Annotated in this window: 59 protein-coding genes and 2 pseudogenes (2 of these 61 running past the window's edge); 29 read left to right on the plus strand and 32 right to left on the minus strand. The window is 62.3% G+C overall.

What is annotated here, in order from left to right:
• Positions 1 to 649, minus strand: partial view of a Ti-type conjugative transfer relaxase TraA gene (traA, locus tag BES08_RS30785; protein WP_069710368.1) — the 5' end (the start) only. It extends 2777 nt beyond the left edge of the window; 649 of the gene's 3426 nt are visible here — the first part of the coding sequence; it begins with the start codon at positions 647 to 649; the stop codon falls past the left edge of the window.
• Between the two features lie 264 nt (positions 650 to 913).
• Here traA and BES08_RS30790 point away from each other — a divergent pair, with 264 nt between their 5' ends.
• From BES08_RS30790 to BES08_RS30800, 4 genes and pseudogenes are all read left to right on the plus strand, one after another.
• Positions 914 to 1207 carry a hypothetical protein gene (locus BES08_RS30790; protein WP_035228567.1) on the plus strand — a complete coding sequence of 98 codons (294 nt, stop codon included), beginning with the start codon at positions 914 to 916 and terminating at the stop codon, positions 1205 to 1207.
• The gene (locus BES08_RS33835) at positions 1204 to 1485 is read left to right on the plus strand and encodes a hypothetical protein (protein ID WP_035228565.1); all 282 of its coding nucleotides are present in this window, start codon (positions 1204 to 1206) and stop codon (positions 1483 to 1485) included. Before BES08_RS30790 ends, BES08_RS33835 begins: the two co-directional genes overlap by 4 nt.
• Positions 1415 to 1741 (plus strand): annotated as a pseudogene (locus BES08_RS30795) (type IV secretory system conjugative DNA transfer family protein); the annotation flags it as partial. The gene BES08_RS33835 and the pseudogene BES08_RS30795, both read left to right, overlap by 71 nt.
• Before the next feature lie 11 nt (positions 1742 to 1752).
• On the plus strand, positions 1753 to 2142 hold the full coding sequence (locus BES08_RS30800; protein WP_035228590.1) for a hypothetical protein: 390 nt from the start codon (positions 1753 to 1755) through the stop codon (positions 2140 to 2142).
• A gap of 353 nt (positions 2143 to 2495) precedes the next feature.
• Here the strand turns inward: BES08_RS30800 and BES08_RS30805 are convergent, their stop codons facing one another.
• From BES08_RS30805 to BES08_RS30825, 5 genes are all read right to left on the minus strand, one after another.
• Complete coding sequence (locus BES08_RS30805) at positions 2496 to 2816, minus strand: type II toxin-antitoxin system RelE/ParE family toxin (protein ID WP_080723359.1); 321 nt, start codon at positions 2814 to 2816, stop codon at positions 2496 to 2498.
• Positions 2813 to 3088 carry a type II toxin-antitoxin system ParD family antitoxin gene (locus tag BES08_RS30810; protein WP_035228560.1) on the minus strand — a complete coding sequence of 92 codons (276 nt, stop codon included), beginning with the start codon at positions 3086 to 3088 and terminating at the stop codon, positions 2813 to 2815. The genes BES08_RS30805 and BES08_RS30810 overlap by 4 nt, the downstream gene beginning before the upstream one ends.
• A gap of 129 nt (positions 3089 to 3217) precedes the next feature.
• Positions 3218 to 3538: a chromosome partitioning protein ParB gene (locus BES08_RS30815; protein WP_069710370.1), complete on the minus strand. Its 321-nt coding sequence runs from the start codon at positions 3536 to 3538 to the stop codon at positions 3218 to 3220.
• Entirely contained in the window at positions 3535 to 4194 is a 660-nt protein-coding gene (locus BES08_RS30820; protein ID WP_035228558.1) for an AAA family ATPase, read from the minus strand. Before BES08_RS30820 ends, BES08_RS30815 begins: the two co-directional genes overlap by 4 nt.
• 430 nt (positions 4195 to 4624) lie before the next feature.
• Positions 4625 to 5233 (minus strand): helix-turn-helix domain-containing protein, encoded by a 609-nt coding sequence (locus BES08_RS30825; protein ID WP_231958542.1) that lies wholly within the window; start codon positions 5231 to 5233, stop codon positions 4625 to 4627.
• Between BES08_RS30825 and BES08_RS30830 the strand changes: the two genes are divergently transcribed.
• Positions 5210 to 5974: an IS6-like element IS6100 family transposase gene (locus tag BES08_RS30830; RefSeq protein WP_001389365.1), complete on the plus strand. Its 765-nt coding sequence runs from the start codon at positions 5210 to 5212 to the stop codon at positions 5972 to 5974. The genes BES08_RS30825 and BES08_RS30830 overlap by 24 nt on opposite strands.
• Here the strand turns inward: BES08_RS30830 and BES08_RS32560 are convergent.
• The 4 genes from BES08_RS32560 to BES08_RS30850 all read right to left on the minus strand — a co-directional run bounded on the left by BES08_RS32560 (position 5946) and on the right by BES08_RS30850 (position 8603).
• Positions 5946 to 6413: a hypothetical protein gene (locus BES08_RS32560; RefSeq protein ID WP_083274965.1), complete on the minus strand. Its 468-nt coding sequence runs from the start codon at positions 6411 to 6413 to the stop codon at positions 5946 to 5948. The two genes, BES08_RS30830 and BES08_RS32560, sit on opposite strands and share 29 nt — an antisense overlap.
• A 247-nt stretch (positions 6414 to 6660) precedes the next feature.
• Complete coding sequence (locus BES08_RS30840) at positions 6661 to 7671, minus strand: ParB/RepB/Spo0J family partition protein (protein WP_069710372.1); 1011 nt, start codon at positions 7669 to 7671, stop codon at positions 6661 to 6663.
• On the minus strand, positions 7668 to 8408 hold the full coding sequence (locus BES08_RS30845) for a ParA family protein (protein ID WP_069710373.1): 741 nt from the start codon (positions 8406 to 8408) through the stop codon (positions 7668 to 7670). The genes BES08_RS30840 and BES08_RS30845 overlap by 4 nt, the downstream gene beginning before the upstream one ends.
• Before the next feature lie 3 nt (positions 8409 to 8411).
• On the minus strand, positions 8412 to 8603 hold the full coding sequence (locus BES08_RS30850) for a hypothetical protein (RefSeq protein WP_069710374.1): 192 nt from the start codon (positions 8601 to 8603) through the stop codon (positions 8412 to 8414).
• Positions 8604 to 8740: 137 nt separating this feature from the next.
• Between BES08_RS30850 and BES08_RS34845 the strand changes: the two genes are divergently transcribed.
• Positions 8741 to 8902: a YlcI/YnfO family protein gene (locus BES08_RS34845; protein ID WP_375713745.1), complete on the plus strand. Its 162-nt coding sequence runs from the start codon at positions 8741 to 8743 to the stop codon at positions 8900 to 8902.
• On the opposite strand, the gene BES08_RS30855 is transcribed toward BES08_RS34845, so the two are convergent.
• From BES08_RS30855 to BES08_RS30865, 3 genes are all read right to left on the minus strand, one after another.
• Positions 8899 to 9219, minus strand: a complete 321-nt coding sequence (locus tag BES08_RS30855; RefSeq protein ID WP_069710406.1) for a single-stranded DNA-binding protein — start codon at positions 9217 to 9219, stop codon at positions 8899 to 8901. The two genes, BES08_RS34845 and BES08_RS30855, sit on opposite strands and share 4 nt — an antisense overlap.
• 534 nt (positions 9220 to 9753) lie before the next feature.
• Positions 9754 to 10557 carry an RNA replicase gene (locus BES08_RS30860; RefSeq protein WP_231958543.1) on the minus strand — a complete coding sequence of 268 codons (804 nt, stop codon included), beginning with the start codon at positions 10555 to 10557 and terminating at the stop codon, positions 9754 to 9756.
• Positions 10558 to 11026: 469 nt separating this feature from the next.
• Positions 11027 to 11887, minus strand: a complete 861-nt coding sequence (locus BES08_RS30865) for a replication initiator protein A (protein ID WP_069710376.1) — start codon at positions 11885 to 11887, stop codon at positions 11027 to 11029.
• Between the two features lie 299 nt (positions 11888 to 12186).
• On the opposite strand from BES08_RS30865, the gene BES08_RS30870 reads away from it, so the two are divergent.
• Entirely contained in the window at positions 12187 to 12777 is a 591-nt protein-coding gene (locus BES08_RS30870) for a recombinase family protein (protein ID WP_069710377.1), read from the plus strand.
• Positions 12774 to 12962 carry a hypothetical protein gene (locus BES08_RS30875; protein ID WP_069710378.1) on the plus strand — a complete coding sequence of 63 codons (189 nt, stop codon included), beginning with the start codon at positions 12774 to 12776 and terminating at the stop codon, positions 12960 to 12962. Before BES08_RS30870 ends, BES08_RS30875 begins: the two co-directional genes overlap by 4 nt.
• A gap of 217 nt (positions 12963 to 13179) precedes the next feature.
• On the opposite strand, the gene BES08_RS30880 is transcribed toward BES08_RS30875, so the two are convergent.
• From BES08_RS30880 to istA, 4 genes are all read right to left on the minus strand, one after another.
• On the minus strand, positions 13180 to 14046 hold the full coding sequence (locus BES08_RS30880) for a recombinase family protein (protein WP_006961816.1): 867 nt from the start codon (positions 14044 to 14046) through the stop codon (positions 13180 to 13182).
• 142 nt (positions 14047 to 14188) lie between these two features.
• Entirely contained in the window at positions 14189 to 15010 is an 822-nt protein-coding gene (locus tag BES08_RS30885) for a Tn3 family transposase (RefSeq protein WP_268957482.1), read from the minus strand.
• Between the two features lie 77 nt (positions 15011 to 15087).
• Positions 15088 to 15855, minus strand: a complete 768-nt coding sequence (gene istB / locus BES08_RS30890) for an IS21-like element ISSsp5 family helper ATPase IstB (RefSeq protein ID WP_036531279.1) — start codon at positions 15853 to 15855, stop codon at positions 15088 to 15090.
• Positions 15852 to 17345 carry an IS21 family transposase gene (gene istA, locus BES08_RS30895; protein WP_081799279.1) on the minus strand — a complete coding sequence of 498 codons (1494 nt, stop codon included), beginning with the start codon at positions 17343 to 17345 and terminating at the stop codon, positions 15852 to 15854. Before istA ends, istB begins: the two co-directional genes overlap by 4 nt.
• A 92-nt stretch (positions 17346 to 17437) precedes the next feature.
• On the opposite strand from istA, the gene BES08_RS34585 reads away from it, so the two are divergent.
• From BES08_RS34585 to BES08_RS30945, 10 genes are all read left to right on the plus strand, one after another.
• Positions 17438 to 17929 (plus strand): TetR/AcrR family transcriptional regulator, encoded by a 492-nt coding sequence (locus BES08_RS34585; RefSeq protein ID WP_268957480.1) that lies wholly within the window; start codon positions 17438 to 17440, stop codon positions 17927 to 17929.
• A gap of 119 nt (positions 17930 to 18048) precedes the next feature.
• A complete protein-coding gene (locus BES08_RS30905; RefSeq protein ID WP_004207062.1) occupies positions 18049 to 19800 on the plus strand; it encodes a PHA/PHB synthase family protein in 1752 nt (583 codons plus the stop codon).
• Positions 19801 to 19803: 3 nt separating this feature from the next.
• Positions 19804 to 21228, plus strand: a complete 1425-nt coding sequence (locus BES08_RS30910; RefSeq protein WP_004207061.1) for a bifunctional enoyl-CoA hydratase/phosphate acetyltransferase — start codon at positions 19804 to 19806, stop codon at positions 21226 to 21228.
• Entirely contained in the window at positions 21225 to 22418 is a 1194-nt protein-coding gene (locus BES08_RS30915; RefSeq protein WP_004207060.1) for an acetate/propionate family kinase, read from the plus strand. Before BES08_RS30910 ends, BES08_RS30915 begins: the two co-directional genes overlap by 4 nt.
• Complete coding sequence (gene fabI, locus BES08_RS30920; protein WP_017503207.1) at positions 22415 to 23188, plus strand: enoyl-ACP reductase FabI; 774 nt, start codon at positions 22415 to 22417, stop codon at positions 23186 to 23188. The genes BES08_RS30915 and fabI overlap by 4 nt, the downstream gene beginning before the upstream one ends.
• Before the next feature lie 131 nt (positions 23189 to 23319).
• Positions 23320 to 24420 carry a phospholipase A gene (locus tag BES08_RS30925; protein ID WP_231958544.1) on the plus strand — a complete coding sequence of 367 codons (1101 nt, stop codon included), beginning with the start codon at positions 23320 to 23322 and terminating at the stop codon, positions 24418 to 24420.
• Positions 24421 to 24439: 19 nt separating this feature from the next.
• Positions 24440 to 25417, plus strand: coding sequence for an HlyD family secretion protein (locus BES08_RS30930; protein ID WP_017503206.1), 978 nt, complete (start codon positions 24440 to 24442; stop codon positions 25415 to 25417).
• Entirely contained in the window at positions 25414 to 28203 is a 2790-nt protein-coding gene (gene rbbA / locus BES08_RS30935; protein WP_017503205.1) for a ribosome-associated ATPase/putative transporter RbbA, read from the plus strand. The genes BES08_RS30930 and rbbA overlap by 4 nt, the downstream gene beginning before the upstream one ends.
• A complete protein-coding gene (locus BES08_RS30940; RefSeq protein ID WP_017503204.1) occupies positions 28200 to 29327 on the plus strand; it encodes an ABC transporter permease in 1128 nt (375 codons plus the stop codon). Before rbbA ends, BES08_RS30940 begins: the two co-directional genes overlap by 4 nt.
• A gap of 33 nt (positions 29328 to 29360) precedes the next feature.
• Positions 29361 to 30767 (plus strand): efflux transporter outer membrane subunit, encoded by a 1407-nt coding sequence (locus BES08_RS30945; RefSeq protein ID WP_048939165.1) that lies wholly within the window; start codon positions 29361 to 29363, stop codon positions 30765 to 30767.
• 341 nt (positions 30768 to 31108) lie between these two features.
• On the opposite strand, the gene BES08_RS30950 is transcribed toward BES08_RS30945, so the two are convergent.
• Positions 31109 to 32286 (minus strand): IS3 family transposase gene (locus BES08_RS30950; protein WP_120249841.1). Its coding sequence is split into 2 segments (ribosomal slippage): positions 31109 to 32022 and positions 32022 to 32286, totalling 1179 coding nucleotides; the frame shifts between segments, so codons are not numbered across the junction.
• A gap of 421 nt (positions 32287 to 32707) precedes the next feature.
• Here BES08_RS30950 and BES08_RS30960 point away from each other — a divergent pair.
• The 3 genes and pseudogenes from BES08_RS30960 to BES08_RS34430 all read left to right on the plus strand — a co-directional run.
• On the plus strand, positions 32708 to 33010 hold the full coding sequence (locus tag BES08_RS30960) for a hypothetical protein (RefSeq protein WP_133085112.1): 303 nt from the start codon (positions 32708 to 32710) through the stop codon (positions 33008 to 33010).
• 3 nt (positions 33011 to 33013) lie between these two features.
• Positions 33014 to 33325: a hypothetical protein gene (locus BES08_RS30965; protein ID WP_099232143.1), complete on the plus strand. Its 312-nt coding sequence runs from the start codon at positions 33014 to 33016 to the stop codon at positions 33323 to 33325.
• Positions 33319 to 33408, plus strand: a pseudogene (locus BES08_RS34430) (DUF736 domain-containing protein); the annotation flags it as partial. The gene BES08_RS30965 and the pseudogene BES08_RS34430, both read left to right, overlap by 7 nt.
• A 43-nt stretch (positions 33409 to 33451) precedes the next feature.
• Here the strand turns inward: BES08_RS34430 and BES08_RS30970 are convergent.
• The 5 genes from BES08_RS30970 to BES08_RS30990 all read right to left on the minus strand — a co-directional run bounded on the left by BES08_RS30970 (position 33452) and on the right by BES08_RS30990 (position 39757).
• Positions 33452 to 35941 (minus strand): heavy metal translocating P-type ATPase, encoded by a 2490-nt coding sequence (locus BES08_RS30970; protein WP_017503236.1) that lies wholly within the window; start codon positions 35939 to 35941, stop codon positions 33452 to 33454.
• 41 nt (positions 35942 to 35982) lie between these two features.
• Positions 35983 to 37749, minus strand: coding sequence for an oleate hydratase (locus BES08_RS30975; RefSeq protein ID WP_017503237.1), 1767 nt, complete (start codon positions 37747 to 37749; stop codon positions 35983 to 35985).
• A gap of 27 nt (positions 37750 to 37776) precedes the next feature.
• Positions 37777 to 38643, minus strand: coding sequence for a 3-hydroxyacyl-CoA dehydrogenase (locus BES08_RS30980; RefSeq protein ID WP_069710379.1), 867 nt, complete (start codon positions 38641 to 38643; stop codon positions 37777 to 37779).
• On the minus strand, positions 38640 to 39068 hold the full coding sequence (locus tag BES08_RS30985) for an acyl-CoA thioesterase (RefSeq protein WP_017503239.1): 429 nt from the start codon (positions 39066 to 39068) through the stop codon (positions 38640 to 38642). Before BES08_RS30985 ends, BES08_RS30980 begins: the two co-directional genes overlap by 4 nt.
• A 65-nt stretch (positions 39069 to 39133) precedes the next feature.
• Positions 39134 to 39757: a TetR/AcrR family transcriptional regulator gene (locus BES08_RS30990; protein ID WP_017503240.1), complete on the minus strand. Its 624-nt coding sequence runs from the start codon at positions 39755 to 39757 to the stop codon at positions 39134 to 39136.
• A 155-nt stretch (positions 39758 to 39912) separates the two neighbouring features.
• Here BES08_RS30990 and BES08_RS30995 point away from each other — a divergent pair, with 155 nt between their 5' ends.
• The 5 genes from BES08_RS30995 to BES08_RS34440 all read left to right on the plus strand — a co-directional run bounded on the left by BES08_RS30995 (position 39913) and on the right by BES08_RS34440 (position 43851).
• Positions 39913 to 41001: a catalase family protein gene (locus tag BES08_RS30995; protein WP_026109628.1), complete on the plus strand. Its 1089-nt coding sequence runs from the start codon at positions 39913 to 39915 to the stop codon at positions 40999 to 41001.
• 40 nt (positions 41002 to 41041) lie between these two features.
• The gene (locus BES08_RS31000) at positions 41042 to 41653 is read left to right on the plus strand and encodes a hypothetical protein (RefSeq protein WP_017503242.1); all 612 of its coding nucleotides are present in this window, start codon (positions 41042 to 41044) and stop codon (positions 41651 to 41653) included.
• 3 nt (positions 41654 to 41656) lie between these two features.
• Complete coding sequence (locus BES08_RS31005; RefSeq protein ID WP_017503243.1) at positions 41657 to 43024, plus strand: Dyp-type peroxidase; 1368 nt, start codon at positions 41657 to 41659, stop codon at positions 43022 to 43024.
• A 124-nt stretch (positions 43025 to 43148) separates the two neighbouring features.
• Complete coding sequence (locus BES08_RS34435; RefSeq protein ID WP_017503244.1) at positions 43149 to 43487, plus strand: hypothetical protein; 339 nt, start codon at positions 43149 to 43151, stop codon at positions 43485 to 43487.
• 46 nt (positions 43488 to 43533) lie between these two features.
• The gene (locus BES08_RS34440) at positions 43534 to 43851 is read left to right on the plus strand and encodes an MFS transporter (RefSeq protein WP_231958566.1); all 318 of its coding nucleotides are present in this window, start codon (positions 43534 to 43536) and stop codon (positions 43849 to 43851) included.
• A gap of 187 nt (positions 43852 to 44038) precedes the next feature.
• Here BES08_RS34440 and BES08_RS32570 read toward each other — a convergent pair.
• From BES08_RS32570 to BES08_RS31070, 9 genes are all read right to left on the minus strand, one after another.
• Positions 44039 to 44799, minus strand: a protein-coding gene (locus BES08_RS32570) for an IS5 family transposase (RefSeq protein WP_086027969.1) whose coding sequence is annotated in 2 segments (ribosomal slippage) — positions 44039 to 44463 and positions 44463 to 44799 — 762 coding nt in all. Because the reading frame shifts where the segments join, the coding sequence is not laid out codon by codon here.
• A 134-nt stretch (positions 44800 to 44933) separates the two neighbouring features.
• Positions 44934 to 45233: a polyhydroxyalkanoic acid system family protein gene (locus tag BES08_RS31035; RefSeq protein WP_004206980.1), complete on the minus strand. Its 300-nt coding sequence runs from the start codon at positions 45231 to 45233 to the stop codon at positions 44934 to 44936.
• Positions 45234 to 45247: 14 nt separating this feature from the next.
• A complete protein-coding gene (locus BES08_RS31040; RefSeq protein ID WP_004206979.1) occupies positions 45248 to 45673 on the minus strand; it encodes a PaaI family thioesterase in 426 nt (141 codons plus the stop codon).
• Between the two features lie 8 nt (positions 45674 to 45681).
• Complete coding sequence (locus BES08_RS31045) at positions 45682 to 46608, minus strand: electron transfer flavoprotein subunit alpha/FixB family protein (protein ID WP_004206978.1); 927 nt, start codon at positions 46606 to 46608, stop codon at positions 45682 to 45684.
• 115 nt (positions 46609 to 46723) lie between these two features.
• Positions 46724 to 47467, minus strand: coding sequence for an electron transfer flavoprotein subunit beta/FixA family protein (locus BES08_RS31050; protein WP_004206977.1), 744 nt, complete (start codon positions 47465 to 47467; stop codon positions 46724 to 46726).
• Between the two features lie 9 nt (positions 47468 to 47476).
• Positions 47477 to 48385, minus strand: a complete 909-nt coding sequence (locus BES08_RS31055) for an NAD(P)H-dependent flavin oxidoreductase (RefSeq protein ID WP_017503706.1) — start codon at positions 48383 to 48385, stop codon at positions 47477 to 47479.
• The gene (locus BES08_RS31060; protein ID WP_017503705.1) at positions 48382 to 50172 is read right to left on the minus strand and encodes an acyl-CoA dehydrogenase C-terminal domain-containing protein; all 1791 of its coding nucleotides are present in this window, start codon (positions 50170 to 50172) and stop codon (positions 48382 to 48384) included. Before BES08_RS31060 ends, BES08_RS31055 begins: the two co-directional genes overlap by 4 nt.
• Before the next feature lie 45 nt (positions 50173 to 50217).
• The gene (locus BES08_RS31065) at positions 50218 to 52569 is read right to left on the minus strand and encodes a 3-hydroxyacyl-CoA dehydrogenase/enoyl-CoA hydratase family protein (RefSeq protein ID WP_004206971.1); all 2352 of its coding nucleotides are present in this window, start codon (positions 52567 to 52569) and stop codon (positions 50218 to 50220) included.
• Positions 52566 to 53702, minus strand: coding sequence for a thiolase family protein (locus BES08_RS31070; RefSeq protein ID WP_004206969.1), 1137 nt, complete (start codon positions 53700 to 53702; stop codon positions 52566 to 52568). The genes BES08_RS31065 and BES08_RS31070 overlap by 4 nt, the downstream gene beginning before the upstream one ends.
• Positions 53703 to 53984: 282 nt before the next feature.
• On the opposite strand from BES08_RS31070, the gene BES08_RS31075 reads away from it, so the two are divergent.
• The 3 genes from BES08_RS31075 to BES08_RS31085 all read left to right on the plus strand — a co-directional run.
• Positions 53985 to 54629: a DUF3422 family protein gene (locus tag BES08_RS31075; protein ID WP_036526774.1), complete on the plus strand. Its 645-nt coding sequence runs from the start codon at positions 53985 to 53987 to the stop codon at positions 54627 to 54629.
• Positions 54630 to 54840: 211 nt separating this feature from the next.
• A complete protein-coding gene (locus BES08_RS31080; RefSeq protein ID WP_036526775.1) occupies positions 54841 to 55245 on the plus strand; it encodes a DUF2147 domain-containing protein in 405 nt (134 codons plus the stop codon).
• 32 nt (positions 55246 to 55277) lie between these two features.
• Positions 55278 to 56233, plus strand: partial view of an OmpP1/FadL family transporter gene (locus BES08_RS31085; protein WP_036526777.1) — the 5' portion only. Its footprint extends 352 nt past the window's final position; the window shows 956 of its 1308 coding nt (coding positions 1–956); it begins with the start codon at positions 55278 to 55280; its stop codon lies off the right edge, out of view.

The following is a 56233-nucleotide window of genomic DNA, read 5'->3' on the forward strand; positions in this document are numbered from 1 at the left end:
TCGGCACAATCTCAAGCCCGCGCTCAAGGTGCGACCGATGGTCAACCCTGATATCAAGGCCGGCCATCGCCAGATGCTCGTTCGCATGTTGCTGCCACGATTGCCGGATATCGCGGAGCTGCATTTGCGTGGTTGGTAGCCCCTCATTCAGCAGACGGACATTCTTCCACTCAATATGCGTTTTCTCGCCAAGCCCTTCCTCTGTGACCTGGCGCGTGGTCATCAAAAGGTGCGCGTGATGGTTCCGAACGTCACTTGCCGAATGCGGCGCATGGATCGCAAAATCGACCGCCCCGCCATAGCGGTTCGCTAGGTCCTGAGCGAATGCCCGCGTCAGCTCCAGCCGCTGTTCGGCTGTCAGCTCGTGCGGTAGCCCGATCTCGATTTCACGAGCGACACGCGCGTCCTTCCGACTTTCGGCAAACTCCGCTGCGTTCCAGAGCGCCTGACGGTCCTTTGCCCATTCCGCATTCACACCCTCGGGCAATACGATTTCCACATGCTCGACGCCCTGCTTGCGGCTGAAGTCATGCGTGAGGCCATCGCGTTCGTTCGTCAGGCGCTCGCCGGCACGATAGGCGGCCGACGCAACGGCGCTTCTGCCGCTGCTCCGCGATATCGGCTTCATGCTTGCATGATAGATCGCCAAACGCCGCCTGCCCTTCTCCGATCCGCGATCGGTGCAACTGACTTTCGCAGCAAGTCGTAAGTGCGCCCTTTATAATTCAATCGCTTCGCTCTTTCATATCTCGGTGTGGCGCTGCGGCAAGGTCGATGCAAACCGATTGACGCCGAGACTACATCATAGGCCGGTGAAATTTTCAAGAACGCTACCAGATCAAAGCCTCCCAATCCTTGAGCGTCTGGCCCGTTCGTATAGTCTGCGCGCTCCCATCGGAAGGAGATGAGACCCATGGCGCGAAAAACTATCGAGGAACGGCTTGCGCAACTGGAAGCGCAGAAAAAGACGCTTCAAGCGCGGCTGAACAAACAGGAGCGCGCCAGGGATACAAGGCGCAAGGTGCTGCTCGGTGCGCTTGTGCTCCATCGCCTTGAACATGGCAAGGATGAGTTATCGCGCGCCCTGCCCGACTGGCTGCGCCGCGAACTGCCCGGCTTCCTCACCCGCGACATGGACAAGGAGCTGTTTGACGATCTGCTCGCCCCTGACGGCGATGCAGCCAGGCGAACGGAGAGCGGCGAATGAACCAGGCGACACTTGCATGGACGGCGTTCAAAAACATGATGCGTCAGGCCGCCCGTGATCCGGTGTGGGCCTTCGTCGCCCTCATCATCTCGCCCTTTCGCGGCGGCCTCTACCTGCTCAAGGTTGGGTTTTTCATCGGCCTGGTCGCCCTCGCGCTCGTCGGTTTGCTGCATCTCGCCATACCGCAAGACTGGATCGTCGCTCGTTGGGCGGCGCGCCGGCACATTCCTGTCGAACGCCGGCGTCCTACAGGTCTTCGGCGTCAACGATCACGATAGCGCCCGCCTCGTCTCCGATCTGCTCGGGCAAGAGACGGTCGTGTTCCAGACCATGAGCCGCGCCCTCGATGCCGAAAAGACCGGCATCACCTACGGCGAGCAACACACCGCCCGCCCGCTGCTGACCCCGGATGAGGTCCGCAACCTGCCGCAAAATCTCGAACTGCTGTTCCTGGCCGGGCAACGGCCCATCGTCGCCGGCAAGCTCGCCTATTACGCCGATTCCGAGTTCCGGGGGCTGTTCGACCAGGCATGAAAGATGAAACCATGACCGACAGCGATGCGCCCGAATGGCCCGATCCCGGCGACAGGACCCATGCCGTCGAACAAGCCAAGCGGCTCCGCAACCAGGTCAACGAGGGCGGGTTGCGGTTTGAAGCCTATTTGCCGCCGTCTCTGGCCCTGTGGCTGCTCGACCTGATCGAACAGGGCAAGTTCCTTGATCCGTCCGAAGGCGTGTTCGTGATCCTGGGCAAACATAAGGAGCTGGAACCCCATGCCGATCTGCGCCGGGAACTGCTCAAGCGCAGCATACAGGCGGCGGCCGATGATCCCCGGCCGGGTATTTCGGGCAAGGAAATGAAAGCACGGTTGCGCGAGAAGTTCAAAACCCCCCTGCCCGAGCCGGCCAGATGGGAAAAGCGGTCCCGGCGCTGACGCACCGGGGCTTCTCTCTTGCGGCCCTCCGGTCACTTCGGCGCTATGTGGGAGCGCGTTCCCTCCGGGCCGGTCGCCGCTTCCGCCGCTCGGCACAATGCTAGCCCCCGGCCGGCCGGCTCTATCAAATCGGGCCGTAGGGACGGCCGGGGGCGGAAAATTACATGCTTACAGGAAAGCATGTTGCCCTGCCCTACTTCGGCGCTTCGATCGGTCGGACCTTCTCGCCAAGGTGCCGGGCCATGATCTGCTCATAGGTCGCCGCGTCCATAAGCCCGAGGCGGCGCTGTGCGCCCGCCATTTCCGCGATCTAGCGGGCGAGGCAGCGGCTCCGCATGGTTGTCACGCTCCCGCTAGTGTTCTGGCGCGTCGTCATCTTGAAAATTCGCCTCGTAGTCCTGGCCGCCGTAATAGACGCCGATGATATTCACGGTGTCGTCCGCTACCTCAAACAATATCGTCACACGCCGGCGAAACCCAAGTGTTCGCAAGCCCGGTCGAAGATCGTCGCGCCGCGTGCCTCGGTGCGGAAAGGTTTGCAGATTCTCGCAATAGTCCACGATGGAATCGACATATCGCGCCGCTATTGCGGGCGACGCTGCCCCGGAAATATCGACTTCTAGCTTGTCGAGCTGGTCGAGAGCTTCCGGGGTGAAGTGAACCGTATGGGTCACGCTGAGGCGGGCCGCTTGCGCTTTTCGGCAAGGTGCTGGCGCACCTCGCCGACGCTGAGCGCCCGGCTAGGATCGGCTTTCAGCTTGTCGTAGGCGGCAACGCCTTCCGTGCGCAGCCAGCTTTCAAGGGCCTTGTCGCGCGCCTGCAAGGCCCGCAGGCCGTCGCGAATAACCTCGCTGTCGCTGGCATATTCGCCCGACGAAACCTTGCTCTTGACCATCTGTGCCATTTCGTTCGGCAACGTGACGCTCAACTGTTGTGTGCTGCGCATGGGAATCTCCCGCGTTGGATCGTGCTCAATAGGACTAAACACTATCACATATAAACCCGATCGGGAACGCTACAACGGTCGGGGACTTGCATGATTACATGATTGCATGTAAACATGACGCCTTGGCAACTACTCCCCATCCTCGCGGACTAACGGATAATTGTATTTGGCGAAAAGCAGATTCAGCGCCTCGGCAACAAGCCGCTCCTTCGAAATCTTCTTCCCCTTCTCATCCCTGCTGCGAAAACTGAGTTCGTCCAGCGTCTCCCAATAGGCGGGTGGCAGGAAATGCGTTCTGCCGAGCTTGTTAACACGCGAGGGCGCAACATAGCTCCCGGCCGGCTGCGAAGCTGGTGCGCTCCCTTGCGGCTCTGACGGGGCCTCCGGCGCGGATGCGGGTTGCTCTGCGGTCTTGATCGCAGCGGCGAGAAGCGAAGGCTTGCGGCTCATGCTTTCATCCTTTCATGATTTCCTGTAATCATGCTTGCCTGGTCTAAAAGGAACGTGAACAGGCCGGCGACTTCCTGGGCCGCACGGCCATGCGGTTCCAGCTCCTGCGGCGTCTGCCCCAAGGCCGGGGCGTCCTCATAGGTTTTCAGCCGCGACACATGGATGGGGGCAACCTTCACGTTGAAGCTCGCGGCAATCGCGGCGGCATCGTCAACCGCCCTGCCCCCGGCGTTCGGATGCACCAGATTGAGCACAACGAACGTTGGCGGACTGCCGGCCATGTCGAGAAGCCGCTTTAGCGGCTCCAAAGTTTCAATCGAAAATATCTGCGCCTGCGACGGGACCAGCACTATATCGGCGTGCTTGGCCGCCTCGACCGAGGCGCTTTCCATCTTGCCGGGCGTGTCGATGAACACCCAATCCATGCCAAGGCCGCGATAGGCGTCCAGCGAGCGCCGGATAGCGCCGGGCTGAATCGAGGCAACGTCCGGGCCGTCGCCCTTGCGCCGGTCGAACCAGTTGACGGCGTTTGTCTGTGGGTCGAGATCGAGCAAGGCCGATTTCTTCCCGGCCAGGTGAGCCGCGACCGCAAGCGCCGTCGCGATCGTCGTCTTGCCGGTCCCGCCCTTCTGCGTGCAGAACGCCACTGTTATCATGATTGCATCCTTTCATGAAATAAAGGCTACATGCTTTCTCTAATACATAAAAGCATGTTTTCATGTCGGAAAGGTTAACTACTCCGCTTCCTCAGCGGCCGGCATCGGCTCGTCGCACTCGCCACACATCAGGCAGACACCGGGCTTCGCCCAGGCGTTCAACTCACATGACGGGCAGGTGTAACGGGTCTTGCTGGCCGACTTCGCCATGCGCGCCTGAGGCCTATTTCAGGCTTACATGCAAGCATGTTTACATAATTTCATGTTTCGCACTACCCGTGCCGCCCTCTTTCTCTCGAAAGCCCATGCGGCGTTGGCCGCAGGCGCGAGCGTTGCGGTTTTGCTGTGAGGTGTCCGCTTCCCGATCCGCCCTATGAGCGGATCGGGACCGCCGCAGGGCCGCGAGAGCGGCCCGAACAGCGGCGACCGCTTATGTTTTCACATAGAGAATAGAATTAGAGGGGGATTCAGTCTGGTTATCGGACTCACGTTTCATCAAGCCTTTAGCAATGCTAACAAGAGCTTTCCCGAGTGGCCCGTCGCCTGCGTCGAGCTGCGTCCGCTCATCGAGGGGTAGCGCCTTCCTGTAGGCGTCGATTGCCTCGGCCCAGGTCCGTTGATCCTGACCATGATCGGCAGGCGGGGGCGGGGCCTTGCCGAACCGGCCAAGGAACTGCCGGGCCTTTTCCGGCAGGGACAGGCGATAGGCGTTGCTCGCCTGCTGGACCTGTGGGCCGCGCCCCTCGTTCCCGGTCGGCTCGTAGCGCCGCAGCCAGTCGATGAAGCCATGCGCCCGCAGGTTCTTCAGCGCCCGCACGATCGTATCCCGCGACCGGCCCAAACGGTCCATGATCGTGGTGATTGACGGCTCTAGCCGGCCGGTGCGGAAGTCGATCAGGTTGACGAACAGCCGCAGCACGTCGAGCGCCACCGATCCGAGGGGGCCGCTGCGCTGGCTCTGTTGCAAAAATCGTGAAGCTTGAGCATGCTTGGCGGAGATTGGACGGACGGAACGATGACGGATTTCAAGTGGCGCCATTTCCAGGGTGATGTGATCCTGTGGGCGGTGCGCTGGTATTGTCGCTATCCGATCAGCTATCGCGACCTTGAGGAAATGCTGGCGGAACGCGGCATTTCGGTCGACCATACGACGATCTATCGCTGGGTCCAGTGCTACGCCCCGGAGATGGAGAAGCGGCTGCGCTGGTTCTGGCGGCGTGGCTTTGATCCGAGCTGGCGCCTGGATGAAACCTACGTCAAGGTGCGGGGCAAGTGGACCTACCTGTACCGGGCAGTCGACAAGCGGGGCGACACGATCGATTTCTACCTGTCGCCGACCCGCAGCGCCAAGGCAGCGAAGCGGTTCCTGGGCAAGGCCCTGCGAGGCCTGAAGCACTGGGAAAAGCCTGCCACGCTCAATACCGACAAAGCGCCGAGCTATGGTGCAGCGATCACCGAATTGAAGCGCGAAGGAAAGCTGGACCGGGAGACGGCCCACCGGCAGGTGAAGTATCTCAATAACGTGATCGAGGCCGATCACGGAAAGCTCAAGATACTGATCAAGCCGGTGCGCGGTTTCAAATCGATCCCCACGGCCTATGCCACGATCAAGGGATTCGAAGTCATGCGAGCCCTGCGCAAAGGACAGGCTCGCCCCTGGTGCCTGCAGCCCGGCATCAGGGGCGAGGTGCGCCTTGTGGAGAGAGCTTTTGGCATTGGGCCCTCGGCGCTGACGGAGGCCATGGGCATGCTCAACCACCATTTCGCAGCAGCCGCCTGATCGGCGCAGAGCGACAGCCTACCTCTGACTGCCGCCAATCTTTGCAACAGAGCCCGGCATTGCCCGCTTTCATCGCTTGGTTGAGGTTGCGGCCGATGCGCTGAAGCTGCATCCGAATTGGTGCTACGGCGTCGCGCAGGCCGTCGTCGACGCCACTTTTCAGCGCGATGTGGCGGCGCACTAACGCCTTGATCCAACCCGCGCGATCAATTCCGCGCTCGGCCGCTCGATGATCGAGGACCGCCGTCTCGGCATCGGTGAAGCGAAGCGACACGCGGTTCCCGGCGCTGTCGGCCCGGGGCGCGATGCGCGGAGCGTCCGCGACGTGTTTCAGGGACTGTTGCAGCACGGTTCGCAGGAGCGCGCTGCGCCCTCCCCTCCCCTCTGCCACGGCGTCGAACGCGGCCAGCAGCTCGCGATCGACGCGGGCAGTCAGCATCGCTGGTTCTTTACTGGGGGATGAAGGCTGCGGCGCGATCGACATAGCTCAACGGGGATAATGTAATACAACGAGCGCCGCAATACCTATCCTGCCACCATCAAAAATCCCCCACCTAAATCTGCTTCCACGTGTGCCACGTGGCACACCCCAATTCTTTTGGAAGCGATGAAGACGCGGAAAGGAAGGATTGGGTTCAGGGCGCGAGCGACGGCCGCTGCCGGCGCTCTCACTCACACCGGCGCGATCAGCGCCAGCTCACGATGCGCGGTTCCGCTTCACCGTCGAAGTGCACCAGCGCCTCGACAACCATCGCGCGCTTTCCCTCGATCTCGATGGTCGGCCGCTCCACGCGCTGCTTGCCACCTTTCGGCTTCGTCGTAGCGCGAGGGGCAGGGGCCTGTGCAGGCGCGGGAGGATCGATCGATATGGCAGGAACCACCGGCGTCTCGTCCAGCGCACGATCGGCCTCCGCATCCCGGATTGTGTCCGTCGTGGGCTCCGGTGCGGGCGTCTCTCCCGGGCTCTGCGTATCGTCATCGCCGCTATCGGAGGTCGCATCGACTTCCGGTGAGGGGGCGGGGTCAGCTTTGGGTGCCGACTTCTTCGCGCCAACCTCGCGCGCGAAACGCTCGCACGCCAACACGGTCATATCCTCGGCCGCGGTGTTCGCAACAAAGGCTCGTGTCGCAGCATCGTCCGTCTTGGCGGCCTGGGTGAGCGCGACAGCGCTCCGCATCGATATGTCGGCGAACAGCAGCGCGATATAGTCCGGCGCCTTAGCGAGACCCTGATACCGGGTGAGCAGCGTGCGGTTACGCCCCGTTGCACGCGCCAGCTCAGCCAGGGAGCGCCCCTTCGCGACCTGCCCCGTGACAAACCGGATCATGTCGGCCGTCGACAGATCCTCGCGCTGATCGTTCTCGATGAACTGATCGATGCGGACCCGTTCGATATCATCGGTCTTGCTGACGATCGCGCGGACCGGCACGCCGAGCTTCTGGCACGCGCGCCAGCGCCGCTCGCCGAACATGATCCGGTAGCGCCCGTCGTCATCCCTCGGAGCGACAGTGATTGGCTGGAGCTGGCCGCGCTCCTTGATCGTCTCGGCCATTTCGTCGATCTTGGCCGGGTCGATCTCGCTGCGGACGTTCTCCGGATCGGGATACAGCAGCTCGGGGTCGATGAGCTGGACGCGATCGGCGTCCGCGACGGCGGCCTTCTCGCTGAAAACGTCGAAACCGGAGAAGTCTGTCATACGTGGCTCCCGATCCGGGTCATCGCTTCCTCAAGGAACGCGCGCATTGCGGGAAGCGAATTGCGCACGTCCTTATCGAAGCGCCACACCGGCACATGCTCTTGGATGGCCTGGCTGTAGTGCGCGCGTTCCGGAAGGACGGCGGTGAACAGATTGCGGCCGATCTTGCTCTTGATCGCGGCGAGCATGTCCATCTGATGCCGATCGTTGGCTCGCACGCGATTGGGGACCAGGCCGACGACGTGGATCGGCGTGCGCCGCTTCCCATTGACCGTCGCGATCGAGTCCGAGACCTGCTTGGTTGCAGCAGGGCCGAACGGCCCCAGCTCGACGGGGACGATCAGGTGGTTGCACACCAACAGCGCGGCGAAATTGATCCATGACCAAGAGGGCGGCGTGTCGATGACGCAATAATCGAAATGCGGATCGAGCGCCGGAAAGTTGACATTGATGTTCGAAAGCGCGCGCGGGTAGTCCGCGTCATACTCGCCGCCCATGCGGTTCGAGTAGATCGCGAGCCGGGGAAAACTGGCGGGCGGGGTGTAGCCCGGCTCAAAGAGCGGCTTGCACGTGCCAAGGCTCTCGAAGTCGGCCAGTGCATCGGTCGCGTTGCACTGGCGATCAAGGTCGAGAAACAGCACGCGATGGCCGGCATCGGCCAGATGCCATGCCACATGGCACGCGATCATCGTCTTGCCGGCGCCGCCCTTCTCGACGTTGATGGCGATGGTCTTCACGCGCTACCAGCCTCGATCGGAGTTGTTGTTCCAGTGGTCGTAACCGCGATAGTTCGAATCCGTTCGCGTGTTGCGACGCGCCTCCTCGTCCGGAGTGTCGCCACTCCAGATGCGCAGGCTCTTGCCGCCACCGCCCCTGAGGACGGTCCAAGCGATCAGGACGAACAATCCGATCGTCAGTAGATTACCCAACATGGCCTTCGCCTCCGTCGCCTTGATGAAAGGCGCAACCTGTAATATACGATACCGCTAATGCCGTCAATATGCGGTATCGGTAATTACTAGGGCATTGGATGACGTCTAGCAATATCCGTTCTGTCGGTCGCCCTCCAATGGGGGATCAGACGCTTGCGCGGTTCCCAAAAGGCACGCTGGGGCGCATCAAATCAGTTCTTCGGGATGGCGAGAGTCAAGCCGACTTCATGCGCGAGGCGGTCGAGCTGGAGCTACGCCGGCGAGAGGGGCCGCCGGTAGGCGGCCCCGACCGCGCCTAGTCGCGATCTTCCGAGCCCTTGGCGAGAACCGCAAAGCCGTCGGCGATCAGTTCCACCGTGTAGCGCTTGCCCTCGGCAGTGTCGTAAGAGTTCTGCCGGACGCGGCCCGTGATATGCACCAAGTCGCCCTTCTGAGCCTTCGCGGCGCGCTCGATCAGCTTGCCGAACAGAGTCACCTCGTTCCAGTGGGTATCCGTCACCCACTCGCCATTGTCCTGGCGGTTGTAGTTGGCGGCGACGTTCACCTTCGTCACCTTGTCATGCTCCGTGATCTTGCCGACGCGGCCGATGATCCGAAATTCAGCGATGTTCTGCATGGTCCTGTCCTTTCGATTGATCAGGCTCATTCCTGATGGGAATTGAAAGGGAGTGCAGTCGCCGCGATCAAGCGAAAAAACGGAGGGTCCGCGCAGCGGAAACCGTAGGCGCAGCCGGTTATTTGCTTGATCGTAGAAGGCGGCCAGCGCCCATTTTCCCATCGATTCAGGAAGAGCCGATCGAAGGGGCAGACGTGAATGTCGCGCGGGGGATCTCGGCGCCGCGGCTCAGTCGTGGCGCGGCAAAGGGATGGTCGACCAGTTCGACATGGCCGCGGGGGAAGGGAAGGGGGAACGCCGATGAAAAGGGCATTCGATCCAGATCGCGCGCTCTTTGGCTTGAAGACCTGGCGCTACGGCCGCGCTCAAGGTGAAAAAAACGGCTCAACCAAGCACGAACGTGGCCATTTGAGCGCTGCAGAAGCCGCATGCTCCCCTCGGGAGCACCGCGACGCGGAGCGGCGCGTCCGACGGTTCGGTTAGGTGCCGTCATAGTGATTTGGCGTATCGGGTTGGGTCAGAGCGTCCTCGCCGTCAGGCGTTAGAGCGTTGGCCGACTAGGCCAACTCCATCTGTCCCTAGTAAATATGAATCTAGGAGCGGTTGACCATTTTTTTGAGACTCTTGGTTCTCGATCGCGATGGCAAGGCTGTCCAACACGCGCCGCAAGCCTTCGTCCTCGATGTCTTCGGCGACCATCTGGCGAGGGGTGCGCCAGAGTCGCATGGTTTCTATCTCTTCGATACGATCCACCTCACGCTGCACCACGTCATCGGGGAGCGGCACGGGCCGAAGAAAGCGCGGAAGGAACCGAGCGAGCCGGTTGGGGAAGCTCATGCGATAGACGTTCGACGTCTGCGCGTTGCGCGCCTTGTGGCGGTCGGCGGGCGGATCGATCGGGACGCATCGCCGCTGCTTCTCGATCAACCCCATCTTGGCGAGGATCGACAGGCCGCGCCCGACACTCGCGCGAGACAGGCCGCTCGCGGCCTCGATCCATTCCCAGGTTGGGAAAACCTTGCCGGCGCAGGTTCGGGCAAGCGTCGTAAGCTGCTCGAACACGCGGATCGCCGCTGGCGTTATCAGCGTGACGAGCCGTTCGTCCTCGGAGAGCTGGCGACCCTCGGCGCGCGCGAGCCGCCGCACAGCGTTCTTGCGCTTCAGCAGCTCCACAGCCTTCTTATAGAGCCGGTCGGTTTCGCCCTTCGCGTAGCTGTAGAAAAAGTCATCCTCGAACGTGCCGGCACGCCGGCTGTTCGGATGCACATGCGCGCGCGTCGGGTTTGGTGCGCCCGATCGTGATCTCGGCCGCGCGCGCTCAATGCGGTCGAGCGCCATGAAGCTCGCCTGCGCGAGTGAAACTGCTCCCATCGTCCGTCCCCTTCATCGGGGCCGGGACCAGGCAAAACTTGGGCGTGGCGCGAAGCGCGCTCCCTTGAACCGAAGCTCAGGAACGGGTATGAGGGGGGTGTCTTATGTCCCGATCGATGCCGCCAAGCATCGCTCATCACATTCCAGGGTGCCCGGCCTCGTGCCGGGCATTCGTTTATGTGGTCACGGCCGCTCCCTAATTCGTCGTCCGCCAATTGCGCACGACATCGGTATTTTTTGCCGGAAGCGACGCGCCAGCGAAACAACTACAATTCGTGCTTTCGCGGACTAATGCAGGAAAAAGTTCGTGCTATCGCGGACCCGGGTGACGCGGGTTCGTGCTTTCGCGGACCTGACTTCGTGTTTTCGGGGACCGGCACTCGTGCTTTCGCGGACCAAACAAGGCCGCGATGCAGAATCGATTCGCAACCCGCGCTTAGGCGGACATCAACGCCGGCTTCGGCGTAATTGTCACAGTCGTCGCGGTGGTATTCCGGCCCTTGCCCGCGACTGTCGCACTGGATGCAGTATCGCCCATAATGATGTGAAAGTCGGGGATGGCATTTGCGTCGGTAATGCCCTTCATTACGTGCCGGAAGTGCTTCAAGGAATTTTGGTAGCCGAGTTGGAGCCGCAAATCGTCTAGCCCGACTTGGACTGCACCACCCTTGCAGGTCGAAAGCGCGACCTCATAAAGCCGGCGCTCGACAGGGCCGAGCTGGAAATAGGAGGGCGAATATTCCAGCACGCGACGATCGCGCAGGATCGCACGGTAAAGCCAGTCGCACAGGCGAACCTTGACGCCCTTCAATCGCTTATCGCCGTTTTTGCTCTTGGTGTAGTGGAGCTGCGCTTCCGACAACCAAGAGAAGAAGCCAGCCTGGCCCTCGCCACCCGCTTCGATGTTGGTCTTGATCTGCGTGCCCTGGAGTCGTTCCAGCGCATCGGACAGTCGCGAGTAGGAGCGCGCCGAGCCATTGACGCCGGTCACGCGGAAAAGATCGTGAGCGGTAAAATAGAAATCTTGGGCAACAGCCTCGCCGGCATCAAGTTTGGAGACCAGCAAGCTCGCTATATAGAGCAATACTTCCTTGTCGTAGATAGTAGCGACCCCGCGAGGGCCGGGACCGATCTCGATCGACACCGCGTCGGTCTTGTAGATCAGCGAACGCTTCCACGCCGTCTTGGACAAAGCGAAAAACGGATACGCCATCAACGACTGCTCGCCGCGGACCTCGGTCAGCAATGGGCTGTCGAGAATGAACAAGTCGCCTTGGCTCAGGTCACGCTCGGTCATGCCGCAATTTCCCGGGTCCGCGAAAGCACGAACGGCGAGGAAGGATGGTCCGCGAAAGCACGAAACGGACCGTCGTCGCCACGGAAGGCAGAGGGCAGAGCCAGCGATCGGTGCCAATCTTCGTGCTTTCGCGGACCGACGTGGTGACAGGCGGCGTCGGCAGTAACTCGTCTCGCAAACGATCGATTTTGAAGCGGCACCATATGAGAATGTGTAGCAGCCGCGCAGCGCGTATCAAAACACTTTCTCGATTGTGTGCTGTCGTGATAGGCGCGAAGGATGAGTTTTGAGAACGATTCATGCTGATCGGCTATGCGCGCGTCTCGACGCCCGAACAGGATCTGACGCCCCAGCTCGACGCGCTGCGCGAAGCTGGGTGCGAGCGGACCTTCACCGACAAAGCGAGCGGCGCCAAGGCGGACCGCGCTGGTCTAGCCGAAGCTCTGTCGCACGCACGTGCCGGAGACGTGCTGGTGGTGTGGAAGCTCGATCGTCTCGGCCGAACGATGAAGGGGCTGATCGATCTGGCCGCGAACCTTGCTGATCGCGGCATCGGCTTCCGTTCGCTCACGGACGGCATCGACACTGGCGGCACCGCCGGCAAGCTCGTCTTTCACATCATGGCTGCGATGGCCGAAATGGAACGCGACCTCATCCGCGAGCGCACGACGGCTGCCTTGATCGTGGCGCGGCGCGAGGGAAGGGTAGGCGGCCGAAAGACGGTGATGACGCCCAAGCGGCTAGAGGCAGCTCGCAAGCTCTTGGCTTCGGGGATGACGGTGCGCGAGATCGCGCCGACGATCGGTGTATCGGTGCCGACGCTCTACCGCCATTTCCCGGCGCCGGTGCAGGAGGCCATCAGCGCGGAAGGGGAAGGCCCTGGCGCGTGAACGTCTGGCTCTTCACCGGCGCAGACGGATTATCCGCTCTGACGATTGACGGGGAGGGGGCGAACCTCCCCGCCGAGCTGGGGCCGTGGACCAAGGTTCGGGCGATCGAATTGCACAATGACGGCCCCGACGAACAAGAGGCCATCGCCCTGATCGGCGAACATGGATTCTGCTGTTTCAACTAGCAATTGATCTGATCTCGCATCGATGCGCCGAACGGTGCATATGCCATGTTCCCTTTCCGTTCCATCACGCGTTACAATGGCCGTGAAGGGAATCACCATGCTGCCACTAATGCAGCCGGTGCCGATCGCCGAGGTGCCGAAGGGGATTCTTCTAGGCCCAGTCGGCCCGAAGCTGCGATTTTGGCCATGTTGAAGAACAAAGATTGAACATGGCGATCTACCAGGCTCGCTCTTGTCCTCCAATCTCGTAAACATCGGTCTCGATCGAGCACCTGTAGCTCTCTGCGATGTTGAACATCTCTGTCTGGAGAGATGCGATCTCATCATCGAGGCTGACGCCATCGGCACCCTGATCATAGGCGACGGTCAGCGTGTAATCGCAGTTCCCGGTCTTTTGCATCTGGTAATCCCGCTCCAGCATCGCCTCAATGCGCTCGCGAGCGGGCTTTCTGCCACGACCATGCTTGTTGAAGTTCTCGATGGTCAGATGCAGGGCGATGGTGACAGAAGGCGGCTTTTCCGGCAGCCCGATCCTTGAAGGAATGACGTCAAGCGCCCGATAGACGGTCATTCTTGAGATCTTGAGGTCGCGCGCGACGCTGGCCTTGCTCGCGCCGGCGGTGATCCGGCGTCGGATTTCATCGTCATCGATGTTTTTCTTCCGGCCTTTGTAGACGCCTTCGGCGCGCGCCGCCTCGATCCCGGCGCGCTGCCGGTCCTTGATGAACGTCAGTTCCATGTCCGCGACCATGCCCAGAATGGTGATCACCATCCGCCCCATGCTTCCGGCCGTCGTCACCTCCGGCTCAAGCACCCGCAATGAGGCTCCCTTCTGGTCGAGTTCATGAACCAGATTGAGAACATCGCGTGTGGAGCGACCGAGCCGATCGAGACGCAGGACGACGAGTTCGTCATCGGCGCGCAGGAACTGCATGATCGTCTCAAGCTCCGTGCGTCCAGTGCGCGATGCGCCCGAGCCTGTTTCGGAGCGGAGGATTTCACAGCCCGCTGCCTTCAACCGGGCAACCTGGATGTCGAGATCCTGGTCGATGGTGCTGACGCGGGCGTAGCCGACGCGGGTCATGGGCAAATCCGTCACATTAGGGTGGCTTTGCCCTCGTACAGTAACATTGGTGACGGAACCACCCTTTTGTGACATGTCGTATATGTCACTTCCGATCGTCACGTTCGGGTGCACCCAAATGGTGCGAGCGGAAAGGCCCCGGTCAGGCAGCAAGCCGCCCAAAATCGATCCGGCTATTCAGATCGAGGTCGAAGCGGCCATAAGGATTGACGTGGCTGTAAATCAGCGGTGTGAGGCCGCGATAATCATCCGGCGTCATCCGGCCCGTCCATTTCGGTTCCACCAGCACGCTCTGAAGCATTCGGGTGTTCACATAGACAAGCGACGCTTGCAGCAAATGTAGCGCCAGGACCGAGAGCTGCTGCTCATCGATGCGGTTAGTGGCGATCTCGCCGCCCTTGCCGAAGAAAACGAACCCATTGGCACTGTTCCAGTTTTCAACGACATTCAGGCCTTCATGAATTTCGCGGCGGAAGGACTCCTCGCGCAGATACCGGCACAGGAAGATCGTCTTGACCGCGCGGCCCAGCTCACTCAACGCCTTGTAGGTCGGGTGCATCACCTCGGAGCGGCTAAACCGGCGCAGGATCGCCTCCGGGTCGGCGGTTTTTGTCTGCATCGCGGCTGCATATTTGACCATCTCGTCATATTGCTGCTCGATCTCATCCCAGTTGATCGGACTGGAGAGGATCGGCTGCAAGTGGGGAAGCCGCGTTCGCATGCCGACATCGGGAAGAGCCAGCTTCTGGCGAGCGATCGCTTTCAGGCGGGGTGCAAGCTCAAATCCGAGAAGCCGGCAAAATGCAAAGCCAACCGCGCTTTGGCCATGACTATCAACATATTGTCGCTGGATTTCCATGTCGGTGCAATGGCGCAGCACGCCCTCGATCATGGAGGCGACCTCGGAGGAAGAGCAGCTGTCAACGGCGGAGCAAAAGTCGGCCATTCGGCGGCGTAAAACCAGGCCACGGTGTTACATGCCGGGGGGAGTGGCGTGAGGGCGTAGCCCGAAGGCCACTCCCCCCGGCATTGGCTTGATTTTCAGGGTCTGGTTTTGGCCTTTCGGGCCCGGCTGTGAGCGAGGCGATAGCTTTCGCCGTTCATCTCGAGGATGCTGACGTGATGGGTCAGACGATCGAGGAGCGCGCCTGTGAGGCGCTCGGATCCGAAGGTTTCAGTCCATTCGTCGAAGGGCAGGTTGCTGGTGATCAAGGTGGAGCCGCGCTCATAGCGCTGGGAGATCAGCTCGAACAACAGTTCGGCACCGGTCTTGGAGAGCGGTACGAAGCCCAGTTCGTCAATGATGAGCAGCTTGTATCCGGCCATCTGCTTCTGGAAGCGCAGGAGACGCCGCTCGTCGCGCGCCTCCATCATCTCGCTGACCAGCGCCGCCGCAGTGGTGAAGCCCACCGACAGTCCTTTCTGGCATGCTGCCAGCCCGAGCCCCAAAGCTACGTGCGTCTTGCCGGTGCCCGATGGCCCCAGAGCGATGGCGTTCTCACGCCGCTCGATCCACTCGCAGCGCGCCATCTCGAGCACCTGCATCTTGTTGAGCCTGGGGATAGCGGCGAAGTCGAAGCTGTCGAGGCTTTTGACGGCGGGGAAGCGCGCGGCCTTGATGCGCCGCTCGACCATACGACGCTCCCTGTCGATCATCTCCATCTCGACGAGACGGGCGAGGAAGCGGATATGATCGACGCCTTCAGCGGCACATTGCCGGGCGAGCTTGTGATGCTCTCGCAGGCACGTAGGCAGCTTGAGTGCCTTGAGATGGTGAGCGAGAAGAATCTCCGGTGCCTGATCGCTCATGCGGCCTCCTGCCTGTCGGACAGCAGGCTCATATAGGCTCTGGCAAAGGTCTTCTCGACCGTCGTGCGTGGCAGGAAGGGATAGACGTCCAGGTCCAGCCTGGGCGGCACGCGTTCGACCCGGCACAGGACCAGGTGCCTGACGGCATCGAAGCCGATGGCGCCAAGGTCGATGGCCTGTTCCACCGCCGCCTGGAGATCGGCGATGGTGAACGTTTCCAGCAGGCGCAGCACCTGTACATATTCGCGCCTGCCATGTTTGTGCATGCGCCCTTCCATCAACCGCTGGAGCGTCCCGAACGCTTCGGGCAGGTCCCAGCCCTGCAAAGGGGCCGCCTGGTCGAATGCGTTGATCTTCTGCTCAATCAGCGGGAGATAATGGAGCGGGTCGAAGATAACCTCCTCGCGGGCATGGCAACGCGGGTGACGGGCGATGACCTCGCTGCGGCATCCGATCACCACCGCATCGACATAGGCCCTGATCCAGACTTCCTGATGGCCCCAGGCCACCGGAACCGAATAATCGTTGGTCCTGTAGCGCACCAGGGATTGCGAGGAGACCCGCCCCCCGGTCTGATCGCAGGCCTCGAAGGGTGTAGCGGGCAGAGGCTGCATCGCCGCCAAATCGCGCTGCAAGCGCTCACCGATCGTCTCGCTCTCCCCGCGCACCTTGTCCTGCTGGCGCCTGCGGCATTGCTCCTCCAGCCACAGGTTGAACGCCTCCCAGGTCGGGAACTTCGGGATCGGCACCATGAAATTGCGGCGGCAGTAACCAACCAGCCCTTCCACATTGCCTTTCTCGTTCCCCTTGCCCGGGCGGGCATAGCGGTCGCGGATCACGTAATGCGACAGGAAAGCGCTGAACAGCGTGGCACGCTTGCGCGTGCCGTCTGGCAGGATCTTCGCCACCAGGCAGCGATCGTTGTCATAGACGATCGAGCGCGGCACCGCGCCGAAGAACGCGAAGGCATGGACATGTCCGTCCACCCAGGCCTCCGCCACCGCCGCCGGATAGGCTCGCACATAGCAGGCATCACTGTGCGGCAGATCGAGCGCGAAGAAGTAAGCCTTTTGCTCCACCCCGCCGATCTCCACCAGCGCTTCCCCGAAATCGGCCTGCGCATCTCCCGCCGGGTGCGCCAGCGGCACGAACATCTCCCGGCTGCGTTGCTCGCGCTCCCGGATGTAATCCTTGATGATCGTATAGCCGCCGGTAAAACCATGTTCGGTGCGCAAACGGTCGAATACCCGCTTCGCCGTATGGCGCTGCTTGCGCGGGACACCGCGATCCCCCTCAAGCCATCCATCGATGATCCCCACAAACCCGTCCAGCTTCGGGCGCTGCGGTGCAGACTGACGCCGGTAACCCGGCGGCGATGAAAACGACAGCATCTTGCGCACCGTATCGCGCGACACATTGAAACGCTTCGCCGCCGCCCGTTGGCTCATGCCATCCGCGCAAGCCAAACGGACCTGAAGATAAAGTTCCACGCTGTAGATCCCCACACCTCCCTGACTTGGCAGAAAGGCTTCAAGGTGGACGACTTTTACGCCGCCCGCAGCAGGACTATCCCGCCGCTAGCGTGGCCGAATATTGCTCCGCCGTTCTCAGGAAAGCCTGCCTGGAAGCGATAACACAGAGCACGACCGGAATAATCGCGGAAATTTCCAAGATTGCCTCAGACGATAGCCGTTCGGTTCATGACCGACTTTGCGACGCGATTACGCGCATAATCTATTTTTATTCGGACCATCCCTATGTGAGGGATTTTGTCGTTCGGCACGCAGCGGATAGGTCTGAGCGGTCGACATTGGTTACGGAACAACTGATCCATCCTGCCTATGAAAGTTGTCGGACGCTTTACGAGGCCGGAATCGCTCAGGGCATAATCAGGGCCAGTCACCCTGCGCTCTTTTTCGCGTTGCTGAGCGCCGCTGCCAATCAACCCGCCAGCTTTCCTACTGTCCTGCGATCGCTTGCTCCCGAGATCCCTGAGGACGCCGCCCGAATTCTCATCGCAGAGACCATCGTCGAGACTTTGCTCCACGGCGAGCCATGCGCTCCGCCGCGGTGAACCTCAAAGGGGAGGTACTTAACCTTTCTGCAGGCTGCCGAGCGCCTGCGCAAAGAAACACAGCAGAGGGACTCGCCTGCTCGCAGGCATTGCCGCTCTGCCGCCGCAGGAGATTGAGCATGTCGATCGATGAACACCAAACCGACCCCCTCGACGGCCTCGCCGAGACGCTCGATCACGCAGCGGCTGCCATGGTGGCTCAGGCAACGCATGGCCTGTCTCCCGCAACGCTTGTTCAGGCATGGTCGGACTGGGCGCTCCATCTCGCCATCTCTCCGGGCAGGCAGTTGCAACTGGCTACCAAGCTGGGTCGCAAATATATGCGACTGGCTGATTATGCAGCCCGGCGCGCCGGCGATCCCGACACCCTTCCCGCAATCGAGCCGCTGCCCCAGGACCGCCGCTTCGACGACCCTGCCTGGCGGGAACAGCCCTATGATCTTCTCGTGCAGGCATTTCTGCTGACCCAGCAATGGTGGCACGCCGCCACGACGGGCATAAAGGGCGTGGACCGTCATCATGAAGACATGGTTGCGTTCGCGGCCCGCCAAATCCTCGACATCGTCGCGCCGACGAACATTATCGCGGCGAATCCCGTGCTCCAGAAGCGGATCGTCGAAACAGGCGGGCGCTGCCTCATCGACGGCATCGAGCATCTTTTCGAGGACATGAGCCGCCTTGCACGAGGGGAATCACCGGCGGGAGTTGAGGCGTTCCCGGTTGGCGAGACTGTTGCCGCGACGCCAGGAAAGGTCGTCTATCGCAACGAACTGATCGAACTGATCCAGTATGAACCGACGAGCGGGATGGTCCATCCGGAGCCGGTGCTGATCGTGCCCGCCTGGATCATGAAATATTATATTCTCGATCTTTCGCCGGACAATTCGCTGGTCCGCTGGCTGGTGGGCCAGGGTTACACGGTCTTCGCCATCTCCTGGCACAATCCGGGCAGCGCCGACCGCAACCTCGACATGGACGCCTATCGACGGCTGGGCGCGATGGCAGCGATCGATGCCATCCACGCGATCTGCGGCGACGCGCATATCCACGCGCTGGGTTATTGTCTCGGGGGCACATTGCTGTCCATCGCCGCAGCCGCAATGGCGCGCGATGGCGACGACAGGCTGGCGAGCGTCACCCTGCTCGCGGCCCAGACCGAGTTCAGCGAACCCGGAGAACTTGGCCTTTTCATCGATGAGTCCCAGCTCAATCTGCTCGAGAACATGATGTGGAGCCGGGGCTATCTCGACAGCAGCCAGATGGGCGGTGCGTTCGAGATTCTGCGTTCGAACGATCTCGTCTGGTCGCGGATCCTCACCGAATATCTGATGGGCGAGCGTGCGCCCATGAACGATCTCATGGCGTGGAACGCCGACGGCACGCGCATGCCTTATGCCATGCACAGCCAGTATCTGCGCCGTCTGTTTCTCGATGATGATCTGGCCGAAGGCAAATACAAGGTCGACGGCCGGGCTATTTCCCTGTCGGCGCTGCGCAAACCGATGTTCATCGTAGGAACCGAACGCGACCATGTCGCGCCGTGGAAGTCGGTCCACAAGATCCACATGCTCTCCCCGGCCTCCATCCGCTTCGTGCTGACAAGCGGCGGTCACAATGCCGGCATTGTATCGGAGCCGGGCCACAGGGGGCGTCGCTACAGCGTGCTCGATCGTGTGGAAGACGGCCCCGTGCTCGACGCGGAGGAATGGCTTACGCGCGCCGAGCCGCATGAGGGAAGCTGGTGGACCGCCTGGGGCGAATGGCTGGTCGACCATTCGAGCGAGCCCGTCCCGCCTCCCCCGATGGGATCGCCCGACAAGGGATATCCCGCGCTCTATCCGGCACCTGGCCACTATGTGAAGGAGCGTTGAGCGATGGCCGGTCCAGCGATGATCGAAAACCGCACCTTCGATGAAATCGAAGTTGGCGACACCGCATCGGTCACACGAACGCTCGAGCCGGAAGACATTCAGCTTTTCGCCCTGGTGTCTGGCGACGTCAATCCGGCTCACCTCGACGCGCAATATGCCGCGACCGACATGTTCCGCCACGTCATTGCCCACGGCATGTGGGGCGGCGGCCTCATCTCCGCCGTCCTCGGAACGCAACTACCCGGTCCTGGCACCATCTATCTGGACCAGTCGTTGCGCTTCCGCCGCCCCGTCGCACCGGGCGACACGATCACCGCCTCGGTCACCGTCGTCGAGAAGCGTGCGGAGAAGAAAATCCTGATCCTCGACTGCCGCTGCGCCAACCAGCATGGCGAGGATGTCATCACTGGCCAGGCCCAGGTGATCGCGCCCGGCGAAAAGGTGCTGCGCCCGCGCGCGGAGCTGCCGGACGTTCGCCTCAACGATCATGACAAATATCGCCGGCTGATGGAGCTTGCCGGTGGTAGCGATCCGGTCCCGACGGCGATCGTGCATCCTTGCAGCGAAGCCGCCATCACTGCGGCGCTCGATGCGGCGCAAGCCGGATTGATCGCCCCGATCCTCATCGGGCCCGATGCGAAGATCAAGGCCGCAGCCACTGCGGCCTCGCGCGCGATCGACGGTTTCCGGATCGTGCCGGTGGCGCACAGTCATGCCGCAGCGGCCAAGGCGGTGGAACTGGTGCGCACGGGCGAAGCGCAGCTCGTCATGAAGGGATCACTGCACACGGATGAACTGATGGGCGCGGTAGTCTCTTCCGCTACAGGCCTTCGCACCGAACGACGGATCAGCCATGCCTATGTCATGGACGTGCCTGGCCGGCCGACACCGCTCATCATTACCGATGCCGCTATCAACATCGCCCCCTCCCTCGAGGAAAAGGCCGACATCATCCGCAACGCCATCGATCTCGCGCATGTGATCGGCATGGAGGCGCCCAAAGTCGCGATCCTCGCTGCGGTCGAAACCGTCAACCCGGCAATGCCTTCGACGCTGGATGCGGCGGCGCTCTGCAAGATGGCGGATCGCGGGCAGATCAGCGGCGGCATTCTCGATGGACCCCTCGCCTTCGACAATGCGGTCAGCGAGGCCGCGGCCAGGGAAAAGGGTATCGTTTCCGAAGTTGCGGGCCATGCGGAAATTCTGGTCGTGCCCAACCTCGAAGCCGGGAACATGCTGGCCAAGCAGCTCACATTCCTGGGCGGCGCCGACGCGGCCGGTATCGTGCTTGGCGCGCGCGTGCCGATCATCCTGACGAGCCGTGCCGACAGCCTGCGCACGCGTCTCGCGTCCTGCGCAGTGGCGGTGCTGATGGCGCGCGCCGTGACGCCGGCAGCCCCTGGATTGCCCGGGGGCAAGAGTGCATGAAGGCGGTCGTCAGCCTCAATTCCGGCTCGTCGAGCATCAAATTCTCTCTCTTCGCCATGGAGCCGGGAGGCAGCCTCCAACTCGCGGCCGGCGGAAAGATCGAGAAAATCGGGATAGTGCCAGCGCTGAAGGCCCGAAGGACGGACGGTACGATCCTGCTCGATCGCACCTGGCCGGATGGCGCAGGCCTTACCCACGCCGACTTGCTGGCCGATCTTTTTTCCTGGGCGATGCAGCATCCACTTGAAGGCTATGAGATCGCCGCCATCGGACACCGCATCGTCCATGGCGGCACAGAATTTTCCGTCCCGCGGCGCATCGATTCTGAATTGATCGACAAGCTGGAAGCACTTTGTCCGCTGGCGCCCCTGCATCAGCCCCATAACCTGGCTGCCGTCCGGGCGATCACCAAGCTTGATCCCGACCTGCCTCAGGTCGCCTGCTTCGACACCGCTTTCCATCATGACAAGCCAGCCCTTGCCTCTCGTTTCGCAATCCCCCGTGCGCTTCACGACCAGGGCATCCGTCGCTACGGTTTTCACGGCCTTTCCTATGAATATATCGCCCGGCGCCTCGCCGCGATCGACCCGGCGCTGGCCTCGGGCAAGGTCATCGCCGCACATCTGGGCAATGGCGCGAGCCTTTGCGCCATGGCGGCGGGGCAAAGCGTCGACACGACCATGGGGTTCACCGCGCTCGACGGTTTGATGATGGGCTCCCGCTCGGGCAGTCTCGACCCCGGTGTCGTGTTGCATCTCATGACGCAGATGGGCATGGGCGCCAAGACGATAGAGGATATGCTTTACAGGCAATCGGGCCTTCTGGGCGTGTCGGGCATTTCCAGCGACATGCGCACGCTTGCCGCGAGCGACGCACCCGAAGCGAAAGAAGCGATTGATCTCTTCGCCTGGCGGGTAGCCCGTGACACCGGCGCCCTTGCCGCTTCGCTGGAGGGTGTGGACGGGATCATCTTTACTGCTGGCATCGGCGAAAATGACGCGGGCATGCGCAGTCTTATTGGTCGCCGGCTCCAATGGCTGGGCCTTGAGATCGATGATCGCGCCAATGCTGCAGGTGAGACGCTGATCAGCGCCCCCGAGAGCCGGATCAAGGCCCTCGTCATCCCCACCGACGAGGAACGCATGATCGCAATTCACACGCTCAGCCTGCTGCAGGAGACCGCCCAATGACACCGCTTGTAGATCTGACCGGCAAGCGCGGCCTCGTCATCGGGATCGCATACGAACATAGCATCGCGACAGGATGCGCGGAGGCATTTGCCCGGTGCGGCGCCCGGCTTGCCGCCACCTATCTCAACGAAAAGGCAAAGGACTGGGTCCAGCCTGTCGTCGACCAGCTCGGCGTCGAATGGACTGCGCCGTGCGATGTACGCATCCCCGGCGAACTCGAGGCGCTTTTCGGCCAGGTGCAAGAACGCTGGGGTGGCCTCGATTTCCTGCTGCACTCGATCGCCTTCGCGCCGAAGGAGGATCTCCACGGTCGGGTGGTCGACAGCAGTGCGCAAGGCTTCTCGACGGCGATGGACGTGTCCTGCCACAGTTTCCTTCGCATGGCGAAGCTCGCCGAACCGCTGATGGCAACGGGCGGATGCCTGCTTTGCGTGACCTTCTATGGTTCGGAGCGGGTGGTCGAACACTATAACCTGATGGGTCCCGTCAAGGCGGCCCTGGAAAGCGCAACGCGCTATGTCGCCGCGGAACTGGGCGCCAAAGCCATTCGGGCACACGCTATTTCACCAGGGCCGATTGCCACCCGCGCCGCAAGCGGAATCGACCGGTTCGACGAGTTGCTCGATCGGGCTGCCGCGCAGGTTCCCGCAGGAAAATTGGTTGACGTAAGCGACGTCGGCGCGCTGGCCGCCTTCCTCGTCAGCGATGCCGCGAAGCGGATCACCGGCACGATCATTCCGGTCGATAACGGGCAGCATCTTTTCGCGTGATCGTTCGGGCTGCCCCTCTTGCCCTCGCAGCCAGCGCCGTACTGGCGTCGCAGGCGCACGCGCAAGCTGCTCTGGAGTATGTCGTCCAGCGCGCAGGCAACCGCGATCAGAGCGGACATATCCTTGTCGATGTGCGCGTTCTCAATGCCGGGGCGGCCGCGCAGGAGGTTCGCCTTCCCGACGAGGTTGCGGCCGATCTGGTCAGCAACGGCACGTATCGAAAGGTCTGGCTGCAACGAGGCGAAAAACAGGCTGCGGTTCTGACGATCCGGGCCAATGGCTTTGCGGCGGCGCGCTACCGGATCGACTTTCAGGACGTCATGGACGGCGCGGCCTTGTCCATTCCCTCCTGGTCAACGCAGCAAATCCTCCTGACGATCGGCGTCGATCCTGAGGCCGACCGCTCTGCCCCGGTCGCCCTGACTGCCGCGCCCTCGCTCACGCCTCCGACCTCTCCGCAGATATCGCCAGACTCCGTCACACCATCGCCGACAGACCGAACCCGGGGCAATGCTTTCATCCCCAATCTCTCGGTCTACGAACCGATCTATGCGGTCTATGGCCCCGGCACCAACACCGACGCACGCATCCAGATCAGTTTCAAATATCAGCTGTTCGGAAGTCGAGCGCGGATGGACCGCTCTCCCTCGCTGATCGACGGCCTCTATTTCGCCTATACCCAGCGCATGTTCTGGGACGTGGCGGCGAAATCCTCGCCCTTCCGCAATATCGATTATCAACCCGAGCTCTTCTATCTCTCGCCTGCCCTGCCCGTGTCAGATAAGGCCACGATCAGCGGCCAGATCGGCCTTCGCCATGAGTCCAATGGACGCGATGGCGCAGCCTCGCGCAGCCTCAACATGCTCTATCTGGCCCCGATGGCCGGCTTCTCGCTCGGCGAGGACCGAAGGCTGACGATCGCGCCGCGGCTGTGGCTCTATCTCGGAAACCTTTCGGACAATCCTGACATTCGCCGATATCGCGGCAATAGCGGGCTTTTCATTGAGGCCAGCGAGGATGATGGGCTGCGCGTCTCGGCTTCTACCCGTCTCAACCTGGGTAGCGGCAAGGGAGCTCTGACCGCCGAGCTCTCCTACCCGTTCCGGCGTATCCTGGGCGGAGGCCCGGACTTCTATCTCTTCGGCCAGGGCTTCACCGGCTATGGCGAAAATCTGCTCGACTATAACAAGCACGTGACGCGCCTGCGGATCGGCGTGGCGCTCGTGCGATGAACGCTCAAGGAGGTATAGCGTGAAGCTGCGGGGCCCTATCGTCATTCCCATTCTGGCCGTCGTCCTCATCGCCCTGGCTTTCGGGCTGTGGTGGATGTTTGGACGCACCGACAAGCTCCCCGATACCATCGTGCGCGGCAACGGCCGTCTCGAGATGACGCGCACCGATATTGCCGCCAAATATCCTGGCCGCCTGATGTCGCTTGACGTCCATGAAGGTGATCTCGTCGGGGCGGGTCAGGTCATCGCCCGGCAGGATGATGTAGACCTCAAAACCCAACTCGCCGGAGCGCTTGCCAAGCGCGAACAGGCAGTATCCGCCCTCATGCGCGCGCAAGGGGAGCTCGCCGCGCGGGACAGTCAGGCTCAGCTCGCCCGCATCGACTGGGTCGAGACCGGCAAGCTGCGGGAGCGTGACATGGTCTCGAACGTCGAGCTGGAGCAGCGTCGCCTGGCCTTGGTTGCTGCGCAAGGTGGCGCCCAGGCGGCGGGCGGCGGTGTCGGCGAGGCACGCTCGGCCATTGCCCAGGCCGACGCCCTGATCGCGCAAACCAGAGCCGGCCTTGCCGACCTGCGGATCATCGCACCGACGCCCGGGCGCGTCGAATATCGGATCGTCGAGCCTGGAACCATGTTGCCACCGGGCGGCAAGATCGTGTCGCTGGTCAATGCCGAGGATGCCTGGCTCACCATCTTCCTGCCCGCTTCGGTCGCCGGCAAGATCAGGATCGGCGACGAGGCACGCATTCTTCCGCAGGGTTTTGGCGACGCCATTCCCGCGCGCGTCAGCTTCGTGGCGCCCGATGCGCAGTTCACGCCAAAATTCGTCGAGACGGCCAGCGAACGCGAGAACCTGTCCTACCGGGTGAAGCTGCAGATCGCGCCTGATCTCGCCCGTGGCCTGGACGGAAGGCTGAAAGCCGGCATGACGGCGGACGGGTTCGTGCGCACCGATACGCGCCAGCCCTGGCCCGACCTCACCAAGATCGACAAATGATCCCGCCCGCTCAGATCCTCCCCGAAGAGGCGATACGGATCGAAAGCCTTTCGCATCGATATGGCGGTATCATCGCCCTGAACGAGGTTTCGCTCTCCCTGCCCAAGGGGAAGACCACCGCGCTGGTCGGGCCCGATGGCGTAGGCAAGTCGACGCTGCTCGGCCTCATATCCGGCGTGAAAAAGCTGCAAACGGGACGTCTTTCGGTTCTCGGCTTCGATCTCACCGAGCGTCGCAAGCGGGAGGAGTTCCTTTCCCGCGTCGCCTATATGCCCCAGGGGCTTGGTCGCAATCTCTACCCGACGCTTTCCGTCCGCGAGAATATCGACTTCTTTGGTCGCCTCTTCGGACTGTCTGCAGTCGAGCGGGAAGCGCATATGCGGCGCTTGCTGGACGCGACGGGGCTTGCACCCTTTCCGGACCGGCCCGCCGGCAAACTTTCGGGCGGCATGAAGCAGAAGCTGGGCCTGTGTTGCTCGCTGGTGCACGATCCGGATCTGCTCATCCTCGACGAACCCACCACGGGGGTAGACCCTCTTTCACGACGGCAGTTCTGGGAACTGGTGGATGCGATGTGCGCGGAGCGGCCGGACATGACCGTGCTGGTCTCCACGGCTTACATGGAAGAGGCAGAGCGCTTTGGCCACCTCGTGGCGATGGACGATGGCAAGGTGATCGCGCAAGGGGATACGCGCGAGATCATGCGTGACGCGGGCGCGGATACGCTCGAAGCCGCCTATGTTCGCCTGCTTCCGCAAGACAAGCGGCCATCGGGCGACGCGCTGGTCGTGCCGGCCTGGCAGGACAAGGGCGAAGCGCCGGCAATCGAGGCGCATGATCTGACGCGGCGCTTTGGTGATTTCGTAGCGGTCGATCATGTGAGCTTTCGCATCGGACGCGGCGAGATATTCGGTTTTCTGGGCTCGAACGGCTGCGGCAAGACCACGACCATGAAGATGCTGACCGGCCTGCTCGATGCGACGGACGGAACGGCCAGCCTTTTCGGGCGGCCGATCGCCCCCGGAGACATGGAGACGCGCATGCGCGTGGGCTATATGTCGCAGGCCTTCTCGCTCTATGAAGAGCTTTCGGTTCGCCAGAACCTGGTCCTTCATGCGCGGCTCTATCGCGTGCCACGCCAGCAGGCAGGCGAACTGGTTTCGGCCGCGCTTGCCCAGTTCGAGCTCGAAGCCCATGCCGATGCCGTTCCCGCCGCTCTGCCGCTCGGCATACGGCAACGCCTGCAACTCGCCGCCGCCTGCCTCCATCGACCCGAGATCCTGATCCTGGACGAGCCCACGTCCGGCGTCGATCCGGCGGCGCGCGACATGTTCTGGCGCCATCTGATCCGCCTCTCGCGCGATGAAGGGGTAACGATCTTCGTCTCCACCCACTTCATGAACGAGGCGGAACGGTGCGACCGCATATCGCTGATGCATCGCGGGCGGGTTCTGGCGGTCGGCGCGCCGACGGAACTCACACAGCGATATGATGCGCAGCGGCTCGAGGATGCTTTTATCGCTGTCCTCGAGAAGGATAATGACGAAGCGCCGACTGCTTCCGCCCATCTGCCGGTCGATGCTTCGGTCGCTTCGTCCACTCCTGCCGCCGGTGCGCGATCGACGGCTCCCGGCCGGCCGCGATTACCAACCGCTGCCGGCAGCTGGCCGGGCTTCGCCTGGGCCTTTGCCCGGCGCGAAGCGACCGAACTCATGCGCGATCGCATCCGGCTCGCCTTCGCGCTGATCGGCCCGATCATCCTGCTGTGCATTGCAGCCTACAGCATTTCCTTCGACGTCCAGAATATCCGCCTTGCCGTTCTCGATCATGACCGCAGTGCCGCCAGCCGTGACCTGCAACTTTATTTTGAAGGGTCACGCTATTTCCGGGTTGAGCCCGAACTTGCGAGCGACGCGGCCGCCGATCAGGCGCTGCGCGAGGCATCGACCAAGATGGTGCTGGACATACCCCCCGGCTTCGGACGCGATCTGACCGCAGGGCGGCGGCCCGCGGTCGACGTGCGGATCGACGGCGCGAGTCCTTTCCCCGCGTCGAACGCCCGCGCTTATGCCGAGGCTGTTCTCCTTCGCTACGCAATGGACCAGTTGCGGTCCGCGCAGCCCTTCGCTGTGCCTGATCTCTCGTCCACAATCGAACCGCGCTTCATCTACAATCAGGAGTTTCGCAGCATCTACGCCATGGCGCCGGGCGTCCTGATGCTCTGCATGATCCTCATTCCCGCGATGCTGACGGCCCTTGGGGTCGTGCGCGAAAAGGAAATCGGCTCGATCACCAATCTCTACGCTTCGCCGGCGAGCCTGGGCGCATTCCTGGTCGGCAAGCAGATGCCCTATGCCCTTCTTGCGATGACCAGTTTCGTGACGCTGATCCTGGTGACTGTCTTCATTTTGGGAGTACCGCTCAAGGGGTCCTTGCCGGCCCTTCTGATCGGCGGGTTCCTCTTCATTCTGTCTGTCACCGGGCTGGGGCTGATGATCTCGGCCTTTGTGCGCTCGCAGGTCGCCGCCATCTTCGCGACATCCCTCATCTGTCTTATTCCGTCGGTGAACTTCTCCGGGCTCCTTTACCCCGTTTCCACCCTGACAGGCCCGAGCCATATCATCGGGCTGACCTTCCCCTCCTCCTGGTTCCAGATCGTCAGTCTCGGCACATTCACCAAGGGTCTGGGCATGGCCAGTTTCGGCCAGGCCTATCTGGCCCTGATGGCGCTCGCATTCCTCTTCGTGGGCGGCGCACGCCTGATGCTGGGAAAGCAGGAGAAATGACGCGCTGGATTCTCAACGTTGCGCTTCTGAGCGGCAAGGAACTGCGCAGTGTCATGAAGGATGTGACGCTGATGGCGCTTATCCTCTTCGCTTTCACCGTGGCGATCCAGCTTGTTGCGAACGGGGTACGCGCAGAGGTCATGAACGCTTCGGTCGCGATCATGGACGAGGATCATTCCGAACTGTCGCGCCGGCTGCGCGATGCCATCCAGCAGCCCTATTTCAAACCACCCGAGGACATCGAGCGATCCGCGATCGGCCCTGCGATGAACAGCGGAAAATATATCTTCGTCATCGAAATCCCGCCCCGCTTCGAAGCCGATACGCTCGCGGGCCGGTCGCCTTCCGTCCAGATTCTCGTCGACGCGACCGCCATGACGCAGGCAGGTCTGGGCGCTGCCTATTTCCAGCAGATATTCGCGCAGGAAACGCTCGACTTCCTCCATGCCCGGGGCCTCCTGGAGGCGCTGCCGGTCCAGGTCGAAAGCCGGATGCATTTCAATCCCAACGCCCAGTCGGCCTGGTATACCTCGGTCATGCAGATCGTCACCAACGTGACGGTGCTCTCGATCATCCTCGTCGGCGCGGCGGTGATCCGTGAGCGTGAGCATGGCACGATCGAGCATCTGCTGGTGATGCCCGTGCGCGCCAGCGAGATCGCCTTCGCCAAGATCCTTGCCAACGGCCTCGTCATCCTGCTGGCCTCGATCGCGTCCCTCTGGTTCGTCGTTCATGGCGTTCTGGGCGTGCCGCTGACCGGATCTCTCCTGCTCTTCACTGCCGCGATGTTTCTCTACCTCTTCTCGGTCACCTCGCTCGGCATGTGGATGGCAACGCTCGCGCCATCCATGCCGCAGTTCGGGCTCTTCGCAGTGCCCGTCTACGCCATCGCTTATCTGCTCTCGGGAGCGGCAACGCCGCTCGAGAGCATGCCCTCGGCGATCCGGACGATTGCGCTATGTCTGCCGACCACCCAGTTCGTCAGCCTCTCCCAGGCGATCCTCTATCGCGGCGCGGGCGTGCGAACGATCCTGCCGGAACTCGCGATCATCTGCGGCTCGGGCGTGTTCTTCGTGGCGATGGCCGTCAGCCGCTTCCGTTCGATGCTCTCAAGGCAGGGCTAAAGGTCATGGATGACATCACCCAGGAAAATCAGAATGCATAGCCAATTGCTTCCTCCATCGCTCGCGCTGCTGCTCACCGCTTGCGCCAGCGTCCCGAACACGCCCGCGCACGCGCCACGCATCACTCCGCCCAATCGCCTGGATGCGGCGGCGGCGAACGACGCGGCAATAACCGGGACAGACCGCTGGTGGACGGCGTGGGGCGATCCCGCTCTTGATGCGCTGGTCGAGAAATCGCTCGAAGCAAACGCCGATATCCGCGCTGCAAAGGCCCATGTCGCCGCCGCGCGTGCGCTAGTCACTGTCGCGGAATCGGCGCTTTATCCTACCGTTGCCGCAAATGGCACAGCGTGGGCCAGTCAGAGCGATGCCGGGATCGATGACAAGTGGCAGGCCATGCTGCCGTCGCTGTCCGGAAACAGCGGCAGTGGATATCTGGTGGGTCTTGGAGCCACCTGGGAGGCTGACCTGTTCGGTGGACGCCATGCCGACGCCGAAATGGCGCGCGCGCTTTCCGAAAGCACCGCACGAACGGCCGATGGCGTCAGGCTCATGGTCGCCGCCGATGTCGTCGAAAATTATCAGCAGCTGCAGGGGCTGAGGCGGCGCCTCGATGTCCTCGATCGCAGCGAGGCTACGGCCAGTCGCCTTGTCGATTATGCGGCCGCCCGGCAGCGGACGGGCGCCGCGACAGCGGCCGATGTCACCCGCGCCCGCAATGGACTGGAGGCGCTGCGCGCCTCCCGCCCGGCCCTCACATCCCTCGTCGATGCGCGCAAGCGGCGACTGGCCGTGCTGGCGGGCGACGTCCCCGAACAGGCGCCGGATATGGTCGCCTCCGCCACTTTTGAGACGCCAGATGCGCCCACCGGGCAACTTCCTTCCGACATTCTTGATCGCCGGCCTGATGTCGCGGCGCGATCATGGCTGGTGAACGCGCGTGCGGCGCGCCTCAAGAGCCTGAAGGCCGATCTGCTTCCGCGCTTCGCCATCCATTTTCTGGGGCAGAACGGGCATATCGAACTGGGCGCCCTGCCGGGCTATGGCGGAACCGGAGGTCTGGTCGGCCTTTCCGCATCGATGCCGCTTTTCAATGCCGGAAGGTTGCAGGCCAGTGTCAAGGCGGGCGATGCCGAACTTGAGGCTGCTCTCGCCAATTATGACCAGGCCATGCTGTCGGCGCTCGAGGAAGTTGAATCCGCTTATGGTTTTCGGGCGGGGCTGGACGAACGCCTGGCCGGGCTTATCCGTACATCCGACATGGCCCGCCGACGCGCCGACCAGCTGGCGATATTGTACGATGCCGGACGCACGCAGTTGGGCGATGTGTTGCAGGCCCGATTGGATGCGCTCTCGGACGAGGACAAGATGGAACAGACCCGCATCGCACAAGGAACGGCAACCGTTCAGCTCTATCGTGCACTGGGGGGCGGCTGGTAAGGTTGCGCCGGGCCGCTCGGCCAGCGTCGAGGTCTGCTTTTCCGCCTTTTGAGGGCCACGCAGATCGACGAACTCAGCTGACCGATCACGACAAAATGCAGGTCGCTGAGTGACGCTGCAGGATCAACCTCATGATGTGACTGGGAAAAATGCGGCCTCGTATCAATTTTCCAGTCATCAATTAGGTGCCAGGCACAGTGGAATAAAATCTAAAGGTCAACTGTGCTATTCCTGCTTTAGAGCTATGAGAGCGCGCATGCGCCGAACAGAATAGGTGAGCCATGAAGGAGTTTCTCGAACGTGCGGCTGATCTGCCCCCACCGAGTGGCCCGATTGGTTTGTTAGTGGATTAAGCCCATCGCCGCCATATCCGGACGGAGGTGGAGCGAAGCGGAACCGGAGGCCGGATATGGCGGTGTCGCCGTTTCCGGTGCCGGCGGTCGGTAGCCCAGGCTGCTGTGAGGGCGAACGGTGTTGTAATGCCGCCGCCATGCCTCGATCAGCACCTTGGCCTCAGCGAGGCTGTAGAAGATCTCGCCGTTGAGCAGTTCGTCGCGAAGCGACCCATTGAAGCTTTCGTTATAGCCATTCTCCCATGGTGATCCCGGGGTGATATAGAGCGTCTTCACGCCGATCTGCCCCAACCATTTCTGGACGGCGGTCGCGATAAACTCGCTACCATTATCGGATCGTATATGCGCTGGTGGCCCACGCGAGATGAACAGGTCAGCCAGCGCCGCCAGCACATCCTCGTGTTTGAGCTGCCGGGCAACGATGAGTGCCAGGCATTCCCTGCTGGCCTCGTCGATGATCGTCAGAATCCGGAACTTGCGGCCATCGTGCGTGCGCCCTTCGACGAAGTCGTAGGCCCACACATGCCCGGGATACTCAGGCCGCAAGCGGATACATGATCCGTCGTTGAGCCACAGGCGTCCCCGTTTGGGCTGACGCAGCGGGACCTTCAGTCCTTCGCGTCGCCATATCCGCTCGACCCGTTTGTGGTTCACCGTCCACCCCGCATGGCATAGCAACGCCGTCACTCGGCGGTAGCCATAGCGGCCATATTGCTTCGCCAGCGCGACGATGTCCTCCGTGAGCGCCTGTTCGTCATCTGCCCCACGCGGCACCTTGCGCTGTGTCGATCGATGCTGCCCCAGCACCCGGCATATCCGTCGCTCGGACACCCGGATCGGCAAATCTCGTCGCAACTGATCGATGCAGCGCCGCCGCCGCGCGGGGCTCAGAAGTTTCCCTTGGCAGCTTCCTGCAAGATCAGCTTGTCCAACGTCAGATCCGAAATCGCCCGGCGTAGCCGCTGGTTCTCTTTCTCCAGATCCTTCATCCGCCTCGCCTGGTCGGTCTTCAGGCCACCATATTCCTTGCGCCAGCGATAGTATGTCTGCTCGCTGACTGCGATCCGGCGGCACGCCTCTGCTGTCGAGGCTCCCTGCGCCAGAACAATCTCAACTTCACGCAGCTTGCCGATAATTTCTTCCGGCTTGTGCTTCTTGCTCGGCATTCATCGTCCCTTTCGTGGTCCAAACTATCATAGTCTCTGGGCCACTCAGCGGGGGGCAGATCATGCTTTGGGTGTCAAATTCATGATCAGCATATATAACGAATAATAGACCAGTCGTCTATATGGCTATGGCGTCACCACCTACGCGGGCTCATCGGCATAGCCAATGGGAGGCATACATGAGCAACGTCGGGCGGCTCGCCGACAATATCGGCAACTTCAGCGCTGGCCGGCGCGGAGCGCCCCTGCGTGGCGCAGCGATGCTTCAAGGCATCGTGGTCTGCGGGATATGCGGACACCGCATGGGTCTTCACTCACTCTGCCCATAAGAAGACCCCCGTCTATCACTGCATCGATAGCGAGCAGAGCGGGCACTGCCAGAATGTGCGCAAACCAGGTTGATGCAGAGGTCGAGCGGCTGTTGATCGAAGCTCTGCAACCCGATCGCATCGACCTTGCGCTTGCGGCTCATGAACAGATGAACGGCGAAAACCGGCTCCTGGAACGTCAATGGGCGCTGAATCGGGAGAAGGCGCATTACGAAGCGGAGCGTGCACGCCGACAATATGATGCCGTGGAGTCGGAAAAGCGGCTCGTCGCACGTTCGCTGGAAACGTTGTGGGAAGAGAAAATACGCGAAGCCGACGCGTCGAACAGGATTACGCGCGGTGGCATGTCGAGCAGGTTAACGCCCTGGCCGCCGCCGCGCGAACGCGTATCCTGACCATTGCCGACCCTGTTGCCCGCGTTCTCGAAGCGGGCTGGCATCGACGAACGCAAAGAGATGATGCGGCTCGTGATCGACAGCGTGACGGTCGACAAGAGCCGTGCGCAAGGCCGTATCTGGTTCGCGATCCTGTGGCAGACCGGCGCGCGAACAGAGCATGTGATCATCCGCAATACCGCCAACTATGACGATCTGGCTCACTTCGCACGCATCGAGGAGATGGTGCGAACGCTCAATGCTGTGGGATCACTCGACCGTCAGATCGCGGACGCCCTGACAGCCGAGGGCATCATGAGAAGATCGGCGCTCTGATCTATGCCAACCTCTTCGACAACGAGGGCGAAGACACCTTCTCGCTGATCTGGTCCCGCCCCAACGGCAGGCGCGCCGACTAAGACCCCACGCAAGACCCCGCCACAAGGTCGGGGCCTTGGTCCGTCATGCCTTCACTGTCCGGAGCCGCAGCGAATTGCCGATGACGCTGACGGACGACAGCGCCATCGCGGCAGCAGCGATGATCGGCGACAGCAGCAGCCCAAACGTGGGATAGAGCGCACCGGCCGCAATCGGTACGCCTGCCGCATTGTAGATGAACGCGAAGGCGAGGTTCTGGCGGATGTTGGCCATCGTCGCCTGCGACAGGCGTCGCGCGCGGACAATGCCGGTGAGATCGCCCTTGAGCAGCGTCACGCCCGCACTTTCGATCGCAACGTCGGTCCCCGATCCCATGGCGATACCAACATCGGCGGCGGCAAGCGCCGGCGCGTCATTTACGCCGTCACCCGCCATCGCCACCACCTTGCCCTGCGCCTTCAGGCGCTCGACGACCGCGGCTTTCTGGTCCGGCAGCACATCGGCCTCGACCTCATCGATGCCGAGCTTTCTCGCAACGGCTTCGGCTGTGGTGCGATTGTCACCGGTCAGCATGACGATGCGGATGCCTTCCGCATGCAGGGCCTTCAGTGCCTCAGGCGTGGTCGCCTTGATCGTGTCGGCGATGGCGAAGATGCCGCCGATGGCTTTATCGATGCCGATATAGATGGCGGTTGCGCCGTCGCGGCGTAGCTCATCGGCCTGTGCCGCGAGCGGCGCTGTATCAACCCCATGTTCGGCGAGGAAGGTGGTGCTGCCGAGCACCACATGCCGGCCCTCGACACGACCGATCGCCCCCTTGCCGGTCGGCGAGTCGAAGTCGGCGACATCGGGGATGGTGATCTTTCGCTCGTCGGCAGCCGCCACGATCGCCCGCGCAAGCGGATGCTCGGACGCCTTCTCCACGCCGGCTGCAAGCCGCAGGATGGTCTCCTCGACAAATCGCGGGGCCACGACGATCCGGGTAACGGCCGGTTTGCCTTCGGTAAGCGTCCCGGTTTTGTCGACCACCAGAGTATCGATCTTCTCCATCCGCTCGAGCGCCTCCGCGTTCTTGATCAGAACGCCGGCGGCCGCCCCCTTGCCGATACCCACCATGATCGACATCGGCGTCGCGAGCCCGAGCGCGCAGGGGCAGGCAATGATCAGCACGGAAACGGCCGCGATCAGGCCATGCGCCAGCCGCGGCTCCGGCCCCCATACACCCCAGGCCGCGAAGGCGAGCAGCGCGACGGCGATGACGACCGGCACGAACCAGCCCGACACCTGATCAGCCATGCGCTGGATCGGCGCGCGCGAGCGCTGGGCATCCGCGACCATCTGGACGATGCGGGCGAGCATGGTGTCGCGCCCGACTTTTTCAGCCCGGATGACGAGCGCGCCGGTCTGGTTCAGCGTACCTCCTACGACCGCTTCGCCGACTACACGCGTCACCGGCATGGATTCTCCGGTCACCATCGATTCATCGATCGATGAGCGACCCTGCTCGACCACGCCGTCAACCGGCACGGTTTCACCGGGCCGGACCCTGAGCCGATCACCGATGACGACGGCTTCGACAGGAATATCCTCTTCAGCATTGTTCCGCCCGATCCGCCGGGCGGTTTTCGGCGCGAGATTGAGAAGCGCGCGGATTGCGCCGGAGGTCTGCTCCCGGGCGCGCAGTTCCATGACCTGACCGAGCAGCACCAGCACGGTGATCACGGCCGCGGCCTCATAGTAGACCGCGACCGTGCCATCGGCGCCTCGGAAAGCCTGCGGGTAGAGCTGCGGCGCGAATGTCGCGACGATGCTGTAGCCCCAGGCGACCCCGGTGCCCATCGCGATCAGCGTGAACATGTTGAGGCTGCGGTTGACGATCGACGCCCAGCCACGTTCGAAGAACGGCCATCCGGCCCACAGGACCACCGGCGTCGCCAGCGCGAACTGGATCCAGATCGAGATGCGCATCGGCACCAAATGGTGCAGCGCCGGGATCAGGTGACCGCCCATCTCCAGCAGGAACACGGGCAAGGCGAGCACGAGGCCGATCCAGAAGCGTCGGGTCATATCGGCGAGTTCGGGGCTTGGTCCGGCATCCGCCGCCGCGATCAGCGGCTCCAGCGCCATGCCGCAGATCGGGCAACTACCCGGCGCATCCCGGCGGATTTCCGGATGCATCGGGCATGTCCAGATCGTCCCTTCCGTTGCGGTTGCCGTTACTGCCGCAACGTGGTGATGCTCATGGGTATCAGGTCCATGCGTGTGGCTATGGTGGGAATGATCGCCATGGGCGGCAGCACCCTCATGGTGATGTGCAGCATGCGCTGCCAGTGCCGCATAATGCACGGGGTCGGCGTCGAACTTCGCCTTGCAGCCGGCCGAGCAGAAGACGTAGCGCTCGCCTTCATACTCAGCATTGTGAGCGGTCCTGGCGGGATCGACCACCATGCCGCAGACCGGATCATGGTCGACGTGACCGGACGGCGTTTCGCCGTCCGGCTCATGATGGTGATGATGGCCGTGCGCCCCAGTCACCTCGGCGGCGCGTTCGCTCTTCTGATCGTCGTCGGCCATTCATCACCTTTCACACGCCGCGCGTGCCTTCCGGTCTTTGTTCACTCCTCGATCAGATGGAACTCTTCGAGCAGCTTGGCGATCTCGGTGCCTTCGAGCTTCTTCATCAGCAGCTTGCGCAGGAAGGCCGGCCCGGGAAGATCGATGCCCTTGCCGTCCCGCAGCGGACCGATCGCAGCAAGAAGTGTACGGATATCATAGGTCGAGTTGAAGACCTCGGGCACGCCGCGCTCGACATTCATCAGCGTGTAGACGGCCTCCATCGGGGTTCTCACCGAATATTCCGTGGTGAAGATGCAGTCCCGCTGCTTCGACTCCGCGAACTGGCCGATGAAGGCGAAGTTGACCGCGCCCTCCGGCACCACGTCCGGCCGGTCACCCGCTTGGCGCGGCATGAAGAAGGCGGTAATATAGGGCATCATCGTGGGAACGGTGCTGGCGCCGGATGCCGCGAGTTCGGGAATGTCCTCGACCGGCACGCCGAGGTGATAGAGCCATTCCTGGGTGATCTCCTCACCGGTGCATTCCTGCATCGGCTTCTTCACGAAGTCGCCGGGGCAATCGACAAAGAGCGCGTAGAACCAGGCGATCATCTGATCTTTGGGCTGCTTCTTGAAATGCGGCTGGCGATGAACCGTCCAGCTCAGCAGCCACGCCGAGTCCTTCACCGTGACGATACCGGCGGAGACGATCTTGCCGGTAAAGGGGTTCCGCTTCGTGATCTTCTCGACATAGGCCGGAATGCGGGCGTCGAGGGCAGTGATCGACGCGGAGGCCCATTTCGTCTCCGGGATATGGGCGCCGAATACGTCCGGGCGGCCGAAGGCCGGATCCTTCGCCGCGATCCGCCGCCACAGGTCCCAGGCCGGCGCCGGTCCTTCGTTGAGCTTCGCCGGTGTCCTGTGGTCGCCATTGTCGGAATTCTCGGTCAGCGAGCCGATGGTGATGAAGACGAGATCGTCGGGCCCGAGATCAATGCCGCCTTCGACGCCGCGCTCCTTCCAGTGGATGCGCGTCGCCTGCTTGGAGCCGGGCTGGATGTCGAAATCGACATCGGTGACCTCGACGCCGTAGCGGAATTTAACCCCGTGATCGGTCAGCCACTTCACCAGCGGCAGGACCATCGATTCATACTGGTTGTAGCGATTGAACTTGAGCGAGGAAAAGTCGGCGAGACTGCCGATGTGATGGATGAAGCGGTGCAGGTAGAGCTTCATCTCCAGCGCGGAATGCCATTCCTCGAAGGCGAACATGGTGCGCCAGTAGAGCCAGAAATTGCTCTTGAGGAAGTCCTCGCCGAAGACCTCGTTGATGCGCTTGTTCTCCATCTCCTCCCGCGTCGCAAGGAAGACCGAGAGGAGATCCTTCTGCGCCTTGTCGTTGAGCGTTAGCAGCGCCTTGTCGGGCACGTCCTGACCCTGGTTCTGCGTCGTTCGCTGCAGCGAAAAGTTGGGATCGTCCTTGTTGAGCCGGTAGAACTCGTCGAGCACGCTGGCATCCTCGATCTCCAGCGAGGGGATCGAGCGATAGAGGTCCCACAGGCACTCGAAATGCTCCTCCATCTCGCGGCCGCCGCGAATGACGAAGCCCTTTTCGGGCACGTCCAGACCATCGAGCGCGCCGCCGGGGATTTCCAGCTCTTCCAATATGGTGATGCGGTCGCCGGAAACGCCGCCGTCGCGGATCAGGAAGGCCGCGCCGGCAAGCCCCGCCAGCCCCGAACCGACAAACCAGGCCGTCTTCTTGTCGGCGCCCTCGGGCTTGCGGGGACGCACGAAGGCTTCATAGTTTCCGCTGCTATAGTGCATGGCGAACTCCTGTTCTTCTTGTTGGGATCAGTCTGCGGAGGGCTTGTAGCTGTAGAAGCCTTCGCCCGAGGCGATGCCGAGCCTGCCCTTGTCGATGTAGTTTTCCTTCAGCCAGGCGGCGAGCGACTGAGCATGCTCGTCGCCATGCGAGAGGATGTTGTAGGGGGTGTTCAATCCGATGATGTCGTAGATCTGGAACGGCCCCATCGGCGCGCCGGTGGCGATCCGCCAGACCTTGTCGACATCTTCCGGCTCGGCATAGCCGCCGGCCGCCAGATCGGCGGCCGCGTTCAGGAGCGGCACCAAAAGCGAATTGAGGACGTAACCCGCTTTCTCCTTGCGCACCGGGATCGGCACCATGCCGATGGCGGAGGCGAAGGCGATCAGGGCATCGAACACGGCCGGATCGGTGTCGTCCGTGCCCATCACCTCGGCGGTGTTGAACTTCCAGATGCTGTTGGCGAAGTGCAGCGCCAGAAACCGGTCCGGTCGGCCGGTGTAAGCCTTCAGGCCGCTCGGCAGCAGGGTCGAGCTATTGGTGGCGAAGATCGTCCTGTCCGGCGCGAGCCCCGCCAGTTTCTCGTAGAGCGCCTGCTTGATCGAAAGAACCTCCGGAACCGCCTCGATCACGAGGTCCGCGTCCGCGACGGCCGCGCCGAGATCGCTCAGCAGAGCGATCCGCTTGAGCGCCCCGGCCGCCTTGCCGCCAGCCGCGCCCGACACCTCGTTCGTGTAGGTTTCGACGAGCGCCGCCAGCCGTGCGCGCGCCTGTTCGAGAGCTTCCTCGCTGATGTCGTAGGCGACAACATCGAAGCCGCTAAAGGCCGTCTGGAAGGCGATCTGGCTCCCGAGGACTCCCGTGCCGAGAACCGCCACTTTCCTGATATCGCTCATCCAATTTCCTTCTGCGCGGTATCGTCACTTAGAAACGGAGCCGCCACCTCCACCGGGACGCGGGCCAGCTTGCCGGTTTCCCGATCGACCAGGGCCCATTGGGTCAGCGAGGCGACGATCGTCCGGCCGTCTTCGGCATGGAATTCGACACATCGTGCATAGCGGGCACCCCGCGGCGCTCGGACGACCCAGGTGATCGCACTGACCTCGTCTCCCGCCCGGACATTGCCGCGATAGTCGACCTCATGGCGCAGCACGACCGCGACGAACCGGTCGCGATCCTGCGGCCGCGCGGCCGTCAGCCAATGCGCCACCGACACATCCTGAATCCAGGTCACCCAGACCGCATTGTTGACATGGCCGAGTTCGTCGATGTCGGCGTCCCGGGCGCGGAAGCGGATATGGAAGCGCCGATGCTCATCCACCTCGCCGACGAGCGGGTGTCCGTGCTCATCGCAGCCGATGCGTCGACGATCTGACACGATCCCGCTCACGAATACGCCTGCTCCTCATGCGACGAACCCAGTCCTGCCATGGCGCGGAAGAAGCCGACGAGCATCTCGTCGCGCGGCATGGCGCCTTCGACATCGCCCTGCACCGCCAGTCCCATCCAGACCGCGTAAAGACCGATACCGGTCTGCATCGGCGGCAAGGCCGGACGAAGTGCGAAGCGTTGCGTCAGATCGGCGACGAGCTCACCGAACATCCGATAGCAGGCCGCCTTGCCCTCCCGGTGCCGCTCGGCGAAAGCCGGATCGCGCCGGGCATGGAGCTGCAATTCGATCGAGAGCAGTGACCATTGTGCCTCGTCGGCCAACTTCGCGAGCCGCGCGGCCAGCACCTGCAGCGTCGCCTCGATATCGTCGCCGGAGCAGTGCGCGACCAGGTCGCGAAGCAGTGTGACCTCGTCCTGGATATGGCTTTGCAGGATCTCGACCAGCAGATCATCCTTGCTGGCGAAGTTCGAGTAGAAGGCGCCCTGCGAATGCCCTGCGGCGCTGCAGATGTTGCGAATCGACATGGCAGAGACCCCCTCCTCGATAATCGAGGAATGCGCGGCCGCGATCAGCCGGTCCCGCGTCTGGCGCTGCGTGTCCTTGCGCGTAAGCGGCATGGGTTCGTTCTCCAACCAACGGGCGAGACGTGCGAAACCTTTTCGGAGGTTCCGCGTTCTCAGTGAGACCAGATATCAACTGATATCCGAAATCAACGGCGATTTCGACCCGAAATCGTTCCTGGGCAACGAAATCTCAGTGTGAAGGAGCGCTCTTGGCTCAAACCTACATTGGCTATTCTCCGGACGTGGAGGTTCTCGGCAAGGACGAGGAGCGGCTGACCGCCGAGATCCTTGAGATCATGGCGAATACCAACCGCAAGGCGTTCGAACGCCACCGCCATGCGGTGCGCGACGCCCATGCCAAGAGCCACGGGTTCCTCAAGGGCGAACTCGTCGTGCCGGAACTGCCGGAGCATCTGCGTCAGGGGCTTTTCGCTCGCCCGGCCACCTATTCCATGGTGATCCGCCTCTCATCAGCGCCGGGCGACATTCACTCCGACACGATTCCCGCCCCGCGCGGCATGGCGATCAAGGTGATCGGCGTCGAAGGCGAGCGGCTTCTCCCCGAAGACCAGGGCCAAAACCAGGATTTCCTGCTCGTCAACATCCCGACCTTGAGCTTCGGCACGATCGGTAAATATCGCCAGCTCATCAGCCTTCTGGAGAAGAATGCCCAGAACCCGGTCTTTCTCCAGCGAGCGATGGCTGGGGTGGCGCGCGGCGTGGAAGCTGCGGTCGAAGCGGTCGGCGTCGAGCCCGGCGCCACGCTGCGCGGTCTCGCGCGCGACAACGACCATCTGCTTGGCGAGACCTATCACTCGATGGCGGCGATCCGTTTTGGCGATTACATCGCCAAGATCAGCGCCGCGCCGCTTTCCGACAATGTCCGCGCGCTCACCGGCAAGGACGTCGGCACGGTGGAGGATGCCACCATGCGCGATCTGGTTGTCGAGCATTTCCGCGACCAAGGTGCTGAGTATCAACTGCGCGCCCAACTTTGCGCTGATCTCGACAAGATGCCTGTCGAGGACGCGGCGGTGCTCTGGCCCGAAGAGCTGTCGCCACACCAGCCGATCGCCACGCTGCGCATCCCGCCGCAGGACGCCTATTCGCCGGCGCGGCGGGTCTATGGCGATGACGTGCTGTCGTTCAATCCCTGGCACGGTATCCGCGATCATCAGCCGCTCGGATCGATCATGCGGGTGCGCATCGCCGCCTATGAGCGATCCACCCGCTACCGCCATGAGATGAACGCCCAGCCTCGTGTCGAGCCGACAAACATCGACGCCATCCCGGACTGACGCACCGATCGTCACACGCAATCACGAAAGGAGGCCAGCCATGGCCGAAACCGAAGACACCCCGCAGATCGACGAAACCCGCCTTCAAGCCATCCGGCGGCGGATCGAGGAAGTGGCCGGCGACGCGCCGCAGCTCGCCAAGCTCGCCCTTGAGCAGATGGTGACGAAGCACAATCCCGACCTCAAGGGCACGGCGGGCTCGGCTGGCCGTGTCGGCGCCCAGTCCGGCAATGTCTCCGAGCTCACAGCCATCGCAAACTTGAAGCCAGGCGGCGCGGACCGGCTGAAACGCATCTTCGGGCTGGTGAACGGCAATTTCGATGGCGCGCAGAAGGTCGGCACGCTCCACAATATGCGGTTCGTGTTCTTCGACAACGACACACGCATCCTGTTCGCCACCGCCTATGACGGCGACTGGGACACCTATATCAACGACTTCGCCACCAAGATCCCCGACCTGATGGACCTGCTTTTCGCTTCGGTCGAAGGTTGGCCTGGCATCGCAAGCCCCAAGGTCAAGGATTTCATCGCCGAGCATCAGATCACCGCTGCCGGCTGGTTCGTCGCCAACCCGCAGGTGACCGTCGTCGACGTGCGCCGCCTTCAGCGGATGGAGCATGCGGTCAACGAATTCCTGGACAAGGTGGGCTGAGCCATGGCGATCCTTCAGAAACTGAAAGAGCGCTTCCGGCGCGACAGCGTTACGCTCGATCTGCACGACATTCAGGCGCTGATCCTGCGAAGCCGGCCCGAGCCTTATGTCGGTATCCACGCCATGCTCCATTTCGACGAGGCGGAGGGCGCGCGCGATCTTCTCGGCCGGCTCGCGCCCCATATCGCATCTGCCGACAACTGGAGCGAGGATCTTGATTTCTGGATCGGGGCCGCACTCAGCTTCGAGGGGCTGAAGGCGCTCGGCGTTCCCGAAGCGCAGCTCAAGACATTCCCGCTCCCCTTCCAGCAGGGCATGGCCGCACGCGCGGAGCAGCTTCGCGACTTCGGGCCCAACGCGCCTGAAAACTGGGAAGAGGTGTTCAAGCCCGGCAACTGCCATCTCGCGCTGACTATCTACGCCGTGGATGATGCTGCGCTCGATAAGGCGCTGGCGACGGCGCGCACCGAACTCGACCGGAGCAGCGGCGTGACCCTGCTCGGCGAGCATCGTTTCGGCGCGCCGGATGGCGCGAAAAACCCGTTCGGTTTCCGGGATTCGATCTCCCAGCCCGCCGTCGAGGGTAGCGGCGTCGATCCGCTGCCGGGCGAGGAGCGCCCGATCAAGGCGGGCGAGTTCATTCTTGGATATGAAAGCGAGAACGGCCAACCGCTTGGCATGCCCGAGCCCGCCGGGCTGGGCAAGAACGGCACCTTCGTCGTTATGCGCAAGTACAACAGCCGGGTCGGCTGTTTTAACGCCTTCCTCAAGGCGCATGGCGAGACGCCGGAGGAACGCGAGCTATTAGCCGCCAAGATGTTCGGTCGCTGGCGTTCCGGCGCGCCCTTGACGCTGTCGCCCGATCACGACGATCCCGACCTCGGCGCCGACCCGCAGCGCAACAACGACTTCAGCTTCAAGGATGACCCCAAAGGTCGCGTTGTGCCGCTTGGCTGCCATATGCGCCGGCTCAATCCCCGCGACTCCGAGTTGACGCTGCTCACCGACGTCAACATCCACAGGATCATCCGTCGTTCCTCGACCTTCGGGCCGGTCTATTCCGAGGATGTCACGCCGCAGGACGATAAGAAAGGCGATCGCGGCCTGTTCTTCATCTTCATCAGCGCGCGTGCCTATGACACGATCGAGTTCATGCAGCAGGAATGGATCAATCGCGGGAATTTCGTCGACCTTGGCGAAGAGCGCGATCCAATCGTCGGCCTGCATGAGGAGGACGGTCGGTTCACCATCCCGCAGGCGCCCGCGCGCAAGCGCATCGACGGTGTGCAGACTTTCAATGTCATGAAGGGAGGCGAATATCTGTTCATGCCAAGCCTATCGGCGCTTAAGTGGTTGGCAGAACGACGCTAAAGCTATTCACCTGATTGTCGGTTGAGATTTGAAGTGTGCAGAGTGACCCGGAAAGTGCGGGGCTGTGCGGAAGGTTAAGTGAGTGGGAGTTGAGTTTCGGCAAGGCTGGGGATGGTTGGTCCTTGTGGCGCTTACGATTTCGACGACCGGCGATGAAATCACGTTGCTGACGTTGATGTTCCGCACTGCCGAGAACGCATCCGGCTATGCGGTGCCGACGCTGCTGACCGCGGAGCTGCTACCCGGTCTGATCGCCGCACCCTGGGCGGGCCGCTTGATCGACCGCCGGGAGGCGGCCCGCATTCTGGTCATGGTGTCAGTTCTGCAAGCGGGCGTGATAGCATTTATCGCCTATTATCCCATGTTCACGCTCGCCGGGGCCGCGCTGTTGAGCGTGCTGTTCACGATCAGCAGCGCCGCAACATTCGCGTTGATTCCAGTGCTGGCGAGCGGCTTGGAATGACCTCGCACTCGCCAATTCCCTTATGGAAATGGTTCGCAGCCTTGGAATGCTCGCTGGTCCAGTCGCTGGGGGCGTACTGGTGGGATGGATCGGATCGCGCAATGCGCTTTTAGCCGATGCCGCCAGTTTTGCCCTTTTGGCCCTCGTCGTGATGGCGAGCAGGCTTCGCCGCAAGCCACAACGGGACGATCAGGAGGAAGAGACCCTGTTCGCGGACTACCTGCCGCTGCTCCGCAATCGACGGTTGATGGTGGTTACGGGTGCGCTCAGCCTCGAAGTGTTTGCGACCGCCATAGCCGACGTTGCTTTCGTGTTTCTCGTGATGGTGACGCTGGGAGCGGGCCGACCGCGTTTGGAATGCTGACGGCACTATGGGCGGTTGGGATGTTGATCGGCGCTGGGCTGGCCGAAAGGGTTATTGGCCATAGGGTCGGACTGGCGGCGTTCGGCACGGCCGCTGTCATGGGCGCGACCATGCTGTGGATCGGCCTTGCGCCGATCGGGCTGGCAATCGTTGCCGTCGCCTTCATCCTAGGCTCAGGACTCACTGATCAGAGCCAAAAGATGACGGTGGCAGCGAGGGCGATGGCCGAGAAGAAGGCGTTGGGGCACCGGTCGTAGCGCGTCGCGACCCGCCGCCAGTCCTTCAGGCGGCCGAACATGATCTCGATCCGGTTGCGGCGCTTGTAGCGACGTTTGTCGTATTTGACGGCCTTGTTCCGGGATTTCCGGCCCGGGATGCAGGGGGTGATGCCCTTTTCCTGCAAGGCGTCTCGGAACCAGTCGGCATCATAGCCACGATCGGCGAGCAGCCATTGGGCTTTGGGTAGTTCGTCCAGCAAGGCCGCCGCGCCAATATAATCGCTGACCTGACCTGCGGTCATGAAGAAGCTGATCGGCCGACCATTGGTATCCGTCACGGCATGAAGCTTGGTGTTCATGCCGCCTTTCGTGCGGCCAATCAGGCGGCCCGCATCCCCTTTTTTACCGCAAGGCTCGATGCCGTGCGGTGCGCTTTGAGATAGGTCGCGTCGATCATCACCGTCTTGCGTTCGGATGCCTGGGGCGCAGCCAGACCTTCCATTATCCGCAGGAATACGCCTTTATCGCCCCACCGCTTCCAACGATTGTACAGCGTCTTGTGTGGCCCATAGTCTTTCGGTGCATCGCGCCAGCGCAGCCCATTGCGGTTCACAAAAATGATCCCGCTCAACACCCGGCGATCGTCAACCCGAGGCTTGCCGTGGCTCTTCGGGAAATACGGCTCAAGCCGTGCCATCTGCTCGTCCGTCAGCCAATATAGGTCGCTCAAATCCAGTCTCCTCACGGAGCCTGAATCACACAAACCTAATCATATCAATGGGTCCTGACCCTAGGAAACAGGGCAGATTCTCGTAAACTCAATCATCGCAGAGCAACGATATTGTCCTGCGGCCAGTAAATTCATCATGCCTTGCTGAGCATTTTCTCGGCGCTCGTTTTCACAAAATCCGAAATCTGTCCTGACATCATTTTGAGGAACAGCGGTACGCTGACGTCGCCGCGAATCTCGCTATCCTCAATGTCGAGTTGCACCGGGATATTCTGCCCCATCGCCCCGATGACCAAGTGTAGTGCGTAGTCCGATACCCACTCGGAACTGAGCGAACCGCCTCCCGGGATATGCGCTGCCAGCTTGGGCAGGCCGGCCTCGATCCTGCTCTTCGCTTCGATTTTACCAAGGCTGTGCGGGATAACGACTTCCATATCTTCTTTCCTGTTCAGGCCGCCCGATCGACGAGCAGCAAGGTCGATGTCGCGGAGGCATAGAGTTTGCCGGCCATGTCGATCAGACGCGCCTCGGTATGCGCCACCCTCTTGCCCATCGACACCACCTGGCCGATTGCACGGACCATCCCGACCCTGTCGGTCAAGGGCGCATGATAGGCGACCTTGAGTTCGAGCGTGACGCAGTTGATGGGCACTTGGGCCGCGGAGTTCGCCGCGATGCCGCAGGCCGAATCCAGGAGCGTCGCGGCATAGCCACCATGGGCGATGCCCATGAAATTGTAGGTCTGCGAGGTGGGCGTCGCGACAAAGACGACCTTCCCCTCCTCCGCCTCAAGCAGATCGATGTCGAACAGGTCCATCATGGGCGGCCGGGTGCCGGCCGCCATGAACTGTTCGATCTCTTCCAGACCGGTCATCGCTTACCTCAAAGCTTTTCGGTCAGTTCAGGAACGATCTTGAAGAGGTCGCCGACCAGGCCGATATCGGCGACCTGGAAAATGGGCGCGTCCTCATCCTTGTTGATCGCGATGATGGTCTTGCTATCCTTCATGCCAGCAAGGTGCTGAATCGCACCCGATATGCCGACGGCGACATAGACTTCCGGCGCCACGATCTTGCCGGTCTGGCCGACCTGAAAATCGTTGGGCGCATAGCCAGCATCGACCGCTGCGCGGCTTGCGCCCACACCCGCGCCCAGCTTGTCGGCCAGCGGATCGATCACGCCATGAAACTGCCCGGCCGAGCCCAGCGCTCGCCCGCCCGAGACGATGATTTTGGCCGAGGTGAGTTCCGGGCGCTCGGACTGGGCGATCTCGGCACCCACGAAGCTGGAAAGTCCCGCATCCGTGCCCGTCGCAGCCTCGATACTGGCCGAGCCACCCTCGCGGGCCGCCTTCTCGAAGGCTGTGCCACGCACCGTGATAACCTTCTTTGCATCAGACGACTGGACCGTCGCGATCGCATTTCCCGCGTAGATGGGACGCGTGAACGTGTCAGCGCTTTCCACCGACAGGATGTCGCTGACCTGCATCACATCAAGCAAGGCCGCCACGCGCGGCGCGATGTTCTTGCCATTCGAAGTGGAAGGCGCCACGAACGCGTCATAGCCGCGCATCAGGTCCGCGACGGCCGGCGCGACATTCTCGGGCAAAGCGTGTTTGAACGCCGCATCGTCGAACGTTACGACTTTGGCGACACCCGCGACCTTCGCAGCAGCCTCGGCCACGCCGCCGATGCCCGCACCGGCAACCAGCAGATGGACCTCACCAAGTTTGGCAGCGGCGGTGACGGCCGATAGCGTCGCATCCTTGACCGACGCATTGTCATGTTCAACCCAGACGAGCGTATTCATAACTTATTCTCCGAGAAATCCGCCCCCGCTTCATCTCTGTGCGCACAGGATGAAGCGGGGTGCGCCGTCACTTGCATGGGAGAGGTTCGGCAAGTTCGGCGCGTTTGAAAGTTTATCAAATCGCCATTTCCTTGAGCCTGGCGACCAATTCATCGACGTCGGCCACCTTGATGCCCGCCGAGCGCTTGGGGGGTTCGGTCACCTTGAGCGTCTTGAGGCGCGAGGCGATCTCAACACCGAGATCGGCCGGCGTCTTCGTCGCCAGCGGCTTGGATTTGGCCTTCATGATATTGGGCAGGCTCGCATAGCGCGGTTCGTTGAGACGCAGATCGGTCGTCACGATCGCCGGCAGTTTGAGGCTTACGGTCTCCAGACCGCCATCCACCTCACGGGTCACCGCGACAGTCTCGCCCGATACTTCGACCTTGCTGGCGAATGTGCCCTGCCCCCAACCGAGAAGGGCTGCCAGCATCTGGCCGGTCTGATTGGCATCATCGTCGATGGCCTGCTTGCCGAGGATCACCAGGCCCGGAGCCTCCTCGGTGGCGATGGCCTTCAGGATCTTGGCGACGGCGAGCGGCTCGACCTCATCGTCAGTCTGGACGAGGATCGCGCGGTCGGCCCCCATGGCGAGCGCGGTGCGCAGCGTTTCCTGCGCCTTGGCGACGCCGATCGACACCACCACGATTTCGGTCGCGACTCCCTTTTCCTTGAGGCGGATAGCCTCTTCGACGGCGATCTCGTCGAACGGGTTCATCGACATCTTCACGTTCGCCAAATCGACGCCCGTCCCATCCGCCTTCACGCGCGGTTTCACATTATAATCGATAACCCGCTTGACGGGCACAAGCACCTTCATGGATCAATCCTACTCTGATTGTAATGCCGCCTGATATTCGGCAATGAGTCTCTCACAGATGGATCGGGCCGGTTGGACGGCAGTGGTAGCGCCGACACCGTGGCCTGCCGACCAGATCGTCTTCCAGGCCTTGGCCTCCTCCGAAACCGAAAGCGCGCCATGTGGCTCAGGGAGAGTCGCGGCTTCCAGCGAGGGCCGGAGAAAATTGGCCCCGACGCCGGTGACCCGGTCCGTATAGACGATATCCGCTGGTCCGGCCCCGATCACCATGTCTTTCTGTGCCGGCGAGGCGAGACTCTCTTCCGACGCGATGAAGTGGGATCCGATATAGGCAAGATCGGCCCCCATCATCTGCGCGGCCGCGATCTGGTGGCCGCGCGTGATGGCGCCGGAAAGCGCCAGCGGCCCCTGGAAGAAGCGCCGTATCTCGTCAACCAGTGCGAACGGGCTCATCGTGCCGGCATGTCCCCCCGCGCCGGCAGCGACCGCGATCAGACCGTCGACGCCAGCTTCGAGCGCCTTTTCCGCATGACGCACGTTCGTCACGTCGTGAAAGACCAGCCCGCCATAGCCCTGAACCACCTGGACAAGATCGGCGATGGCGCCGAGCGAGGTGATGACCAATGGCACATGGTGCCGAACGATCAGTTCCAGATCGGCGTCGAGCCTCGGATTGCTCTTATGGACGATGAGGTTGACGCCGAAGGGCGCCGCTCCCGGCATGGGAGCCAGCCGCTCCTCGATTTCATCCAGCCATTCACCGAAACCTTGACTGGTGCGCTGGTTGAGCGCCGGGAAAGTACCAAGCAGTCCCGCCTCGCAGCAACTGACGACAAGGTCCGGTCCCGACACAAGGAACATCGGCGCAACGATGGCTGGAATGGCCAGCCGCTTTTCGAGGCTTGCCGGAAGCGTCAAAACACGTCGTCTTCCAGCGCCATCAGCGACTTCTTGCCCGCCTTGATCGCCAGGAAGCTGGCGGTCGCCTGAGGCAGGATACGCTCGAAGAAGAACGTCGCCGTCTTGATCTTGGCATCGTAGAAGCGCTTGTCCTCGCTGCCGAAGAAGAGCTGCAAGCCTGCGATCTTGGTCGCCTTGGCAAAGCAATAGCCCATGGCCACCAGGCCCATCAGACGCAGATAGTCCGCCGACGCCGCGCCCGCCTCTTCGGGATCCTTGAGCGCCCGCTGCGCGACCGTGGCCGTCGAAAGCTGCAGCGCCCCGAACGCCTTGGCGAGCGCCTCGATCATCGGCTTCATCGGTCCGTCGACGTTGTTTTCCTCGATGAAAGCCGACACCGGATGGAAGAAGCTGCGCAGATAGCGGCCCATATGGGCGCCGAGCTTGCGGCCGACGAGATCGAGCGCCTGAACGCCGTTCGTCCCCTCATAGATCATGGTGATCCGGGCATCGCGGGCATATTGCTCGACGCCGCTTTCGCGGATGTAGCCGTGGCCACCATAGCATTGGACCGCAAGGTTCGCGCTGTCGAACGCAAGGTCGGTGAAGAGCGCTTTGACGACGGGGGTCATGAGCGCAATGAAGTCACTCGCACGCTGGCGCACTTCGGGTTCGGGAGAATGTTTTTCCGCGTCCAGGGCGCGCGAGACCCAGGCCGAGAGCGCCCGGCATCCCTCATTATAAGCCCGCATCGTCATCAACATGCGGCGAACATCGGGGTGAACGATGATCGGATCGGCTGCCTGATCGGGATATTTGGGTCCCGAGAGCGCCCGACCCTGAATACGATCTTTCGCATACCAGGCCGCCGCCTGATACGCCGCCTCGCCCACACCCAGGCCCTGGATGCCGACGGAGACACGCTCCGTGTTCATCATCGTGAACATGGCGGCCATGCCCTTGCCAGGCTCACCGACGATCCAGCCGATCGAATCATCGAAGTTCATCTGGCACGTCGCCGACGCCTTGAGACCCATCTTGTGCTCGATCGCGGCGCAGGCGACGCCGTTCGATTGACCGGGAGTACCGTCCTCCCTGGGCAGATATTTGGGGACGAGAAACAAGCTGATGCCCTTCACGCCCTTGGGGGCGTCGGGCAGGCGGGCGAGCACGAGATGGATGATATTCTCGGTCAGGTCATGCTCACCGGCGGAGATGAAGATCTTGGAACCGGTGACCTTGTAGCTGCCATCGCCCTGCGGGACCGCGCGGCTGCGCAGGAGCCCGAGATCGGTACCGCAATGAGGCTCGGTCAGGCACATCGTGCCGGACCACTGGCCGCTCACCATCTTGGGCAGGTAGGCCTGCTTGAGCGCGTCACTGCCATGGCCCTCGATCGCAGTGGTGGCACCATGGGTGAGGCCCGGGTAGAGGCCGAAGGAGAGGTTGGACGAGCAGATCATCTCCTCGACCAGCTTGTTGACCGCTTCCGGCAGCCCCTGCCCACCCCATTCCGGATCGGATGCGAGCGCGGTCCAGCCACCTTCGGCGAACTGCTTATAGGCTTCGGGGAACCCCGCCGGCGTCCGCACGACGCCGTTTTCCAGATGACACCCCTCCTCGTCGCCCGACCGGTTGATCGGCAACAGGACGTCGCGACAGAAGCGCGCCGCCTCCTCGAGGATCGCATCGGTGAGATCCGGTGTGAACTCCGACAGCGCGGGAATATCCCCGAAGCCGTCATCGGCATGGAGTTCGTTGAGCACGAAGCGCATGTCGCGCAACGGGGCGTCATAGACTTGCATATTTATATCTCCTGACCGGTCGGCCATCCGGCCGCCGGCCGCCAATCAGTTACGCAGCGGCTTGCCGGTGACGAGCATCTGCTCGACGCGCGCCTGGGTCCGCGGGTCGCGCACCAGTTGCATGAAGGCCTTGCGCTCGAGCGCCAGCAGATCCTCTTCGGTCACGATGTCGATGAGATCCTTCTCGCCGCCCGTCAGGACGTCGGCGAGCGCGCCGGATACGACACCATCGTAAGATGTGGCGAGGCCACGGGCCTGGAAGCCTTCGACAGCCATCGAAAGAGCGGACTTGCCTCCCGCGCCAGGCAAGCGGAATTCCGGAGCCACAGGCGGTTTGTAACCGTCGGCCAGTTCCAGTGCCTTCGCCTTGGCGTCCGCCAGCAGACGGTCCCGGTTCATCGTAATGCCGTCCGAGGGACGCAGGAAGCCATGCTCCTTCGCCTCGGCGGCCGACTTTGCCACAGTGGCTGTCGATACCGTCTCGAAGACCTTGGCTACGGCCGGCATCGGCCCCTTGGGCATGCCGGGACTGGAGCGCCAGCGATCGATCATTTCACCGCATCCGCCCCAGCCAGGGATCAGACCCACGCCGCACTCGACCAGACCCACATAGCTTTCGGCATGGGCCTGCACGGCATCACTGTTGAGCAGGATCTCGCAACCGCCGCCCAATGCCATGCCGGCCGGAGCGCTCACGACCGGGAACAGCGCATATTTGAGCGCCTTGTAGGCCTGCTGCCCGCCCGCGACGAGCTTTTCGATCTCGCCCCATGCCGCGATGTTCAGTGCGAACAGAGCAAGACCGAGATTGGCGCCGGCGGAGAAATTGCTGCCCTCATTATAGACGACGAGCGCCTTGAACTTGTCCTGCACGACCGGGATCGCCTGACCGATCAGCTTCATCACATCGCCGTCGAGCGCGTTCATCTTGCCGGTGAACTCAAGGCAGGCAACGCCGTCGCCGACATCCCAGAGTGCCGCCGAACCATTTTTGAGGATCGGCTGGCTATGGAGCTTGATGTCTTCCAGCAGCAGCACGCCCTCGGGCCGCACGACATCATGATAGTCGCCGGCGGCATCGAGATATTGCCGACGGCCGTCCTGCACCCGGTAGAAAGGCCGATCTCCGGCTACCTTGAGGATCGCGGGAACATCCCGCCCCTCGGCGGCCAGCCGTTCGGCGAGCTTGCCCGGCCCAAGGCGATCGATCAGTTCGAACGGCCCGAACTTCCAGTTGTAGCCGAGCTTCATCGCGTCATCGATGCCGACGATGTTGTCCGCAGCTTCACCGACCAGACTCGCGGCATAGGAAAGAACCTTGCCGAGAATTTCCCAGGCATAGGCGCCGACCTTGCCGGGCGCAGCAACCAATGCTGCCAGGTCCTTCTCGGCCCGGCCCGGCAAGGAAGCCGGCTTCACCGATACGCGATATTCGCCGGTCGCGAGATCGAGCGCTTTCTTGGTCTTCGTCGCCTTGTCGAACGCGTAGAAACCGCCCTTGCCCTTCCGCCCGGTAAAGCCTTCCGCGATCATCCTGTCGACGAGCGGCATCGGCCTCACCGTGTCGAAATAGGCGTCACCTGCCGGCAGCGTCGAGGACAGGCTCTTCGTGAGCAGCGGCATGAGGTCGACGCCAACGAGATCGACAAGGCCGAAAATGCCGGTCTTGGGCACGCCCATCGGCTTTCCGCCGATCTGGTCGGCTTCCTCCACCGTCAGCCCCTGGTCCATCGCGGCATTGATCGCGACGGCCAGCCAGTAGGTACCGATGCGATTGGCGATGAAGCCCGGCGTGTCCCGCGCCGGCACGATGCGCTTGCCGAGCTTTCGATCGACGAAATCCGAGACGCGCCTCGCCACAGCCGTATCAGTGTCGGGGCCGGTCACGATTTCGATGAGCCGCATGTAGCGCGGCGGATTGAAGAAATGGGTGATCAGGAAGTCCTGTTTGAACTGATCGTCCCGCCCCTCGACCAGATGGCCAAGCGGAATCGTCGAGGTATTGGACGATACCGCCGTGCCCGGACGCTTGAGCTGCTCGAGCTTGGCGTAGAGCGCCTGCTTGATGTCGAGCCGTTCGACGATCGCCTCGACGATCCAGTCGCATTCGGCCACCCGCTCGAGATGGTCGTCGATATTGCCCGTTTCAACGAGCTTCGCCGCAGCCTTCGACATGAAGGGCGCCGGATCGGTCTTCAGCATCTTCGCGACCGCACCCTTCGCCACGGCGTCACGATCGCCGCCCTCCTTGGGCACGATATCGAGCAGCAGCACCGGCACCCCGGCATTGGCGACCTGCGCTGCGATGCCGGCGCCCATGACGCCTGCGCCGATCACGCAGACCTTTTTGATGGTTTCCGGCGGGGCGCCGACTGGCTTGATGGCCTGCTCGCTCATTCCGCCGCCTCCAGCACGGTGGCGATGCCCTGACCGCCGCCGATGCACTGGGTGGCAAGCGCATAGCTGCCGCCTTCGCGCTTCAGCAGAGCCGCGGCCTTGCCCACGATCCGCGCACCGGTCGCCCCCAGAGGGTGGCCTATCGCGATGGCGCCGCCGTCCAGATTGACCTTCGACTGGTCAAGCCCCAGGTCGCTGATGCAGGCCAGTGACTGGCTCGCAAAGGCTTCGTTGAGCTCGACAACGTCAAGCTGGTCCACACTGAGCCCCGCCCGCTGCAGCGCCTTGCGCGAGGCCTCGACCGGTCCGATGCCCATGATCTCCGGCTGGCAGCCAGAGACAGCAACCGACTTGATGCGAGCAAGGATCGGCAGTCCATGCGCGCGCGCATAATCCTCGCTCGTGACCAGGATTGCGCTTGCGCCATCGGTCAGCGGCGAGGACGTTCCCGCCGTTACCGTGCCGTCCTGGCTGAAGGCCGGCTTCAGCCCGGCGAGGGTTTCCGTCGTCGTGCCGGCACGCGGCGTGCCATCCTTGTCGACCACGCCCGCCTTGGTCGTGATCGGCACGATCTCGGCCTCGAGCTTGCCGGCCGCGATAGCCGCGGCCGCCTTGTCCTGACTGGCGACCGCAAAGGCTTCCTGCTGGGCACGGGTGATCTGATATTTGGTCGCGACATTCTCCGCCGTGTCGCCCATGCCCATATAGGCGGCGCTCTTCTTCGCGAGCTCGGGGTTCGGCAGCGGATTGAACCCCATCATCGGCACGCGGCTCATCGACTCCACGCCCGCGCAGATGAAGGCCTCGCCGGCGCCAAGCTGAATCTGGCCCGCAGCGATGTGGACCGAGCTCATCGACGATCCGCAGAAGCGATTAACGGTCATGCCGCCGACAGAGAGCGGCAGGTCGGCGAGAAGACCGATAAGGCGCGCGATGTTGAAGCCCTGCTCGCCTTCAGGAAAAGCGCAGCCCAGCACGATATCCTCGATATCTTCGGCCTTCACGCCGGTCTGCTGAATCAGTCCGCGAATGACCTGAGCGGCCAGATCGTCAGGGCGGACGCGCGCCAGCGCGCCCTTGCCTGCCAGGTGAAAGGGGGACCGGGCATAGCCCGCAACAACCACATTACGCATCGATGATAGCCTCTCCAGGGAATCGGACATCTGATTACCTAATGGTGCGTGAAATGACGTTTACGTCAACTAAAATCTTTGGCACTCTTCTCACGCCGTCGAGGGAATCGTCATGCACCGGTTCCCGGGAGGCTTGATATCGGAGGTCTTGGCCGAGGAACGTACGGATGCTCGCCAGTGAAAAACCGCGCACTCTCATCCCGGCGATGATGCTCGCGCCCGTCTTATCGACGGCTGCGCCTCTCCCCAAGCGCCACTGCACCTGTTTTCGAAGGCGCACACATGCGATTTTCTGAGCATCCCCTCCGGCGTCAGATCGTCGGCGAAATGCATCTGCGCCGTTTTCCTGCACTCGAATTGCCCGCCATGGCATTTCAGACGGTTCGCCTGGTCGATGAGAATGACCGGGAGAAGGAATGGCTGATCCTGGAGCAGCGATGTGCCTCTGGACTCGATCGCAACCTGCGCCACCTGGAAACGGAGTGGTCCGCCAACGGGCGGCTGGCCTGGGAAAGGCACAGTGAAGCGGTCACCACGACGCTAACGTCAACCTCGGTCAGCGCGGACGCGCAGTTCTGGTCTGCTCCCGACGTCGGCCCCTTCAGTGATACCTTGCAGTGGATGGAAACGCTGCCGGGCCTGGTCATCCGCGCAACCCACATCGTCGTTGTGGCGAACGATCGCTACGCCGAGCCGGTTGTCGATCGGGCCGACTTCCATCCGGGCCATCTCGTCTCCTGCATCATCGGGGATAGCGTCCGGATTTGGAGCCACTTTCGCATTCACGCCGGCGGCTACGGGCGCCTGGTCGTTGCCGCGAACGGGGCGGCTGACGGCGAAGTGTCGCGTTCCATCCAGCGCATTCAGGAACTGGGCAATTATCGCAATCTTTCCTTGCTTGAAGGCACGCACAGATCAATAGCTTGACGGCGTCACACACGAACACGCCCGAACCCTGACGACGGGGCCAGCAGCGCCTGACCCCTCCAATTCGCACACAACCTAATAGGCATTTTGATGACGCATTGAGCTATTGACTTACCTATACGTCATCGAGATGGTTATGGGACGCTGATTTGCCGCATATTGGCTCCAGACGTGAAACAGACGGTCGCCTGAAGGCGCGCGGAGAGGAACAATGTCGATCATTCTGACACTACTGGCTTCGAGCACTGCATTGCCCGCCGACACCGTTGTCGGTCGCTGGCAAACCGAGAGCCGTCATGGCGTCGTGGAAATCACCCGCTGCGGGCAATCGATCTGCGGTGCCTTGATCAGTTCCGACGGGATCAAAGCCAACCCCGAACTACGTGACGAAAAGAACAAGACCGCTGCGTTGCGCGGTCGTAAGCTTCGTGGATTGCAGATTCTGCAGGGTTTTACGTGGAAGTCGGGCAGTTGGTCGGGTGGTTCCATCTACAACGCTGAGGATGGCGGTACATACAGCGCGACGGTCACGTTAGCCGATCGGGATCATTTGCGCCTCAAGGGCTGCATCGTCTGGCCCCTGTGCAAGACGCAGACATGGACGCGCCTCCGATAAGCACGAGGAATTTGACAATCACGAAAGGGGAGATGGGCGTGGCAGGCAAAAATTGGAAAGTTGGGATCGCAACATCGGCCGTGGCGGCTGGATTGCTCGCGCCGCAAGCCGCGAGCGCGCAGGCCTTTTACCTTCAGGAACAATCGTCCAGAGGTGCCGGACGAGCCTTTTCGGGCGAGGTCGCCGACCAGGGCGTACAGTCCCTCTGGTGGAATCCGGCTGCGATCGCAGGCATGGAAGGAGTCGATGCCCACCAGGCCGTAAGCGTAATCCTTCCCAAAGGGTCGGTTGACAATGTCAACACGCTCATTGTCCGTCCCGGGCAGTCGGCTGCGGCTGTAGGCGGGAGCCAACGCTCTCGTGATCCGATCAATAATGGCGTACTACCCTCCGGCGCGATAGCCGTCGGCCTGACATCACGGCTCGCTTTGGGGCTGACCGTCGCCTCCCCTTATAGCTTCACAACCAATTATGATGCCGACAGCTGGGCACGGTATAGCGCCGACAAGACCAAGCTGCGAACATACGACATCCAGCCATCGATCGCCTACCTCGTTACGCCAAATCTCAGCATCGGCGCCGCGCTTAATATCGAATATGCCGACGCATCATTGTCCAACTATCTGCCGAACCTATCGCCTCTTCTCGCCGACGGCCACCAGGAGCTGAAAGGCAATGGTTGGGATCTTGGCTGGTCGGCCGGGCTGCAATATCGCGCCGGCCCCATGCAACTGGGCGCCAGCTACAAGTCGAGCGTGAAGCATAATCTCGACGGTTCGGTGACGACGACCGGTCTTCTTGGTCCGCTCGCCGGGCAAAACAGCGTAGTGAATGCAAACGCCACGTTCGAGACCCCCTGGCAGGCGATCTTCGGAGCGCGCGTGGCGGTGTCGCCCAAGGTCACCCTCAACGGTCAGGTGACCCGCATGGGTTGGTCGAAATTCGACGCTATCCGGCTCGGCGCGCCGCTCAACGTTTCAATCCCGGA

It is taken from the genome of Novosphingobium resinovorum (genome assembly GCF_001742225.1).
Classification (GTDB): Bacteria; Pseudomonadota; Alphaproteobacteria; order Sphingomonadales; family Sphingomonadaceae; genus Novosphingobium; species Novosphingobium resinovorum_A.

Bases quoted from the DNA above. Each gene is read 5' to 3' on its own strand.
- BES08_RS30790 (WP_035228567.1), top strand. From the start codon at position 914: ATGGCGCGAAAAACTATCGAGGAACGGCTTGCGCAACTGGAAGCGCAG.
- BES08_RS33835 (WP_035228565.1), top strand. From the start codon at position 1,204: ATGAACCAGGCGACACTTGCATGGACGGCGTTCAAAAACATGATGCGT.
- BES08_RS30800 (WP_035228590.1), top strand. From the start codon at position 1,753: ATGACCGACAGCGATGCGCCCGAATGGCCCGATCCCGGCGACAGGACC.
- BES08_RS30810 (WP_035228560.1), bottom strand. From the start codon at position 3,088: ATGCGCAGCACACAACAGTTGAGCGTCACGTTGCCGAACGAAATGGCA.
- BES08_RS30815 (WP_069710370.1), bottom strand. From the start codon at position 3,538: ATGAGCCGCAAGCCTTCGCTTCTCGCCGCTGCGATCAAGACCGCAGAG.
- BES08_RS30820 (WP_035228558.1), bottom strand. From the start codon at position 4,194: ATGATAACAGTGGCGTTCTGCACGCAGAAGGGCGGGACCGGCAAGACG.
- BES08_RS30830 (WP_001389365.1), top strand. From the start codon at position 5,210: ATGACGGATTTCAAGTGGCGCCATTTCCAGGGTGATGTGATCCTGTGG.
- BES08_RS30825 (WP_231958542.1), bottom strand. From the start codon at position 5,233: ATGGCGCCACTTGAAATCCGTCATCGTTCCGTCCGTCCAATCTCCGCC.
- BES08_RS32560 (WP_083274965.1), bottom strand. From the start codon at position 6,413: ATGCTGACTGCCCGCGTCGATCGCGAGCTGCTGGCCGCGTTCGACGCC.
- BES08_RS30840 (WP_069710372.1), bottom strand. From the start codon at position 7,671: ATGACAGACTTCTCCGGTTTCGACGTTTTCAGCGAGAAGGCCGCCGTC.
- BES08_RS30850 (WP_069710374.1), bottom strand. From the start codon at position 8,603: ATGTTGGGTAATCTACTGACGATCGGATTGTTCGTCCTGATCGCTTGG.
- BES08_RS34845 (WP_375713745.1), top strand. From the start codon at position 8,741: ATGGGGGATCAGACGCTTGCGCGGTTCCCAAAAGGCACGCTGGGGCGC.
- BES08_RS30855 (WP_069710406.1), bottom strand. From the start codon at position 9,219: ATGCAGAACATCGCTGAATTTCGGATCATCGGCCGCGTCGGCAAGATC.
- BES08_RS30860 (WP_231958543.1), bottom strand. From the start codon at position 10,557: ATGGCGCTCGACCGCATTGAGCGCGCGCGGCCGAGATCACGATCGGGC.
- BES08_RS30865 (WP_069710376.1), bottom strand. From the start codon at position 11,887: ATGACCGAGCGTGACCTGAGCCAAGGCGACTTGTTCATTCTCGACAGC.
- BES08_RS30870 (WP_069710377.1), top strand. From the start codon at position 12,187: ATGCTGATCGGCTATGCGCGCGTCTCGACGCCCGAACAGGATCTGACG.
- BES08_RS30880 (WP_006961816.1), bottom strand. From the start codon at position 14,046: ATGACCCGCGTCGGCTACGCCCGCGTCAGCACCATCGACCAGGATCTC.
- istB (WP_036531279.1), bottom strand. From the start codon at position 15,855: ATGAGCGATCAGGCACCGGAGATTCTTCTCGCTCACCATCTCAAGGCA.
- BES08_RS30905 (WP_004207062.1), top strand. From the start codon at position 18,049: ATGTCGATCGATGAACACCAAACCGACCCCCTCGACGGCCTCGCCGAG.
- BES08_RS30910 (WP_004207061.1), top strand. From the start codon at position 19,804: ATGGCCGGTCCAGCGATGATCGAAAACCGCACCTTCGATGAAATCGAA.
- BES08_RS30915 (WP_004207060.1), top strand. From the start codon at position 21,225: ATGAAGGCGGTCGTCAGCCTCAATTCCGGCTCGTCGAGCATCAAATTC.
- fabI (WP_017503207.1), top strand. From the start codon at position 22,415: ATGACACCGCTTGTAGATCTGACCGGCAAGCGCGGCCTCGTCATCGGG.
- rbbA (WP_017503205.1), top strand. From the start codon at position 25,414: ATGATCCCGCCCGCTCAGATCCTCCCCGAAGAGGCGATACGGATCGAA.
- BES08_RS30940 (WP_017503204.1), top strand. From the start codon at position 28,200: ATGACGCGCTGGATTCTCAACGTTGCGCTTCTGAGCGGCAAGGAACTG.
- BES08_RS30945 (WP_048939165.1), top strand. From the start codon at position 29,361: ATGCATAGCCAATTGCTTCCTCCATCGCTCGCGCTGCTGCTCACCGCT.
- BES08_RS30970 (WP_017503236.1), bottom strand. From the start codon at position 35,941: ATGGCCGACGACGATCAGAAGAGCGAACGCGCCGCCGAGGTGACTGGG.
- BES08_RS30975 (WP_017503237.1), bottom strand. From the start codon at position 37,749: ATGCACTATAGCAGCGGAAACTATGAAGCCTTCGTGCGTCCCCGCAAG.
- BES08_RS30980 (WP_069710379.1), bottom strand. From the start codon at position 38,643: ATGAGCGATATCAGGAAAGTGGCGGTTCTCGGCACGGGAGTCCTCGGG.
- BES08_RS30990 (WP_017503240.1), bottom strand. From the start codon at position 39,757: ATGCCGCTTACGCGCAAGGACACGCAGCGCCAGACGCGGGACCGGCTG.
- BES08_RS31000 (WP_017503242.1), top strand. From the start codon at position 41,042: ATGGCCGAAACCGAAGACACCCCGCAGATCGACGAAACCCGCCTTCAA.
- BES08_RS31005 (WP_017503243.1), top strand. From the start codon at position 41,657: ATGGCGATCCTTCAGAAACTGAAAGAGCGCTTCCGGCGCGACAGCGTT.
- BES08_RS34440 (WP_231958566.1), top strand. From the start codon at position 43,534: ATGCTCGCTGGTCCAGTCGCTGGGGGCGTACTGGTGGGATGGATCGGA.
- BES08_RS31035 (WP_004206980.1), bottom strand. From the start codon at position 45,233: ATGGAAGTCGTTATCCCGCACAGCCTTGGTAAAATCGAAGCGAAGAGC.
- BES08_RS31040 (WP_004206979.1), bottom strand. From the start codon at position 45,673: ATGACCGGTCTGGAAGAGATCGAACAGTTCATGGCGGCCGGCACCCGG.
- BES08_RS31045 (WP_004206978.1), bottom strand. From the start codon at position 46,608: ATGAATACGCTCGTCTGGGTTGAACATGACAATGCGTCGGTCAAGGAT.
- BES08_RS31050 (WP_004206977.1), bottom strand. From the start codon at position 47,467: ATGAAGGTGCTTGTGCCCGTCAAGCGGGTTATCGATTATAATGTGAAA.
- BES08_RS31060 (WP_017503705.1), bottom strand. From the start codon at position 50,172: ATGCAAGTCTATGACGCCCCGTTGCGCGACATGCGCTTCGTGCTCAAC.
- BES08_RS31065 (WP_004206971.1), bottom strand. From the start codon at position 52,569: ATGAGCGAGCAGGCCATCAAGCCAGTCGGCGCCCCGCCGGAAACCATC.
- BES08_RS31070 (WP_004206969.1), bottom strand. From the start codon at position 53,702: ATGCGTAATGTGGTTGTTGCGGGCTATGCCCGGTCCCCCTTTCACCTG.
- BES08_RS31075 (WP_036526774.1), top strand. From the start codon at position 53,985: ATGCGATTTTCTGAGCATCCCCTCCGGCGTCAGATCGTCGGCGAAATG.
- BES08_RS31080 (WP_036526775.1), top strand. From the start codon at position 54,841: ATGTCGATCATTCTGACACTACTGGCTTCGAGCACTGCATTGCCCGCC.